Origin of the sequence: Streptomyces sp. NPDC017246 (assembly GCF_044331325.1) — a bacterium.
Taxonomy (GTDB): domain Bacteria; phylum Actinomycetota; class Actinomycetes; order Streptomycetales; family Streptomycetaceae; genus Streptomyces.
In genome coordinates, this window is sequence record NZ_JBIRMW010000007.1 from 96,074 (window position 1) to 153,744 (window position 57,671).

General features: G+C 71.5%; 41 protein-coding genes and 4 pseudogenes (1 of these 45 cut by a window edge). 18 read left to right on the top strand and 27 right to left on the bottom strand.

Annotation, left to right across the window (positions count from 1 at the left end):
• Nucleotides 1-182 precede the first annotated feature (182 nt).
• Both ACH4MY_RS18005 and ACH4MY_RS18010 read right to left on the bottom strand, forming a co-directional pair.
• Nucleotides 183-2,723 (bottom strand): carboxypeptidase regulatory-like domain-containing protein, encoded by a 2,541-nt coding sequence (locus tag ACH4MY_RS18005; RefSeq protein ID WP_398004076.1) that lies wholly within the window; start codon nucleotides 2,721-2,723, stop codon nucleotides 183-185.
• Between the two features lie 428 nt (nucleotides 2,724-3,151).
• Nucleotides 3,152-3,277: pseudogene (locus ACH4MY_RS18010) on the bottom strand (TetR/AcrR family transcriptional regulator); the annotation flags it as partial.
• Between ACH4MY_RS18010 and ACH4MY_RS18015 the strand changes: the two are divergent.
• Nucleotides 3,278-3,784: pseudogene (locus ACH4MY_RS18015) on the top strand (FAD-dependent oxidoreductase); the annotation flags it as partial.
• Between the two features lie 101 nt (nucleotides 3,785-3,885).
• On the opposite strand, the gene ACH4MY_RS18020 reads toward ACH4MY_RS18015, so the two are convergent.
• The 12 genes and pseudogenes from ACH4MY_RS18020 to ACH4MY_RS18075 all read right to left on the bottom strand — a co-directional run bounded on the left by ACH4MY_RS18020 (nucleotide 3,886) and on the right by ACH4MY_RS18075 (nucleotide 20,372).
• Nucleotides 3,886-4,197, bottom strand: a complete 312-nt coding sequence (locus ACH4MY_RS18020) for a hypothetical protein (protein WP_398004078.1) — start codon at nucleotides 4,195-4,197, stop codon at nucleotides 3,886-3,888.
• The gene (locus ACH4MY_RS18025; RefSeq protein WP_398004080.1) at nucleotides 4,184-5,410 is read right to left on the bottom strand and encodes a neprosin family prolyl endopeptidase; all 1,227 of its coding nucleotides are present in this window, start codon (nucleotides 5,408-5,410) and stop codon (nucleotides 4,184-4,186) included. The genes ACH4MY_RS18020 and ACH4MY_RS18025 overlap by 14 nt, the downstream gene beginning before the upstream one ends.
• 488 nt (nucleotides 5,411-5,898) lie before the next feature.
• Nucleotides 5,899-6,813, bottom strand: coding sequence for a RimK family alpha-L-glutamate ligase (locus ACH4MY_RS18030; RefSeq protein WP_398004082.1), 915 nt, complete (start codon nucleotides 6,811-6,813; stop codon nucleotides 5,899-5,901).
• Nucleotides 6,810-7,706 carry a hypothetical protein gene (locus tag ACH4MY_RS18035; RefSeq protein WP_398004084.1) on the bottom strand — a complete coding sequence of 299 codons (897 nt, stop codon included), beginning with the start codon at nucleotides 7,704-7,706 and terminating at the stop codon, nucleotides 6,810-6,812. The genes ACH4MY_RS18030 and ACH4MY_RS18035 overlap by 4 nt, the downstream gene beginning before the upstream one ends.
• A 16-nt stretch (nucleotides 7,707-7,722) precedes the next feature.
• Nucleotides 7,723-8,709 carry a hypothetical protein gene (locus ACH4MY_RS18040; RefSeq protein ID WP_398004086.1) on the bottom strand — a complete coding sequence of 329 codons (987 nt, stop codon included), beginning with the start codon at nucleotides 8,707-8,709 and terminating at the stop codon, nucleotides 7,723-7,725.
• A gap of 2 nt (nucleotides 8,710-8,711) precedes the next feature.
• Nucleotides 8,712-12,524: a hypothetical protein gene (locus ACH4MY_RS18045; RefSeq protein WP_398004088.1), complete on the bottom strand. Its 3,813-nt coding sequence runs from the start codon at nucleotides 12,522-12,524 to the stop codon at nucleotides 8,712-8,714.
• A gap of 3 nt (nucleotides 12,525-12,527) precedes the next feature.
• Complete coding sequence (locus ACH4MY_RS18050) at nucleotides 12,528-16,136, bottom strand: hypothetical protein (protein WP_398004090.1); 3,609 nt, start codon at nucleotides 16,134-16,136, stop codon at nucleotides 12,528-12,530.
• Nucleotides 16,137-16,158: 22 nt separating this feature from the next.
• On the bottom strand, nucleotides 16,159-16,455 hold the full coding sequence (locus ACH4MY_RS18055) for a hypothetical protein (RefSeq protein WP_398004660.1): 297 nt from the start codon (nucleotides 16,453-16,455) through the stop codon (nucleotides 16,159-16,161).
• 118 nt (nucleotides 16,456-16,573) lie between these two features.
• Nucleotides 16,574-16,915 (bottom strand): annotated as a pseudogene (locus ACH4MY_RS18060) (N-acetylmuramoyl-L-alanine amidase); the annotation flags it as partial.
• A gap of 529 nt (nucleotides 16,916-17,444) precedes the next feature.
• Nucleotides 17,445-18,050, bottom strand: coding sequence for a hypothetical protein (locus ACH4MY_RS18065; protein WP_398004091.1), 606 nt, complete (start codon nucleotides 18,048-18,050; stop codon nucleotides 17,445-17,447).
• On the bottom strand, nucleotides 18,047-19,723 hold the full coding sequence (locus ACH4MY_RS18070) for a serine/threonine-protein kinase (protein ID WP_398004093.1): 1,677 nt from the start codon (nucleotides 19,721-19,723) through the stop codon (nucleotides 18,047-18,049). The genes ACH4MY_RS18065 and ACH4MY_RS18070 overlap by 4 nt, the downstream gene beginning before the upstream one ends.
• A gap of 265 nt (nucleotides 19,724-19,988) precedes the next feature.
• The gene (locus ACH4MY_RS18075) at nucleotides 19,989-20,372 is read right to left on the bottom strand and encodes a hypothetical protein (protein ID WP_398004095.1); all 384 of its coding nucleotides are present in this window, start codon (nucleotides 20,370-20,372) and stop codon (nucleotides 19,989-19,991) included.
• A 587-nt stretch (nucleotides 20,373-20,959) separates the two neighbouring features.
• On the opposite strand from ACH4MY_RS18075, the gene sigK reads away from it, so the two are divergent.
• Nucleotides 20,960-21,526, top strand: coding sequence for an ECF RNA polymerase sigma factor SigK (gene sigK / locus ACH4MY_RS18080; protein WP_398004622.1), 567 nt, complete (start codon nucleotides 20,960-20,962; stop codon nucleotides 21,524-21,526).
• Nucleotides 21,523-22,284: an anti-sigma factor domain-containing protein gene (locus ACH4MY_RS18085; RefSeq protein ID WP_398004097.1), complete on the top strand. Its 762-nt coding sequence runs from the start codon at nucleotides 21,523-21,525 to the stop codon at nucleotides 22,282-22,284. Before sigK ends, ACH4MY_RS18085 begins: the two co-directional genes overlap by 4 nt.
• Nucleotides 22,285-22,312: 28 nt before the next feature.
• Here the strand turns inward: ACH4MY_RS18085 and ACH4MY_RS18090 are convergent, their stop codons facing one another.
• Nucleotides 22,313-23,446 (bottom strand): PucR family transcriptional regulator, encoded by a 1,134-nt coding sequence (locus ACH4MY_RS18090; RefSeq protein WP_398004099.1) that lies wholly within the window; start codon nucleotides 23,444-23,446, stop codon nucleotides 22,313-22,315.
• 608 nt (nucleotides 23,447-24,054) lie between these two features.
• Here ACH4MY_RS18090 and ACH4MY_RS18095 point away from each other — a divergent pair.
• Entirely contained in the window at nucleotides 24,055-24,501 is a 447-nt protein-coding gene (locus tag ACH4MY_RS18095; RefSeq protein ID WP_398004101.1) for a phospholipase, read from the top strand.
• A 60-nt stretch (nucleotides 24,502-24,561) separates the two neighbouring features.
• On the opposite strand, the gene ACH4MY_RS18100 is transcribed toward ACH4MY_RS18095, so the two are convergent.
• A complete protein-coding gene (locus ACH4MY_RS18100; RefSeq protein ID WP_398004102.1) occupies nucleotides 24,562-27,798 on the bottom strand; it encodes a hypothetical protein in 3,237 nt (1,078 codons plus the stop codon).
• 177 nt (nucleotides 27,799-27,975) lie between these two features.
• Between ACH4MY_RS18100 and ACH4MY_RS18105 the strand changes: the two genes are divergently transcribed.
• The 4 genes and pseudogenes from ACH4MY_RS18105 to ACH4MY_RS18120 all read left to right on the top strand — a co-directional run.
• On the top strand, nucleotides 27,976-28,794 hold the full coding sequence (locus ACH4MY_RS18105) for an SDR family NAD(P)-dependent oxidoreductase (RefSeq protein ID WP_398004104.1): 819 nt from the start codon (nucleotides 27,976-27,978) through the stop codon (nucleotides 28,792-28,794).
• A 548-nt stretch (nucleotides 28,795-29,342) separates the two neighbouring features.
• Nucleotides 29,343-32,810, top strand: coding sequence for a M28 family peptidase (locus ACH4MY_RS18110; RefSeq protein ID WP_398004624.1), 3,468 nt, complete (start codon nucleotides 29,343-29,345; stop codon nucleotides 32,808-32,810).
• A 458-nt stretch (nucleotides 32,811-33,268) separates the two neighbouring features.
• A complete protein-coding gene (locus ACH4MY_RS18115) occupies nucleotides 33,269-35,845 on the top strand; it encodes a SpoIIE family protein phosphatase (RefSeq protein WP_398004106.1) in 2,577 nt (858 codons plus the stop codon).
• A 471-nt stretch (nucleotides 35,846-36,316) separates the two neighbouring features.
• Nucleotides 36,317-36,972 (top strand): annotated as a pseudogene (locus ACH4MY_RS18120) (AAA family ATPase); the annotation flags it as partial.
• 231 nt (nucleotides 36,973-37,203) lie between these two features.
• Here the strand turns inward: ACH4MY_RS18120 and ACH4MY_RS18125 are convergent.
• The gene (locus ACH4MY_RS18125; protein WP_398004108.1) at nucleotides 37,204-37,764 is read right to left on the bottom strand and encodes a TetR/AcrR family transcriptional regulator; all 561 of its coding nucleotides are present in this window, start codon (nucleotides 37,762-37,764) and stop codon (nucleotides 37,204-37,206) included.
• Between the two features lie 116 nt (nucleotides 37,765-37,880).
• Here ACH4MY_RS18125 and ACH4MY_RS18130 point away from each other — a divergent pair, with 116 nt between their 5' ends.
• The 4 genes from ACH4MY_RS18130 (at nucleotide 37,881) to ACH4MY_RS18145 (ending at nucleotide 41,840) form a co-directional block, all read left to right on the top strand.
• On the top strand, nucleotides 37,881-38,567 hold the full coding sequence (locus ACH4MY_RS18130; protein ID WP_398004109.1) for an SDR family oxidoreductase: 687 nt from the start codon (nucleotides 37,881-37,883) through the stop codon (nucleotides 38,565-38,567).
• 62 nt (nucleotides 38,568-38,629) lie between these two features.
• Entirely contained in the window at nucleotides 38,630-39,685 is a 1,056-nt protein-coding gene (locus ACH4MY_RS18135; protein ID WP_398004111.1) for an aldo/keto reductase, read from the top strand.
• A 211-nt stretch (nucleotides 39,686-39,896) separates the two neighbouring features.
• Nucleotides 39,897-40,901, top strand: coding sequence for an NADP-dependent oxidoreductase (locus ACH4MY_RS18140; RefSeq protein ID WP_398004113.1), 1,005 nt, complete (start codon nucleotides 39,897-39,899; stop codon nucleotides 40,899-40,901).
• Nucleotides 40,902-40,964: 63 nt separating this feature from the next.
• Nucleotides 40,965-41,840, top strand: a complete 876-nt coding sequence (locus ACH4MY_RS18145) for an alpha/beta fold hydrolase (RefSeq protein WP_398004115.1) — start codon at nucleotides 40,965-40,967, stop codon at nucleotides 41,838-41,840.
• Between the two features lie 75 nt (nucleotides 41,841-41,915).
• On the opposite strand, the gene ACH4MY_RS18150 is transcribed toward ACH4MY_RS18145, so the two are convergent.
• Nucleotides 41,916-43,118: a PP2C family protein-serine/threonine phosphatase gene (locus tag ACH4MY_RS18150; protein ID WP_398004117.1), complete on the bottom strand. Its 1,203-nt coding sequence runs from the start codon at nucleotides 43,116-43,118 to the stop codon at nucleotides 41,916-41,918.
• A 677-nt stretch (nucleotides 43,119-43,795) separates the two neighbouring features.
• Here ACH4MY_RS18150 and ACH4MY_RS18155 point away from each other — a divergent pair.
• Both ACH4MY_RS18155 and ACH4MY_RS18160 read left to right on the top strand, forming a co-directional pair.
• Entirely contained in the window at nucleotides 43,796-44,206 is a 411-nt protein-coding gene (locus ACH4MY_RS18155; protein ID WP_398004119.1) for a hypothetical protein, read from the top strand.
• Nucleotides 44,207-44,545: 339 nt separating this feature from the next.
• Nucleotides 44,546-44,683, top strand: coding sequence for a hypothetical protein (locus ACH4MY_RS18160; protein ID WP_398004120.1), 138 nt, complete (start codon nucleotides 44,546-44,548; stop codon nucleotides 44,681-44,683).
• A gap of 216 nt (nucleotides 44,684-44,899) precedes the next feature.
• Here ACH4MY_RS18160 and ACH4MY_RS18165 read toward each other — a convergent pair whose 3' ends face one another.
• The 3 genes from ACH4MY_RS18165 to ACH4MY_RS18175 form a co-directional block, all read right to left on the bottom strand.
• Entirely contained in the window at nucleotides 44,900-45,343 is a 444-nt protein-coding gene (locus tag ACH4MY_RS18165; protein ID WP_398004122.1) for a DUF2267 domain-containing protein, read from the bottom strand.
• Between the two features lie 58 nt (nucleotides 45,344-45,401).
• Nucleotides 45,402-45,797: a DUF2267 domain-containing protein gene (locus tag ACH4MY_RS18170; protein WP_398004123.1), complete on the bottom strand. Its 396-nt coding sequence runs from the start codon at nucleotides 45,795-45,797 to the stop codon at nucleotides 45,402-45,404.
• Nucleotides 45,798-45,895: 98 nt separating this feature from the next.
• Nucleotides 45,896-46,327 (bottom strand): Hsp20/alpha crystallin family protein, encoded by a 432-nt coding sequence (locus ACH4MY_RS18175; RefSeq protein ID WP_398004125.1) that lies wholly within the window; start codon nucleotides 46,325-46,327, stop codon nucleotides 45,896-45,898.
• A gap of 127 nt (nucleotides 46,328-46,454) precedes the next feature.
• On the opposite strand from ACH4MY_RS18175, the gene ACH4MY_RS18180 reads away from it, so the two are divergent.
• From ACH4MY_RS18180 to ACH4MY_RS18190, 3 genes are all read left to right on the top strand, one after another.
• The gene (locus tag ACH4MY_RS18180; protein WP_398004127.1) at nucleotides 46,455-47,102 is read left to right on the top strand and encodes a type III effector protein; all 648 of its coding nucleotides are present in this window, start codon (nucleotides 46,455-46,457) and stop codon (nucleotides 47,100-47,102) included.
• Nucleotides 47,103-48,160: 1,058 nt separating this feature from the next.
• Nucleotides 48,161-48,496: a MerR family transcriptional regulator gene (locus ACH4MY_RS18185; RefSeq protein WP_398004129.1), complete on the top strand. Its 336-nt coding sequence runs from the start codon at nucleotides 48,161-48,163 to the stop codon at nucleotides 48,494-48,496.
• A gap of 518 nt (nucleotides 48,497-49,014) precedes the next feature.
• Nucleotides 49,015-50,382, top strand: a complete 1,368-nt coding sequence (locus ACH4MY_RS18190; RefSeq protein WP_398004131.1) for an MFS transporter — start codon at nucleotides 49,015-49,017, stop codon at nucleotides 50,380-50,382.
• Between the two features lie 64 nt (nucleotides 50,383-50,446).
• Here the strand turns inward: ACH4MY_RS18190 and ACH4MY_RS18195 are convergent, their stop codons facing one another.
• The 6 genes from ACH4MY_RS18195 to ACH4MY_RS18220 all read right to left on the bottom strand — a co-directional run bounded on the left by ACH4MY_RS18195 (nucleotide 50,447) and on the right by ACH4MY_RS18220 (nucleotide 57,180).
• Nucleotides 50,447-52,339 carry a helix-turn-helix domain-containing protein gene (locus ACH4MY_RS18195; RefSeq protein WP_398004133.1) on the bottom strand — a complete coding sequence of 631 codons (1,893 nt, stop codon included), beginning with the start codon at nucleotides 52,337-52,339 and terminating at the stop codon, nucleotides 50,447-50,449.
• Nucleotides 52,340-52,416: 77 nt separating this feature from the next.
• Complete coding sequence (locus ACH4MY_RS18200; RefSeq protein WP_398004134.1) at nucleotides 52,417-53,274, bottom strand: 3-hydroxybutyrate dehydrogenase; 858 nt, start codon at nucleotides 53,272-53,274, stop codon at nucleotides 52,417-52,419.
• Between the two features lie 55 nt (nucleotides 53,275-53,329).
• Complete coding sequence (locus ACH4MY_RS18205; RefSeq protein ID WP_398004136.1) at nucleotides 53,330-53,812, bottom strand: NUDIX hydrolase; 483 nt, start codon at nucleotides 53,810-53,812, stop codon at nucleotides 53,330-53,332.
• A gap of 48 nt (nucleotides 53,813-53,860) precedes the next feature.
• Nucleotides 53,861-55,459 carry an apolipoprotein N-acyltransferase gene (gene lnt, locus ACH4MY_RS18210; protein ID WP_398004138.1) on the bottom strand — a complete coding sequence of 533 codons (1,599 nt, stop codon included), beginning with the start codon at nucleotides 55,457-55,459 and terminating at the stop codon, nucleotides 53,861-53,863.
• A gap of 243 nt (nucleotides 55,460-55,702) precedes the next feature.
• Entirely contained in the window at nucleotides 55,703-56,266 is a 564-nt protein-coding gene (locus tag ACH4MY_RS18215) for a hypothetical protein (RefSeq protein WP_398004140.1), read from the bottom strand.
• 119 nt (nucleotides 56,267-56,385) lie between these two features.
• Complete coding sequence (locus ACH4MY_RS18220; RefSeq protein WP_398004141.1) at nucleotides 56,386-57,180, bottom strand: glutamate racemase; 795 nt, start codon at nucleotides 57,178-57,180, stop codon at nucleotides 56,386-56,388.
• 58 nt (nucleotides 57,181-57,238) lie between these two features.
• On the opposite strand from ACH4MY_RS18220, the gene ACH4MY_RS18225 reads away from it, so the two are divergent.
• On the top strand, nucleotides 57,239-57,671 hold the 5' portion of the coding sequence (locus ACH4MY_RS18225) for a glycosyltransferase (RefSeq protein WP_398004143.1). Its footprint extends 839 nt past the window's final position; only the first 433 of its 1,272 coding nucleotides appear in the window; its start codon is at nucleotides 57,239-57,241; the stop codon falls past the right edge of the window.

Sequence of the window (57,671 nt, forward strand, 5' to 3'; positions counted from 1 at the left end):
ACCACCGCCGACCATTGAGCGAAGGGTGCCCTCCCTCCCGTACCGACGGGGAGGGAGGGCACCCGCCCGTCGGCCGACCACGACGCCTCGACCCGCGGACACGGTCGATCGGCAGCGCGGAACGGCCCGCCCGTCGGAATGCCGGGCGGGCCGTGCCGGCCGCTACGTCGGGCCGCCCTGACTCAGCTCGCCAGGTCCGGCCGCTGGGTGACCCGGAGCGAGTTCACCAGCGACTTGCCGTGGATCGCCGACAGTCGGACGTTGAGCTGACCGTCGGTGACCTCCACCGTGATGGTCTTGTCCAGAGCCGTGAACGTACCCGCCTCCAGGGCGATGTCGAGGTTGGGGACGAACTCCCTGCCCTCGGCCAGCAGGTCGACGACCCTGGCCCCCGGCCGGGTGCCGCTGACCTCGGCGAATCCGAGCTCGATGCGGTAGACGCCGTTGGGGACGTTGTCGAAGCGGTACTCCTGCGCGCCGGTGCGGGCGGTGCGGTAGAGCCCCTGCTCGTCGGTGCCGGAGATGGTCTTCTTGGTGCTGGTCGTGCTTCCGGACCCGATGTAGCCGTACGAACCGGCCTTGTACGCCTGGTCAGGACCCCAGCTGTCACCTCGCAGGTCCGTGATCGATCCGGTGGCGCCGGTGTCGAGCGCCGCCTGGTAGGCCGGGACGACGATCTTCAGCGGAATCTCGATGACGGGGTCCCTGCCGCTCTCCGACGTGATGAGCAGCGTGCCGTCGAGAACCGTGCCCGGAGTCGCGCCCTCGGTGTCGAAGACCAGGCCCACCTTCTGCTCGGCGCCCTTGGCCAGCACGCCGGAGGTGGCCGTGATCGTGATCCAGGAGGCGTCGCCCTTCTCCTTCACGGTGTACGCGGTGGCGGTGCCCGCGTTGCTCAGGGTCAGCGTGCGGGTGCGCTCCTGTTCCGCCGGGACGACCACGGTGTACTGGTCCGCGGAGCTCTTGACCAGAGCGGTCTTCAGGACGGCGTCGGCCACGGCGATGCCACGGGCCCTCACCTCGCGCACCGCGGTGGCGCCGGAGTAGTGCTCCGCGGAGACCGCGATGCCGTAGGCCGACTCCGTGCTGCCGGCCGGGACCTGGAGGAGATAGCTGCCGTCGGCACCGGTGGTGCCGGTGGCCATGTCGGTGCCGTCCTTGGCGACCTTGACGGTGGCGCCCGCCACGGGCTTGCCATCGTTGTCGTCGGTGACCGTGCCGGCGAGCACCGCGCTCCTGCCCGTGCGGAAGGAGACGCTCATGCCGGTGGCGACGGCCGCCTGGTTGAACGAGTACTGCAGGGCGTCCGTGCCGTTGTGGTCCTCCACAACGATCGTGGCGCCGGAGCCGTTCTCGTAGGTGCCGCTGTCGATGTCCTTGTAGTGGTAGGAGACGGTGCCGTCCTCGCCGATGACCACGGAGAAGCTGATCCGCTGGGCAGGGGCCGAGATGAACTGCAGGTCCCGCCACTCGACGACCGTCGTGCGGTGCGGCGTGGTGCCGCGGGTCGCCCAGTAGACACCGGAGGTGCTGGAGCCGGTGTCGATCTGCAGGTTGTCCCAGAACGGGTAGAGCGCACCGTTGGGCACGCTGGTGGACGGCAGGCTGATGTTCGCCGAGGTGACGCTGGTGGCACCGAACGCGAGCACGCCCTTGACCGTGGCGGTGGCGGAGCGGTACGTCCTGCCGTACAGCGCGACCGGGAACGGCAGGTCGATGGGCGCCGAGCCGGCCGTCGGGCTGGCGATGGCGAGCTTGGTGTCACCGGTCGGGAAGGCACCCGTGCCGACCTGGCAGGTCGTGCCGAAGCCGTCCTCCCGGCTGCCCAGGTCGAAGTCCCTGCCGGCCGAAGCGGTCAGCTCCACTCGCACGGTCGTCGCGGTGGCACAGCGGCTCACAGGGGTGACGGCGATGTTGTACGCACCGACCGGCAGCGGCACCGAGTACGTGCCGTCGGCGGCCGAGACCGTCTTCACCGGGGTGCCCTGGACCACGACGGTCGCACCGGCCTCGACGCCGCCCTCGGTCCGCACGGTGCCGCCGAGCGTCGCGTCCGGCGCCTTCTCCAGGGTGAAGTCCCTGGTCGACGTCCCGTTCTCGACGATCGTGACGGTGGACCCGGTGGGGTGGTAGCCGAACTTGGAGACGGTGACCTTGTAGTCGCCGACCAGGACCTTGGGCAGGCTGTAGCAGCCGTCCGAGCCCGTGGTCAGGGTGGACTTCATCGGTCCGTCCGGCGTCACGGTCGCGCCCGCGACGCCGGTGTCACCGGAGCCGACCTTGCCGCCGATGGCGCCTAGCGCGCCACGCGGGGTGGCGTTGACCGCGGCGTACGCGTCCAGACGTCCCTCGCCCCAGACGTTGTTGAAGTCCGCGGTTCCGCCGCAGCTCGTGTCCTGGGTGTCGATCGCGGTCTCGTCGAGGATCCTCTCCGTCGCCGCGACGTCGCCGCGGAGCGCGGGCGGACCCGCGGTGTTGCATCCTTCGGTTCCGGCGTTGCCGTTGGAGAAGGACGGGAAGATGCCCGCGTCACGCCACGACTGGACGGTGTCCTTGTACCAGGTGTCGATGATGTCGGCACCCCACGAGTTGTTGATGACGTCCGGCGCGAGGTCCGGCCTCGGGTTGGCGCCCGAGGCGTCCGTGGGCGCGACCATCCACTGGCCCGAGGCGAGGAGATCCGCCTGCGAGCAGGAGCTGGTTCCACAGCCCTTGGCCGCCATCCACGTGGCGCCGGGGCGACGCCGATCTGGTTGCCGGCGCCGTCGTCGCCGACCATGGTGCCCACCGTGTGGGTGCCGTGGCCGTGGTTGTCAGAGGGCGCGGAGGTCGGACAGGTGCCCGCGGGGTCGAACCAGTTGTACGAGTGATCGTACGATCCGTCGACCTTCAGGCCCCGGTACTTCGACGCGAGGGTCAGATCCTTTCCGGATCTCGCCGGGGCCGGGCCGCACGGCCGCCGGCACACCTTCTCCGCCGCCATCCGGACCCTCGAACGGAGCTCCGCCGCCGGGCAGGTTCGGCGCAGCGGGCCCGTGCCTCACACGGCCGCCGGCAGCGTCGCCGGTCCACCCTCCCCTCGCGCCGAACCGTGATCGTCGCAAAGCGAGGCGCCGGGTGTCATGCCGACGGCAGGGCGAGTTTGACGGCGGGAGTCGATGTCGGCGAGGCCGTCGAGGGCGGCCAACGTGGCTTCGGCCACGGCGAGGCCGTTCGGACCCAGAGACGGACGGCCGCCGAGCAGGTCGACCAGCCATTCGTGACGGAGAGCCGCCTGAACCGCGCCCTCGTCGCCCAACGCAACAGCGGCGGCCACGTCAAGGTGTACGCCCAGTTCCGCGCGCCGCTGGACCGGCACACGCACCTGGACCCGGCCGACATGGAGGCTGTGCGATCCAGCCTGCTGGCTCGCTTCGACGGCTGGGCCGCTCCCGTCCTCGACCTCCTCCGCCACGGCACCGCTTTCGTCCACCGCCCCCTGCACGTCCTGCCCGTCGCCCACACCTGGCCCCACGTGCCCGGGGTGACGCTCTTGGGCGACGCCGCCCACCTGATGCCACCCCTGGGGGCGGGCGCGAACCTCGCGATGCTCGAAGGCGCCGAACTCGCCGAGTCCATCGCCACCGGCCCCGGAGATCTGGACGAGGCCGTACGCGCCTTCGAAGAACAGATGTGGGCCCGGGCCGGCAGATGGGCGCAGCTCACGACGGCCGGACTGGAACGCCTCGTGAGCCCGAACCCCGCCGAAGCCCTCGCCCTCTTCGACGAGGTCCAGCCGTCCTGACCACCGGCCTCATCGGCACCGCCGTCGACCGGCACGACGACACACCCGCGCAGCGACGGACCTGCGAGATCGCTCGCGTCCCTCCGCGTTCACTCGGCGGCTCAGGGGGACCGGGGTGGCGATGCCGCCCCGTGAGACGGCGGTTCTTCGGGGTTGTGGGTCGCCGGGGAGTCGGTGACGACCCGTTTGCCGTCCAGTGTGTAGTCGCGGGGGCGGCGCCGGGGCACGTACCCCTCGGGGCAGAGCCTTGCGCCCCGCCCCCGTACGGTGCCCTCGTCCTGCGTGGACGGGTGGGGCGGCGGCTCCGCCGTCCCACCCGCCTCGTCGATCCGGACGCACTCGATCTCCGGGTCGACCTCGGAGGGGATCACCTCGGGCCGGTCGTCCTCGGCCGGGAGGTCACTCGACTCCACCCGGGCCTCCCCAGTAGAAGTTCGATCCCCAGGTCGTCGTACCGGAGAAGTCGGTCGCGATCCTGTAGGCGTTCGGGTTGGTCTCGTGGATGTAGCCCTGCATGTTGACCATCGTTCCGGAGGTGTCGGACTGATAGGCCAGGTTGCGCATATAGGCCGCACGGCGCCAGCCCTCGTACGGGAAGTGGCCGCTGCCCATCCAGGTGGCCGTCGCCCCCGGGTGGCCGATCTCGTCGACGATCTCGCCGCCCCAGTCGATGGACTGCGCCTGGTTGAGCAGCCCGGCGGCGTTGAACAGGCCTTCGGCGCCGCCGGCGGGGTAGTACCCCATCCATTCGTTGCCTATCCGGACCCACCAGTTGCCGGCGAAGAGCGTGACCTTGATGGAGAGTTCGTACTGGTCCCCGTCGTACACGCTCTCCGCGAGGCGTACGGTCGGGTAGACCGAGGTCGACACCTGCTTCCAGCCGAGCACGTCGGTGTTGTAGCCGCCCTTCTTCGGGCCGCCCGCCGTGTAGTTGTTGGTCGTGTAGAAGATGAACAGGTGCGGATACCAGTCCCCGTAGAGGCCCTTGTAGGTCTGCGCACCCACTTCGACGGTCTGCCCGTCGGCCGTGCCCTGCGCGAAGCTGCCGCGCACCACCCACTCCTGCCCGAGAGAGAACTCGTCCGACCACTGGACGTAGGGCCGCCAGGTGTTGATGACGCCTTCCGTCCCGTAGTTCGTGACCTGCTGGATGGCGTGGGCGTACTTGTGCGGGGAGACGGCCATGGGCGCGACGCCGGGATCGTCCGGCGGTGTCAGGACCTTCGCCCGTGTCCCCTTGGCGAGGTAGTCCTGGAGGGTGCCGGTGGCGGTGATGCTGTCCAGCTGCTTGTGCACCATCGGGACCGTGCCGGGAGGGCCCGTCCGGGCGCTGTCGACGGCCGTCTGGAAGGGCTGGGGGGACGCGGGGCGGTCGGTGGTGCCGGAGCGTTCCGGGTACTCGAGATCGGGTGGCTCGGCATCGGCCTCGCTGGGGACCCAGTCGAGGTCCTCCCCGTACGGAGTCGTGGTGCGGGCCACGACGTCGCGGCCCGCGTACAGGTCCTTGAAGTACTGCCGGATCTCGTCGAGCCGCTCCGCGGCCTCGCGGTCCAGGTCCCGGCCCGCGCGTGGTGGCGGCGCCGACCTGGGGGCCTCCGGGTTGCGTTCGATCCTGCCGGATTCCATGTTTCCTCCTTCGGGCTTCACGAGCGACCCCGCCGGGGGGCCGACGCTGAACTCGACGTACTGGGACCGGTGAAGTCGAAAGTCGTGGAGTCGTACGTCGTTGAAGTCGAAGTCGTTAGCCCTGGAGCGTGAAGACCGTGGCGACCCGCGCCGTGTCGCCCGGATGGCCGGCCGTACGGCTGGGGTGGTCACCCCGGATGTCACCGTCGGGGCCATGGGTGCTGTGGTGGGGGCATGTCGGTGCTCGGCTCGGGGAGCTCTGAGACACGTGGTTCGTGCGCGACACCGGTCATGGGAGACCTCTTGCCCGTCGGATGCGGGCGACGATGCCGCGGCCGCACAGCCCCGGTATCTCCCATCCTGCCCCCTCGCGGGAGTCGGCGCAGCTCGACTCCTCACGCACGGGAGGAGAAAGCCGGCCGTCACGACGCCCTCCTCTTTTCGTTGCCGGGACCGGGCCCCGACCCCGCCGTTCCTCATGCCCGCCGTCATCGGCCGAGCAGGGCCCGGGCGATCGCGTCGGAGATCGGCTGGGCCGTGTGGTCCTCGTAGAAGCTGTACGCGGGACTGGGGTTGACCTCGAAGCAGAAGAACTCGCCGTCGTCCGTGAGGACGAGGTCGATGCCGGCGAGGGTGAGGCCCAGACCGGTGGCGAGGTCCGCGCAGCGCAGCGCCAGTTCGCGGGGCGGGGTCCACGGCCTGAGGTCGGCGCGGCCTCCGTACCGGCCGGCGTAGCGGTAGTCCACCTGGTCGGTCTCGATGCGGGTGGCGAAGACCTCGCCCGCGACGACGTGCACGCGGATGTTCACGCCGGGGACGTAACGCTGGAACTGGACGGGGCACGAACGGATCTGCGGGAGCCGGGCGGCGGCCTCGTCGTCGAGCAGCCGTACGATCGACCGCACCGCGCTGATCGACTTGTAGACGACCCTGCGGTGCCGGTCGCGGAAGGCCAGGGCGAGGTCGGGGTCGTCGGTGACGAGGGTCTCCGGCACGCGGAACCCGGCGCGGCGGATCAGCTGGGCCTGGTAGGGCTTGGAACGGTTGGTCGCCGTCGCGGAGGCGCGGTTCATGACGCGTCCCGGCGCGATCTCGATCCAGGTGCCGAGGGCCTCGTGCCAGGCCTGGCAGTGCCGCAGCGTCTCCTCGCCCGCACCGCGCGTCTCCGGCAGCAGCCGCCAGTCCATGAGCCGGGTGTAGATGCCGGTGACGTCGGAGCACGGAACGGTCCGGCCGTCGCATCCCAGGTGCCCGCGCACCTCCGCGCCGTCGACACGGATGTCGATCGGGGTGTCCGCGAAACGGCGCTGGTGCAATACGGCGTACGGCAGCCCTCGGCGTCGCAGCGCGTCGGTGACGAGGGCGATCGGCCGCTCGCTGGCGATGCCGCAGACGATGATCACCGGGACCTCGCCGGCAGCCGGGTCAGGTACGCGTGAAGGCCGTCGAGCATCGGGGCGCCGGCGATCCGCAGGTCGGGCAGGAGCGTCGCCCCGGCGAACCGTGCGCCGTGCCGGGTGTGCGCGTCGGGCTTCAGGTGGATGCCCAGGAGGTCCGCTCCCGCGCCGCGGGCGAGGCTGAGGCAGGCCGGGGACAGGCCGTCGAGCGCTTCGTCGATGTGGACGCCATGGACGTCGCGGACGCCATGGCCACCGCGGACGCCGTATCCGCCGTACCCGCCGTAGACCTCGTCGCCGAGGACGAGCAGGGTGCGGGTGGACAGCCGGTCCGTGGACTCTTCGTGCGTGGTGTCGTCGGTCAGCCTCAGCGGCGGCACCTCCAGTCCCGCCGCGGCGGCGAGCACGGTCCACTCGGCGGGCGAGCGGAGGGTGCCGGACAGCCCGAGGGCGCTGGGGCGGTTGACCGTCACGGGGGCGAGGCACTGGATCCAGCTGAGGACGAGCGCGTCCCATTCCGCCATCGCGTAGGCGGTGTCGGCCGGGGAGGCGAAGCGGAGATGGCCCACGGGTGCGTGGGTGAGCCGGTTGACCACGCCGTGGACGGCGTCGCTCGCGAGCTTGCGTCCGTCGGGCAGGGTGAGCTCGAAGCGCGCCCGATCCCCGGCGGGGGCATCCCCGGCGGCGGCATCCCCAGCGGGGAGGTCTTCACCGGTCCGGTCGGAGTCGACGCCGTCCTGCCCCTCGCCCCGTTCCTCCTCGATCCGGTGCGTGGACCGTGCGGTGCGGGTCAGCGTCCCGGCCTCGACGACCTCCACCGGGTCGAGCCCCCGTGCGCGCAGCCCGTCGGCGGCCCAGCGGGCCGCCCGGTCCTCGGCGTCGCACAGCACCAGCCACATGACGACCGCCGCCGTGCTACGGCGCCGGGTCCTCGTGGACGAGTGCGCTCGTCGCTGTGTCGGGGCGCAGGTCCGGGGGGATGAAGTGCACGTGCGGGGAGGCGGCACCGGTCCAGGCGACGAGCGGTACGAGGGGCGTGGGGAAGGGGTCGACGGCCATCATCAGCTCGTGCGGCGTGTCCTTGTGCTCCTTGTCCTTGCCCTCCTTCCCGTCCTTGTCCTTGTGGTCCTTCTCCTTCTCCTTGCCGAGCTTCTCGGAGACGCTGAGATGGAGCGTCCGTTCCTCCTCGTCGCGGGTGTTGGCCTCCAGGGTGAAGTCGGTGAAGTGATGGTTGTGTCCGGCGCCGAAGGGGATGAATTCGACGGGAGGGATCTTGATGGTGAGGTGCCCGCAGCCGTTGGGCGCGACGGTCGGTGTCACCTCGTCCAGGAGGAAGCCGTCGCCCAGGTCGGTGCCGGCCGGGGTGTCGATGACCAGGTCTCCCGTGCCGATGTTGGCCACGTTCACGAGGATGTCGTCGACGGGTACTCCCTGGACGACGAGCCGTGCGTGGGACTGTGGCATCAGGATCCGCGGTTGACGGGTGTCCTCCTCGAGGTCCGAGACGACCCAGACGAAGAGGAGTTCCGTCGAGGCCTTGTTCGTGATGCGTATGTGCCAGGGCAGGTCGGACGATTTGGTGATGTCCAGTCTGACCAGGAACACGTCCCGGGGCTCGCGGGTCCAGGAGGCCGTGGCGACCGGCGACAGGGTGTCGTCACGGATCGTCACCGTGTCCGGTTCTCGCGGCACCGGAGCGAACTCCCCCAGCCCCACGCGCAGTTCGATCGCCGGGGCCGCTTCCCCGGCTGGCGCGCACTCCGACCCCAGGGCGATGAGGCGAAGGAACATGCCCGTCAGCTGGGCACCCACCTCGAAGGCGACCGGAGCGCCGGGCGGCGATCCCGCGGCGAGTCTCAGCGGCCCCGCCTCGGGGAACATCTGGAAGACCGGGTCGACCATGCTCACCACACTCCAAGGGGGACGATGTCGGCGTAGACGAGCCGCCCCGGGCCTTCGACGGCGGATCCCGTCTCGTTCGTGGCGGGCGGATGCGTCTCGTACTCCTGGACGACGATGCGCTGGGGGCGGCCCCCGGTGGCGGGGAGGTCGAGGTCGCGGGCCTGGCCGAGGGGCCCGGAGGTCCGGAAGACGGTGCTCCAGCCCGCGCCGCCGCCGTCCGCGGCCGGGTCGGAACCGACCTGGAGTTCGGTACGGACGAGGTTCGGCCGGGGGCCGGCCGGTCCGAGGCCATCGACGAGGACGGTGGCCCGTCCCGTCGTGCGGGTGACGACGAGCCGGCGGTGGGGCGGGAGCTGGACGGGCTCCGTCCGCAGGGAGGGCGACAGGGTGGGGACACCGTCGACGGTGTGGGCCTGGTAGCGGGCCAGGGCCAGCCGGACGAAGGGGAAGTAGGAGGCGGTGACGAGGGGGGACAGGTCGATGTCGGCGTACCAGCGGTCGGCCTCCTCGTCGAAGCGGACGGGGTGGGCGATCACGTCGAGCGCGCGTTCCAGTTCCGGCAGGTCCGCTTCGAGGGCGCGTTCCCGTTCCGGCTGGTCCGCCCGGTCGCCGCGTGGGGCGACGACGTCGCTCCGGCCGAGGACGGGAGGCGGGGCGCCGGTGGTCCAGATCGGGTCGCGGCCCGCGACGCTGACGTACCGCAGCACGTCGGCGGGGGCGGACGGGCCGGGCCAGGTGAGGACGGCGAGGCGTTCGTCGTCCCCGGAGACGTACCAGGGCCGTTCGAGCAGGACCCGGAGGCCGCCCCCGTACCGCCACCGGGTGAGCGACTTCTGGCCGTCGTGCGAACGGAGCCAGCGGAACGTCGGCACGGTGTGGAGGACCTTGGGCGCCGGCGGTCGGGCGGAGCTGGGCACGTCCGTGATCTCCAGGACACCCTCGCTCAGGCAGGCCCGGGGGTCGGCGGCGGTGGCGCGGCGGAAGCAGTCCTGGTAGCGGGAGACGGCGGTGGCTCGGTACAGGACGTGCCGACGGCGGGTGTCGCCGAACTCCTGGCGGATCGTGGGGAACGCCTCGTGCTGAGGGGCGCGCCGGACGTCGTACGAGCCGAGGATCGCGGTCTGCCGGCGCTCGGCCGGCTTCTGCGGCGGGAGGTCCTCGTGGTCGGTCCACTCGGCGCGCAGGTCCAGGCGGCCGGTGCTGGCGATGTGGATGCGCAGGCCGTCGGTGCGCAGGACGGCGCTGGTGTCTCCGGCGATCCGCCGGGCGGCGAGCAGACCAGAGGGGATCGCCAGGGGGCGCTGCACGGCGTGGACGAGCGTGACGGTGCGGGGCGGTGTGACCAGGCGGTTGCGGCCCTCGACGATGGGCTTGAACGCGGTGGGGTCGGTGGGGTCGATGCCCAGCCAGGTGACGATGCCGAACAGCTGGACGCTGCGGGTGCCGGGGCAGGAGGGGATGTCGAACGTGACCTCTTCGGCGGGGCCGAGCGCGACGGTGAACGTGCGCTGGTCCGGGGAGCGGGTCAGGGTGCAGCCGCCGGGGCCGCCGACGAGGCGGAGCGAGATCGGCGCGTACGCCGGCCAGGTGCCCTGCCACAGGCCGGTTCTCTTGTCGCCCACGACCGTTCCGTACGTGCCGGATTCGGGGTCGACGGGCCTGCGGCGCGGATTCAGGGCGAGGTGCGTGGTGGCCGGGTCGGGGAGCCAGGGCAGGGAGACACCCGTCTCGGGTAGGAAGACGTACGGGGCTGGGACGGTGGAGCCGGTCTCCGCTCCCACGACGACCGCGCCGGCGATGTCGGAGACGGCCCGGTCGGCTCGTTCGGCGACCGCGAAGAACTCCTTCACCTTCGCGGTCGGCACGTCCGGGCCGAGGGCGGCGTCGAAGGTGCGGTCGTGCTGGAGGGCCAGTTCGAGGGAGCACGCGGGGGCGAGGAGGTGGCGCAGGTCGAAGGCACGGTGGCCGTGGGCCGCCGCGTACGCCTCCACCGTCGTGTCGCGATCGCTGCGGATGACCATCAGGTCCAGGGTCTCGCCGTCGGCCAGTTCGCGGGTGGGGACGAGTTCCGGGGGTGGGAGGGGCTCGAAGCGGTGGTGCCGGAAGACGTTCGTCCGTTCCTCTTCGGGCCCGGTCTCGTCAGGGCGCAGTCCGCCTCCGGCGAGGTCGGCGATCCGTACGCGGAGGCGGTAGTCGCGGCCGAACCGCAGGCGGGGCAGCGATCCCGGGTCGGTTTCGACGACGGCGTCGAAGGGCGGCGGGTCGGCCGCCGCCGACATCTCGTCCCCCGTGTCGACGATCCGCTCGGGTCGCTCCGCGACCAGGCTCCAGCCGTCCCAGCGCATCACGATCTGGTGGAGGTACAGGGCGTCTCGCGCGCCGGCTCCGGTCGTCGACGCCTCGGGGCGTACGAATCCCTCCTCGACGAGGCCGGCGGGGCCGCTGCCGCCGGACGCGTCCTGTCCGATCGTCAGGTCGCCGATCTTGTAGCGGACGCGCCGGCGGCAGAGTGGGTACCACCGGTTCCTGGCCACGTCGAAGATGTCCACCCGGTAGCCGCCGAGCAGCGAATCCGCGGTCACCGGCTGGGTGGTGAGGCCGTCGGCCGTCGCCCGCTGGGCGGCCCGCCGGAGCTGCCTGTGGTGTTCCTGTACGCGGTCCCGCTCGACGAGGGCGTAGCCCATCGACCGCAGGGCGGGCAGCGCGCCGACGTCGGCCCGGTCCTGCGAGGCCGGCCGGGCGCGGTCCGACTCGGCGACGCCGACCATGCGCAGGGCGGCGCCGTCGACGTCGAACGGCATCACCTCGTACCGCGACGCGCCGGCGTCCCCGGTGGGGGACGGCACCCCGGTGCCGGCCAGAGGCAGCATGCCGCGGCTGAGTTCGGTGGCCGCCGGTCCCGGCAGTGACGCGGCGACGAAGCGGTTCCCGTCCAGGAGGTAGGCGGTCTTCGGGGACAGATCGTCCTGAGTGGCGTGGGACCAGCCGGGCGGCACGGAGCCGTCGGGGTTCGGCCAGTACGGGACGACGCGGAGCTCCCTCGCGCCACCGGCCTCGGCCAGCGGGGCGGGCTCCACGGCCAGGTCGATCAGCAGTCCGAGCGCGCGGAGGAGCAGCGGGTGGTCGGCGAGGCGGGAGACGATCTCGTGGAACTCGCGCACGGGGCCGGCGGACGACGAGAACTCCGTGAACGTGTCGGAGCCGCGCTGGTAGAAGGCGTACGCCTGGGCGAGCGCCGACCGGGGTGCGGACGGGTCGGGCTCCGCCGTGCCGTCCAGTGGTGCGAGCCGCGCCTGCCACATCGCGCTCACCCGGCTCAGCGCCGCCCGCAGCTCGGGGTCGGTCTCGGGGACCCCGCCGTCGTGGTCGAGGTGGACACGGGCCGTGGCCGTGTACGCCTGGCGTACCTCGGCGGCGGCCTCGGAGGCCGGGAACTCACGGACCTCTCGTTCGTCGTAGGAGGTCGTCCGGTACGGGACCACGGGCGAGTCTGCGGTGAACAGGGCCTTCCAGGCGGAAAGCCGGCGGGCGGTGGTGAAGCGGACCTCCTGCTGCTCGATGGTGAGATGCGGGACCTGGTACGAGGCGACGGGCCGCGTTCCCCGGAAGACGTCGAACCGGACAGCGGCGAGGCGTTCGGGCCAGGTCTGCATGCCGAAGTCCGACAGCTTCCGGTCTCCCGGGGGGCCGATCAGCCGGGGGGTGAGGAGGACGGACAGCAGGGCCATGGGGGTGGAGTGTCCCGGGACGAGGGCGACCCGCCCGGCCGGGATCGGTGTCCAGACGAACTGTCGCCGCAGGTCGGTGGCGGGCATGGGTCACTCCTTCGCGAAGGCCCGGCAGTACGTCTGCCACGGGAACGAGGAGCCCTGGGGTCCGAGCGCGGCCTCGACGGTCGAGCTCCGCAGTGCCGCGTCCTCGGAGGCCTGCCGTGCCTCCTCGGACGCCGTCAGGGCGTCCCGGGGGCCGGCGGCGACGCTGGGGCCCTTGAAGCTCTTGTGGCATGTGAGGGTGACGGAGGTGGACCAGAAGGTGAGGTCGACGGTGATCACGAGCCGTGCGGAGCCGTGCAGTTCGTTGTGCTCCACGTCGTAGGTGAGGCTCAGTGTCAGCTCCACGGAGACCCGGATCAGGCCCAGGACGGAGACGCTGCCCCCGATCCGCAGATAGCCCGTGATCTCGGTCGTGCCGCCCGTCTTGACGAAGACGACACCGCCGAAGACATGGACCTCGCCGGCCGCGACGCCGAAGTCCATGGCGACGCTGGCTCCGAACTCGATTCCGCCGACGAGCCGTTGCAGTCCCCCTGCGGGGTCGCCGGCGCTCACTCCGAGCTCCAGATAACCGCCGCCGCCGAAGCCGCTGACGGTCACGAGGAACGGCCGTTCTCGTGTGGCGAAGGCGAAGTCGACCTCGATGGGCCGCTGTTCGAGCGAGAGGACGAGGCCGATGCGGACGGCCAGGTTCTGCACGGTGAACACGCCCATGCCGAGGGTGGGCACGGCGATCGTGTACGTGGCCCGGATCTGGACCGCGGAGATCTCGACGTGCGGCCCGCCGCGTCCTGCCTGCGGGATCTTCTCCGCCAGCGTCCTGACGAAGTTCAGCTTCCCGGCGAGCCGTGCGTCCGCGAGTTCGAAGGTGAGGGAGGGATTCTCTCCGGAGTTGGAGGTGAAGCGGACCTCCTTGAAGGTGAGGACGACGAGGGCGGAGGCGCGGGTCGGGATCTCCAGTGTGAAGTCCGTGACCTCACCGGTCGTGCGCAGCTGGGGCCGACCGTCGACGACCTGGGAGAGGACCTCCAGGAAGACCTTGGATGTGGGCGTCTTCGGGTGGAAGGGTTCCACCTCCGTCGTCAGCCGCTCGCTCCAGGTCAGCTTCGCGGACGGCGCGCCGACCGCGTCGGACCAGGTGATCTGCGGACGCGAGGTGATGACGGACACGATGCGGCGGAGCGAGATGACGCCGAACAGTCTGGCCTCCTCGGCGAACATGTCCTGCGGTCTCGGCGGGAAGGGGCCGCCGGCGATCGGGCCGGCCAGGCGGGAGATCTCGGTGACGGCCATGTTCGGCGCGGCCACCATGCCCGTACGCGCCCCGGCCGCGGCGAAGTCGATGACCTTCGGCTCCAGCAGGGCGAGCAGGACCTCGGGCCGCGGGCCGCCGCCGGCCGTCAGGAAGGCCTTCGAGAACTCGGCCGGCGCCGTCGGCGACGATCCGATCAGCTGGCGTACCGCCGGCAGCGTGACCTCCATGCGGGTGACACGGGGGTGGAATCCGACACCGTTCGCGGCGAGGGGGGCGCCGACGCCGCCGAAGGACATCGACCGTACTTCCTGGACCGCGCCTTCGAGCGGCTGGGTGGCGGTCTTCATGGCGAGGGCGATCCTGCGTCCGATCTCTCGCGTCGGGTGTCCCGTGTCGCGCCGGTCACCCGTGCGTGCCCCGTGGGCGTACTCGGCGTCGAGCGAGGCGGCCTGGGAGGTGCCGAGGCCCGCGTCGTCGACGAACAGCATCGGCAGTTGGAAGTCGACGACCTCCCGGTCCGCCCGGGCGTGCACGGTGAACTCGACGGTCGCTCCCGACCGCGTGGGCCAGAACGCCTGGCCGGGCAGCCACACCGCCGCGTCCAGGTCCGTCAGCTGCCTGGGCTCGACGGACACCTCCTGGAAGGGGAAGGCACGCTCGTACGCCCTGCCGGCGCCGTCGCCGATGCCGTAGCGGCGCGTCGGCTCGGTGACGATGAGCGTGCGGGTCGTGCGGAGCGCCGCCACGGCCGGGGCCTGCCGGTCGAACCGGCGCTCGGTGACCTCGACGAAGGCGGCCCGGTGTCCGAAGGGGAAGAGCGCGCCGCGGGTGAGAACGCGGACGTAGTAGTCGCGGCCCATCGCGGACTGGTGGGTCCAGTCGAGTGTGGGCCATGAGGCGGTGGCGTCGAACCAGGCGCCGAACGCGCTGAGGACGAGCCGGTCGACCGTCACGGGCGGATCGGTGGACAGCGCCCCGAGGGCGGCGATCGACGCCGTGTGGTGGCCGAGCGGGGTGGCGAGGGCCGGCTCGTCCGGGAGGGCCTTGACGGGCCTCACCCGGAGCGCGTCCGCCCCGTCGGGGCGGGTGATCCGGCTGTGCCACAGCTCGGTGGTGCCGTCGTGTCCGACGGCGGGCAGGGCGTGGTGCGTGCAGTGGGCGCCGGTCGGCAGTTGCAGGAGCAGGCGCCAGGGCAGTTCGAGGCGGCCGTCCTCCGGTCCGGCGTTCCCGGGCGTCGCGACCAGGGGCAGTCTGCCCATGGCGGTCAGGACGCCGTCGACCGTGAGCGGTACGGCCTCCTGCCCGATGGCGAAGGCCAGTCGTGAGGGGCCCGCGATCCGTGCCTGGCTGGTCGTGTCCGTCGGGGAGACGGTCTCGGCGATGTGCTGCGGCGGGAACTCCACGACGAGCCGGGCGTCGGGCCGCGCGGCGACGACCTCCACCACGCCGTCGGCGCGGACCTGTTCGCGCAGTCCGCTCCCGCGGACGGTCAGCGCGACAAGGTCCTCGGGGCGCAGGGCCTGGTAGCCCCGCACGTCGGCCCAGATGTCGATGAGCTGCCAGTCGGCCCACGTACGGTCGAGCTGCCGGTGCATCAGGGCCGTACTGGCCCAGACGGCGAACACATGGGTGGGCCCCGCCTCGTCGCGGACGGCGGCGAGGTGGGGGGCGGTCGCGCCGTCGGTGGCGAGGTCGCCTCCGAGGTCCTCCCATCGGGAGGGCTCCGCCCGTGATCGGTGCCACAGTCTGCGGCCGGCGACGGCGAAGAGGTCACGTTCCGTCGCGGCGAAGCCGGTGGGGCGGGGGTCGGCGTCGGGACGTCGGTCCTCGGAGAGCCGGTCGAGGAGGAGCGTCAGCTGCTCGTCCGTCAGGATCGGGTGGGCCGCCGGGGGCTGCGCGGCGAGCGGGTCGGGGGACGTCCACGGGGTCCAGCCGTGGCCGGACGCGTCACCGAGGACGGCGCCGAAGACGCCACGGGCCTCGCCGTCCGCCTCGGCAGCGTCGCCGGCCTCGGCGCCGGTCTCTTCACGGAGCGTGCCGTGTTCACGGAGCGTGTCGCGTTCACGGAGCGTGTCGTGTTCACGGAGCGTGTCGCGGGTGCCGTCACGGGCCGCCGCGAAGAGCCGGTGCTTCGCCCCGCGACCGCCGTCGACGGCGAGGAGCTCGATCCGGCCGGGGCCGGAGCGCACCGCGGCCAGCCACCCGGCGCACTCCGGTGCCCCGGGCGACGGCCACGGCCGGCCGAGCGAGTGCCAGGCGCCCCATTGGCCTCGGACCATGGCGGGCGACTGTGTGCGCGTCCTGTGCCAAACGCAGCCGTCACCGTCGCCGACGAACAGGTCGAGGCGGCCGGGGGCGGGGGAACAGGCGGTGAGCGCGGTCACCGTGGAGGCCGTCATGGGGCGTCACCTCGTACGCCGGTCACAGCGTCTGGTAGACGGGTGCTCCGGCTCCGTGCACCGCCTGGAGCGGCGTCCCGGACGCGAGGGCGGGGCCGGACGAGGCCTGGGCCAGGCGGCTCGAGTAGTACTCCACCTGGTTGATGTAGTAGTCCCACGGGAAGTACGGCCCCGGGTCGGTGTGGTTGTTGCCGGGCACGTTGTAGTGGCCGCCGAAGCCCGTGAACCAGTCGCGCTCGTCCGGGGCGAGCGGCACCTCGATCGGGATGCCGTACACGGCGCACAGGTACGCCGACAGCTCCGCCGAGGAGTCCATCATCTCCTCGGTCCAGTCGGCGGGGTAGGTGGCTCCCGGGTACCCGAACTCGTGCTCGATGCCCGAAGTAGCGGGTGTTGCCTCCCTTGCAGTGCCAGGCCGTGTACCGGCCGTCCCGGGGGCCGGCGGTGTCCGGGTCGGGCAGCGGCACCATCTGGGCGCGCCGGCCGTCCCTGGCGACGATGAAGTGCGCCGAGACCTTGGACGCGGGGTTCTGGAAGTGGCCGATGGCTCCCTCGTACTTGCCCTGGGTGTAGTGGACGACGATGCCCTGCGGGACCAGCGGGCCGTACGCGTCACGGTTCGGACTGTTCTTGTAGGGAACCTCGGGACTCCGCAGGTTCCACAGGTTCTGGTGCGAGGCCAGACCCGATTGCTCGGCGGCCTCGCCGTTCGCCTGCACGGCGTACGTCGACACCTCGCCGCACTTCGGGCAGGTGAACTGCATGTTCTTGATCGTCATGTCGCTCTCCTGAGACTGATCCAGCTCAGAGAGATGCCCTGCGCAGAAGAGAGGGCAAAGATCGTTGATGAGACAACTTCTCAGCTGTTTCGCACGATCCCGTTCCGCATGGAACTGTCACCTTCCATACTCGTACGCCTTCCGCAACCGCTCAACCGGGGCGCCGCGAGCGAGCGCACGGGGCGAGAGGGCACCGTATGGGCGAACGATCCGGTGAGTACGGGACGGTGTTCCGGCCGGCCGTCGGCCTGATGCGCGGCAGGAGGCCGACGCCGGCGAGGCCTCGGCCGTTCTCGAAATCCCTTACGCGCAAACGTCGTTCGGCGTCCGACACCTCGTCGAACCGCGAAGGTTGCCGGGGCGCCCGGTGGGGTGCCCCGGCGGACGAGGGCACACGCAGCGTCAGCGTATGACCCTCAGACGTACGGAGGGTGACGAACCGCCGGTCCTCCTCCCGAACCAGTTGGTGCCCCTGGGCCGCGAGGGAGACTGGCGCACCGTCAGCTGCCCGGAGCGGGCCCCGGCCCCGTCAGCCGCAGTCGTACGTGAAGGTCGCGGACGACGAGTGGGTGCCGGGAGAGGTGATCACGATCCGCGCCACCGCCTGGTGTGTTCCCGGCCCGTGGAAGGTCCACAGGAGATGCAGGCTCGCCTCCTTCTGTCCGCGGGCCAGCTTCTCGCTGAGGGCGCCGGACCGGGTTCCGTCACTGCGTTCCCAGCGGTACGTGAGGGTGCCCGGTCGCCCGTCGGTGCGTACCAGGCCCACCACGTCCGCCGTACCGTCGCAGCCCAGCGATTTCCCCGGGGCGCTGACGGTGACGTCCCGCACCGCGACGCCGGGCCCGTACTGCCGCCACGCGAGGAAGACCAGCACGGCGATTAGGACGACGGCGGCGAACGCGTAGCGCCACGGCCGTCGGGAGCGGGCGGGCCGCGGCACGGGGACACCGGGGAGCGTGCCGTGCCAGATCTCGACCACCGTGGGGCTGTTCTCGGCCCGCCGGAGGGCCGCCGCGGTCACCCCCGGCCCGAACCGCAGCACTTCGCCCTCCACCCGGTCGGGTGTCGCTTCCGGCGCCGGACGCTCGAACCAGTGGCTGCCGAGCTCGGTGGCGCTGTAGTCGTCGTCGTTCATGAGATCGTGCACCGCCGGATGAAGATCTGCTGCAGGGAACCGCCGTTCGAGGCGGCGGGGTACGTGGTCGCGCGCAGCCCCCAGTAGCATCCGGCGCCCCGGACGTCGTGGGCGAGCGTGAGGGTGTAGCGGGTGGCGCCCTCGCGCCGGTAGGTCTCGGAGCCGTCGGGCGCGCCCGGCGCCCCCTTCTCGTCACCGGTGAACCACTCGACGTGGATCGTCACCGGCCCCGTTCCGTCCGTCGTGACCTCGACGGTGCCCGAGGCGGTGGTCGGCCCCGTCTGGCGCAGGCTCGTGACGGAGACCGCGGTCACGGCGACGGAAGGGGGAGCGGACGTCGTGGTCGGGGACGTGACGGTCGGGGTGGGCGGGGACGTGGGCGCGGTGGGTGATGCCGGGTCGGTCGTGGCCGTCGGAGGCGTGGTCACGGTCGGCGGCGTCGTCGGGTCGTCGGTGGGAGGTGCGTCGGTGGTGGCGCTCGGCCCGGTGCTCCCGGAAGAGGTGGGCGGCGGGGTCGTCGCCGTCGGAGAGAGGTCCGGGCCCGGGGACGACGGCGACGGCGGTGCTGTGGTGGGCCCGGGCGGGGAGGTGTCCGGGCCGGTGCTCGTCGTCGCGAAGGCCTGGGCGGACTTGTCGCCGTCCGCCTCCTCTCCCCCGGCCCGTGCGGCGAGGGCGAGCAGCAGCGCCAGGACGAGCGCGGCCGCACCCAGCGGCGTCCCGCGGGGGAGACGCCACCGGGGGCGCGGCGGCGGGGTCGGCAACGTGGTGGTGGCGAGCGCGGTCGTGCCCTCCGACACACCGCCGCCGGAGGAAGGGAGAAGCAGAGGCAGCAGCGCGGCCAACGCCGCCAGCCGTCCCCGGCCGCGCTCCTCCCAGTCCGGCCCGTAGGCGGCCGTGGCGACCGCTTCCAGCTCGGTCACGAACGCGGCCGCGTTCTCCGGCCGCTCGTCCGGGGACTTGGCCAGACCTCGCCGGATCAACGGGCGCAGCGGCTCCGGTGCCTGACCGTCGGGAACGGGCGTGCCCAGGTGGTGCAGGGCGAGCTCCGCGAAGTTGTCGCCGGAGAACGGCTTACGGCCGGTCAGACACTCGAAGAAGGTCGCGGTCGCCGCGTAGACGTCGGCCGCCGGTGAGGCGGGGGCACCGTTCCACTGCTCGGGCGCCATGTAGGCGGGCGTTCCGGCGACACCCGGTGTGGCGCCCCGGCCGGCCGCGATCCCGAAGTCGACGAGCTTGGACGTCCCGTCGGCGGCGACCAGAACGTTCTCGGGCTTGTAGTCGCGGTGCACGACGCCCGCGCGGTGAGCGGCGGCGAGGCCCAGGAGCGAGCCCTTGAGCACGACGAGAGCGGCCTCGGGGCCGGTCGACCCCTCTCGTGCGATGAGGGCACGCAACGCGACGCCGTCGACGAGCTCCATCACGATGGCCGCGCCCCGCGGCGCCTCGACGTACTCGTAGAGCCCGACGACATACGGACTGTCCAGGGCCCCGAGCAGCCGGGCCTCGGACCGGAACCCCCGCACGAACGCCTCGTCCGAGCGGAACCGCTCGCTCAGGTACTTCACGGCGACCGGCAGTCCGGTCTCCTCGTGCGTGGCGAGCACCACGCGCCCGCTGCCGCCGGAACCCAGCTCCCGAGCTTCGCTGTACCCCGGCACCACCCATGCGCCCATGCCTGTCCCCCTCGACGCCGTGGCCGGCATTCCCCTCCACAGGGACAGATTCTGGCCACGGCCGGTTCCCCGGGGAAGAGGGCAACCGGGCGCACCGCCGAACCGGGCCCACGGAAGTGACCGGTGGGAAACCTGAGGCCCCGGGGCCGTACGAACCGTCCATGGACGGGCCGGAAGCGGCCCGGCGACTCACGCCGCGCGGCAGGACGGAGTGAGGACCGGGCCCTGGCCCGGTCCTCACCGGTAGGGGTTCGAGGTCCGCCGGTCAGCGGTGGTGGCAGTCCCAGTGGCCCTTCACCCAGTGGTGATCCCAGTGGGCCGGGACGTACACCCACTTGTACGGGTGCTCCTGGCTCCAGTAGCCCTTGTGCCAGTCACCGTGCTTGTCGTGATGGCCCTGGTGCCACGTCTTGTGGTGGTTCCACTTCTTCTCCCAGTGGCCCTTCACCCACTTCTTCTCCCAGTGCCCCTTCTTCCACTCGCACCGGTCGTGATGGTCGCTGTGGCCACCGGCCACGACGGTCGAGACGGATGTGGGCGCGGGTGCCGCGGTGGCCGTTCCGGACATGCCGAGCGCGGCGCCGCCGGCCAGCAGTCCCGCCGCTGCGGCGCTTGCCACCAGACGGCGGGCGCGCATGGACGCGGTCATCAGACACACCTCCCTCGCTTGATCGACTTCCGTGAGCACGCCGATTGACGTCGTGAGTCGGCCCGGACGGCCACAAGACCCGGTGGCCGTGGGGATCCGACAGCTGACTCGCCGTGCAGGGTCACCAGGGATTCGGAGCCGAGCCGTCGCCGGATGACGGAGCACCGGGAAATCCTGCCCGTCGGACCGATCGAGCGCGAGCCCACCGGCCTCGCCGATCCGTCATCCGCGCTCGGTACGGCTACGAATCCCTCACACAGGAAGTCTCCTCCACAGGGAGCGGAAATGACCACCGACGCGGTCCCTTCGATCGGGGTGGTCCCCTGCCTCGGGGGCGGGGCCGCGCTAGCCGCAGCCCAGGTGTACGGGCCGACACCCGACCGGCAGGGGTACGGGCCGCCACCCGACCTGCGGAGGCCACCGTGACGCCCCGCCCCGCCCCACGCCGGACTCACCCGGCTGACGCGGCCACTCGGCACGACCCCGTCGCAGACGGCAGAGTCGAACGGGTCGGGCCGCGTCGAGCAGGACGACTCGGCCTCGCCGCCCCGGCGACCGACCACCGCAGGCACAAGGGGGGACGACCTCTGCCGCACGCACCCGAGCCCCACGCTCCCGTCGACACGCTCCTCCTCCGGGCGGCCGACGGTGACAGGGAGGCGTTCGCCGGCGTCTACGACGCACTGGCCCAGCCGGTGATGGGGCTGGCGTGCCGCATTCTGCGGGACGCCGCACAGGCCGAAGAGGTGACACAGGACGTCATGATCGAGGTGTGGCGTACAGCGGACCGTTTCCGGCCCGACCGCGGTACGGCGAAGGCATGGGTTCTCACCCTCGCCCACCGGCGGGCCGTGGACCGCGTGCGTGCCGTCCAGGCGAGCAAGGACCGCGAATGGCGTGCCGGAATGCTGTCGGCGGACCGAGACTTCGATCAGGTCGCCGAGAGCGTCGAGAACCATGACGAGCGGCGCCGCGTACACCGCTGTCTGGCGGCCCTGGCCCGCCTCCAGCGAGTGCCGCTGGTACTCGCCTACTACCAGGGCATGACCTACGCCGAGGTGGCACGGTCCCTGTCCACCCCCGAAGGCACCGTGAAGTCCCGCATGCGCAAGGGCCTCGATCAGCTGCGCACCTGTCTGGAGGCCGGATCATGACACCATCGGCGGATCCGCACCTCGATGCCGCGGCGTACGTTCTGCACGCCCTCCCGCCCGCGGAGGAAGCCGCCTTCGAGAATCATCTCGCCGGCTGCGAGGCATGCCGCCGGGACGTCGCCGCGTGGGAGAGGACCGTCGCCCGTCTCGCCTCCGCCGAGACCGCCCCGGTACCCGAGGAACTGCGTACACGCGTCATGGCGCAGGTTGCCCGCACTCCGCAGGACCGGGCTCGCCACCTCTCACGGCCCCGCGGCCGGTCCCGCGGCCGGTACGGCCTGCGTCTCGCGCTCGCCGCGAGCGTCGCGGCGGCAGCCACGCTCGGCGCGGTCGCCGTCAGGCAGCACTCGGAGGCCGAGGAGGCACGCGCCCGGGCAGCCCAGGCCCAGGAGCAGGCCCGCACCTCGGGCAACGCGTTCGCGGACGTCCTCACGGCCCCCGACGCCACCGTGCACACAGAGAAGCTGAGCGACGGAACGAACGCGGCGGTCGTCGTCTCCCGCCAGCAGGCGCGGGCCGCGTTCACCGCCCGCGACCTCCCGGGACTGCCCAGCGACAAGGTGTACGAACTCTGGTACGCGGCCGAGGCGGGCGACCTGCGGCCCGCGGGCCTTCTGGACACTGCCGGCAACCGAGCGGCACGCGTCCTCGAAGGCCCCCTGGGCGACGCGGTCGCCGTCGGCATCACCGTCGAACCCGCGGGCGGCTCCGGCCAGCCGACCACCGAACCACTGGGCATCATCCCCATCAGCGCGTGAGCCGCGTGCGGCGCCGGGCGTCATCTCGTCAGGGCATGCCGTGGGAAGCGAGGCGGGCGTCGGAGTCGTCGGCCCTGGAAGAGGAAAGGTTCGCGGCCGTCATCGCTGCCCGGAGCAGCTGGATGCCGTGCGGACTGCTGGGATCGAGCCCGCTGAACTCCCGAATTCTCTGAAGGCGGTAACTCAGCGTTCTCCGATGGATGTTCAACGACTTGGCGGTCTTCTCCCGGTCCAGCTCGTGGAAGAACAGCTCGTCGAGGGTGAGACGCAGATCGGTCCCCCGTTCGAGCGGTGCCAGGAAGTCGACGAGCCGGCCCCGCAGTGCCGGCTGCCGGGAAATGGCGAGCTCAATGACCAGTTCGGCCGCCTTGTAGGGGCGCGCCTGCGCATCGGGCATCGCGACCACCACGGACATGGTCTGCCGCAGCTCGCGCAGCGTCTCGGGAACCGATCCCACAGTGGCGGCCAGGGCATGGGCAGCGCGTACGGACCGCACCTGCCGAGACGCTGCCGTCACCAGCTCGGCGGACAGCGCCTCCACGGCGTCCTCGTCACCGTTCACCGGGAGCAGCACCATCATCTCGTCCCGCTGCGCCCGGGTGGACCAGAGGATCCCGGGCGAGGACCGGAGCAGGCCCCGGCACGCGTCCAGCGCACGGTCGAGGGCTCCTTCCTCCCGCAGGAACCTGCAGACGAGGATGAGATAGCCCTCGGGGAGGAGCAGTCCCGCCGCCGCGGCCGCCGCCACGGACTCGGTCGACGCGCGTAGCACCGCGGCAAGCAGCTGCCGGCGGGCCTGGAACGTCTCCCCCCGTTCGACGCGCGCCGTGTCGTGGTAGCCCGCCATCGCGGCCGCGAGGATCCGGGCGTTCTCCTGGGCCCCGTACGTGATCAGCTTCGCGAACTCCGCGTAGTTCCCGGAGTTCGCCACCGAGAGAACGTCACGCAGGCCGGCCAGGTGCCCCACCTCGAACGCGTCTCGGACATCGGAAGCGGAGAACGAGTCGAGCAGACGGCGGCGCGCCCCCATGTTCCGGAAGACCTCCAGATCGGAGTCGAGGAGGGGAGCCTGACCGTTGTCGAACATGTCGAGCATGCGGACCGTCACGAAGTGCAGTTCACCCGGAACCTCTTCGGGACGTTTCGCATGCAGCTGCGCCATTTTGGGAATTTCGCTCACCGTCATGTCGAGGATCTTGGAGACGGTGATGTCGCGTCGGGCTTTCAGCTGCCCGACGAGCTCGGAATGGTTGATGTGACACACCTCCATCGACACCCGAAGAAACGCCCGAATCGCACCGGGATGGGGCGCACCGAGCCGTCACCGGCGATTTCCGGCACGTAGATGCCCCATGCGCGAACGTCGATGGGTCGAATAGCCGACTTCTGGGAGAGGCGCAAGGATCCTCCGGCCCTGGCTCAGACGCGACGGCCCGGCACCGATCCCGGAAGGCCCCGGACACGCACGCACGACAAACCGTGGTTCCGCGTCACTTCGACGGCGATGCTAGCCGCCCGGCGGCCTCTCCGGGAAGGGTGACGGTCTGCCCGAAATTCATACGGTCGTTCAGGCGGCGAACCGGCCACCGCAGGCACCTTCCAGGGCCGAACATGAATCCACCTGCCTTGCGCAGAAGGGAAATTGGCGGGCCGCCAGGTCTTCCCGCTTGCGCATAGGCCGACGACGCCGTGCGTGATGCACTCCTGCAGATGCGCCGCCCGCTCCATCGCCGGGCGGCCGGCTCCCGGAGGTAGCGCGTGATACGTCGCATGACCGCAATCCTGGCCGTTCCGACCGCAACCGTGCTCGCCTGGGCCGTTGCCACCGCACCGGCTTCGGCGGCTCCCGCCGACAAGCCGCAGGTCCTGTCCAGCTGGACCCAGACCAGCGCCTCCAGTTACAACGCCTTCATTTCGGCGCGCAACAACCAGGGAGCCTGGTCGGCCTACGGCTTCGACTGGTCCACGGACTACTGCTCCTCGTCGCCCGACAATCCGCTGGGCTTCCCGTTCAACCTTTCCTGTGCCCGGCACGACTTCGGCTACCGCAACTACAAGGCCGCCGGACAATTCGACGCCAACAAGCCCCGGTTGGACAGCATGTTCTACGAGGACCTCAAGCGGGTGTGCGGCTCGAACGGGTACGGCACCGTGAAGAAGGCGTCCTGCAACAGCCTCGCCTGGACGTACTACACGGCAGTCAAGCAGTTCGGCTGACCCGTCGGACCGCCCCTGTTCCCGACTTCAGAAACAGACCGGCCGAGTCAGCCGTCGCGGTCAGGGACCGGGGACGGTGACGTGGAGTGGCCCGGAGAGCAGCCGGCGTGCGGCGGAGAGATCTCCCGCCGACAGCGACGTGGCGTCGGACGCCACGTCGCTGTCCGCGCGCTGCAAGCGGCATGCGGTGGCCGTCGCGTCCAGCTGGCAGTCCATCGAGGACATGGTCAGGTCGGAGAGGACCCAGCCCAGTGGCGCTGTCACCGCCGGCTGGGAGCGCGGGCTGACGAGGAAGGTGCGGACGTCCGTGGGCGGCTGTCCGCCGGCCGCGACCTTCGCTCCGCGGTCGAGGCCCGGCAGGGGTTCGGAGAACCGCATGAGCGCCGCCTGCTGCAGGGTGGTCGTACGGGCGGCGACTTCGGCGGCCTTCCTGCCGGCAAGGGGGACGACCAGTTCGTCCAGGGGGACGAGTTCCGGCTCGGGAGCCTGGACGGAGTAGTGGTTGTCGAGGAAGACGAGGAGGGGAACGACGTACTGTGTGCCGGTGCCCTCGGGGGTTCCGACGCGCCGGTTGTGCGCCGCGACGGCGGGCTCGACGGCGGCCCAGAGCTCCAGGAGCGCGGCGATCCCGCTGCTCTCCAGATAGCCGCCGTCAATGGAGGAGACCGCCTTGGCCTCGGTGCCGCCCTTGCCCGTACGGGGCACGCAGCGGTACATCGTGCCGCTGGGCGAGACGTAGGCGAAGCGGGCCGAGAGGTGGGCGGCCGTGGACATGCGGAGCCCCGCGTCACGGGTGCGGCAGTCCGCGCTGCCGGTGTAGTCCACGGCGTCGACGGTCGCGGTGGTGAACTGGGGGGCGACGTCGGGGCGGGACACCACGGCCTTCTGGCATCGCGGTGCGCCGTTGCCGGCCGGTCCGCCGGTCGTCCGGTGGGCCGAGACCGCGATGCGACAGCCGGAGCGCACGTCCGTACCGTTCATGATGAGGACCGGGCCGGTTCCTCCCGCCGGGCCCCGTGGGTGCGGCGCGTGTCTGGTGAGGGTGAGGTAGTCCTCTTCCCAGGCGTTGCCCTGGCCGGCCCAGGACTGTTCCCATGCGCGTTCGAAGACGGAGGCGCGGTCGCCGACCACCTGGTCGAGCATGCGGTTCATGCCGTGGAGGGCGTGGGTGCCGTCCCGGTAGAGCATGGCGGCGATGTTCGCGGCGAGGGCGTCCTCGTCGGCGAGCCGGCGGACGATCGCCCGGCCGGATTCGGTGCCGGGGGCCGCTTCCGCGCCGAAGGCGGGCGTGCGCCGGTCGAGGGTGTGCGCGGCGAGGCCGAGGCTGCCGCCGGAGACGCCACTGAGGCCGAAGGTCGAGGCGGCGGCACAGGGTGACGCGTCGGCGAGCCGGTCCATGCCGGAGCTGGTCCAGTAGGCGGCCCGGATGCCACCGCCCGCCGCCGCCACGAGGAGCATGGGGATCGCGTTGCCCCGGTCGGCCGTGGGCAGTGTGTCGCGGCAGTCCGCGGCCCGTCCGTACCAGTCCTCGAACTCGGCGCGGGAGGAGAAGGCCTGGGGCGGTGCGGGCAGCCGGGGGTCCTTGAGTCGTACGGCGTGGTAGACGCCCGTGCTGTCGAGCAGGGACTGGGCGGCGAGGACGGCCAGGACGGGCAGCCAGATCGGGGTGAAGCGAAAACGCAGGGCGCGGAAGGCCCGGTAGGGCATGCGCGCCTCGGCGAGGAAGACGAATCCGGCGCATGCCAGGACGACCGTGGTGAGGAAGAGAGCGAGGACGCCGAGAGTGCGCAGCCGGGATCCCCAGACCAGCGGGTCCGCGGCGGTGAAGCCGCCGATGACGGCGGTGACGACGAGAAGGCCGGCACCGGTCCACAGCGGCGCCCGCCGGCGAAGGAGCGTCTCGCTCCGGGTGGCGGGTTCCGCCGTTCCGAACAGCAGCACGTCGCACCGTCGCAGCAGTGTGTGGAGGACCGGCGGGACGATCAGGGCGAGAACGAGACCCGCGAGGAACCAGAACCATACGCCGGCGGTGTAGCCGTGGCCCTCGACGAGCGAGCCGAGCAGGACGGGCCTGGCGAAGGCCCGGACCAGGCCGAGCCCGGCGATCAGAAGGGGAACAACCGCGAGCGCGCGTCCGATCCCCTCGATCCGGCCCCGGTTCGAGGTCGGTGACCGCACGGCGCCGGGTTCCGGGTCGGCCCCCCTCACCAACAGGCCCGCGGCGCCGATCGCGAGCGCGACGAGGGGGATCGCCGCGCCGCCGAACTTCTGCTCCCAGGGCTGCGCGGACCAGACCGGCCAGAACAGGCAGACGGCGAGCAGCGTCGCCCCGCAGATCAGCAACGGCGTCAGAGGGCCGTGGGCCTTGCGGCGCGTGAGCGGTGCTCCGTCGAGGAGCGCCCATCGCCCCGCGACCCAGACCGCGACGGACAGCGCGAGCAGGGTGACCACCGGACCGAGCAGGTCCCCGAGCCGGAACCAGCCGTCCCTGTGCACCCAGGCCCGCTCGATGTCGGGGAACTGCTCCAGGGGCCCGCCGCCGGGCAGGACGACCAAGGCCGCCAGGAAGGCCAGGGCGACCAGTTGGACCCGGTGACGCGTCCAGGCGCGCGACGGGGAGGAGATGCCGCACCTCCACCGGATGAACCACCGGGTGAGGCTGACGGGCAGGATGTCGACCACGAGGACGGCCACGGCCAGGAACACGGTGACCCCGAGGAGCACCCACTTCAGCCAGGACAGCACCGTGACGGCCCACGCCCAAGGAACCAGTCCGCCGTCGCCCGCGGCACCCGCCGCGACGAGCCCGGCCGTGGTGGCCGTCTCGGCCAGGTCGGCGAGGAGAACCAAGGCGACCAGGAGGCTGATCTGCCCGGCCGAGCAGGGGACGACCCCAGGTGTTGCCCGCTCGTCGCGGAAGCGTCGGATGCGGTGCAACAGCAGGTACAGCCCGTAGGTGTAGGCGGGCGCGAAGACGAAGAAGTCGAGCGCGAGGTGGGTGCCGAGCCACCCGGTGAGGTGGGCGGCCCTGTCCGCGGCGTCCGGGCGGGACGTGTCCGCCCAGTCGTACCAGGCCGTGATCGCGTCGATCCGCCCCGTGGGGTCGGTGGGGAGGAAGCCAGGGAAGCCGGTGAGGGCTCCCGCCCCGTACGAGAAGTGGGCCTGGGTGGAGAGTGTCTCAAGCAGTTGGGAGATCTCGCCCATCACCAGCAGGGCGACCGTGGCGGCGGCCGGTACCCACCAGCCGCGGCCCCACAGCCAGACCCTGCCCACCCCGCGAGGGGATGCTGTCGACATATTGGCCATGGACCGACTTGCGCAGAACTCGGGGCGGTCGCGCCAGCGACGCGCCCACGGCGGCCCGGAAGATCCACTGTTCGTGGCAGACGCGGCAGGCCGCCCGGCCCCGGAGCGTCGCGTGCCTAAGATCACCGAAGGGCGGACGACGGACGAGACACGGGAGAGGCGGCGGACATGGCGGACGAGCGCGTGTACCTGGTGACCGGGGGCGGAACGGGGATCGGTGCCGCGACCGCGCAGTCATTGGCCCGGGCGGGCCACAAGGTGGCGGTGTCCGGGCGCCGCCCCGAGCCGCTGCGGCTGGTCGCGGAGGAGACCGGCGCCCTGCCCGTACCGTCGGACATCGGGGACCCCGCCGCGGTGGCCTCGCTCGTCGAGACGGTGGTCGGCACGTACGGGCGGCTCGACGGTCTGGTGCTCAACGCCGGCATCGGCCGTGGCGGCGGGGTGGGAGAGGTGACCCCGGAGGACTGGGACGAGGTCATGCGGACCAACCTCACCGGTCCGTTCCTGCTGCTGCGCGCCGCGCTCCCGCACCTGCTCGACGCCCGCGGCGCGGTGGTCGCGGTGGCCTCGGTGTCCGCCCTGCGCAACGGCGTTGGCAACGCCGCCTATGCCACCTCCAAAGCGGCGCTGCTCCAGCTGTGCCGCTCACTCGCGGTCGACTACGGGGGCGCGGGGCTGCGCGCCAACACCGTGTGTCCGAGCTGGGTGCGCACCGACATGGCCGACCGCCGGATGAACCGGTTCGCCGAAGAAGCGGGCCTGGACGGCAACGGCCTGGAAGCGGCGTACGACGAGGTGACCCGGGTCCTGCCCGCCGGGCGGCCCGGCGAGCCCCACGAGGTCGCGGAGGCCATCACCTGGCTGCTGTCCCCCGCCGCCTCGTTCGTGAACGGTGCGGTACTCACCGTCGACGGCGGCGCGACCGCACTCGACCCCGGCACGCTCGGCTTCGAATTCCGGCTGGAGCCACGCGCCCCGCGAGCCTGACCAGCAGTCACGGGCCGAAGTCCGGAGCGGTCGCCGTGGCGGGAGGTGTCCGTCGGGTACGGACCCCGGAGCCGGGACCGTGACCCGTTTCGCCGATGGCGGCGGGGTGCGGCCCCGGCGCCGGATCCTCATCGCCTGTGGCTCACAGCCGAAGTGAGGGGTGTGATCGGGCAGGCGCCGAGCGTGCGCCGTGGGCCTGACGTGCGCGGGCCGGCCGGGCCGCGGCGTCCTCGACTCTGACCCCGGCCCGCCCGCCGTCCATGGCCCGCCCGCCGTCCATGGCCCGGCCGTCCGCCCGGCCGTCCGCCCCGCCGGCCATGCCGCCCGCGGGGCGGAGCATCGCGCGCTGTCGATGCGCGCGCAGACCGAACCGGGCATTTTCCGGAGGCACATGGGGTGCCATCGACGGGCCATAACGCGCGTCTTATGCCCGCAGGGATGACTCCCGTTCGTCATGTCCACGCCCATACTCGGCGGCGATGACACCCGAACCCCCACGAACGGAGTGGACGTTGCAGCCCACCAGATGGACGGCGGTCGTGACAGCGATGGCGCTGTCCGCGAGCCTCGTCGGCACCCTCGCCGGAACGGCGTCGGCGGCACGGCCGGCACCAGCCCAGAAGGACAGCCCCGTGACCCGCGCGGTCGCCGCCGCGGACCTGGCAGTCGACAGCGGCCTCGACACGCTGATCAACTCGGCCCAGGAACAGTACGAGCGACGTCTCGTCACCCCTTGGGTGAAGGACCTCTACTCGGTGTCGTACGAGCGCAGCTACCGCGGCCTGCCGGTCGTCGGCGGTGACGCCGTGGTCCTCGCCGACGGTTCCGGCAGGATCCGCGCCCTCCAGTCCGCCTCCTCCGTGCGCATCGACGTGGCGACCCGGCCGTCGGTCACCGCGAAGAAGGCCGAGACGACCTCGCGGAAGAAGCTGGCCTCGGTCGACAAGGTCGAGAGCAGCCGGCTGGTCGTGCGCCTCAAGGACGACAAGCCGGTGCTGGCCTGGGAGACCGTGCTGCGCGGCCGTACCAAGAGCGCGCCCAGCAAGCTGCACGTCTTCGTCGACGCCCGTACCGGTGCCGTCGTCGACAAGTACGACGACGTGGTGGCGGGCACCGGCAACAGCAAGTGGAACGGGCCCGGCCCGGTCACCATCGACACCACCGCCTCGGGCTCCACCTACTCCCTCCGCGATCCCAGCCGGACCGGCCTGAGCTGCGCCGACTACAGCACCAACGCGGTCTTCTCGAAGTCCTCCGACTCCTGGGGCACCGGCAACCCCACGAGCAAGGAGACCGGCTGCGTCGACCTGATGTTCGCCGCGCAGAAGCAGTGGGACATGCTCAGCCAGTGGCTGGGCCGCAACGGCGTCAACGGCAACGGCCGCAGCTTCCCCGGCAAGGTCGGGCTCGGCGACCTCAACGCCTACTGGGACGGCAGCTCGGTGACCATCGGGCGCAACAGCGCCAACGAGTGGATAGCCGGCGTGGACGTGGTGGCCCACGAGTACGGGCACGCCATCGACACCAACACCCCCGGCGGCACCAGCGGTCAGGAGGCCGGGCTCGGCGAGGGCACCGGTGACATCTTCGGTGCGCTGACCGAGGCGTACATCAACCAGCCGGCCCCCTACGACGTCCCCGACTACCTGGTGGGCGAGGTCATCAACCTCCAGGGGCGGGGCCCGATCCGCAACATGTACAACCCGCCCGCCGTCAACAACGACCCGGCCTGCTACAGCTCGGCGATCCCCGGCACCGAGGTGCACGCCGCCGCAGGTCCGCTGAACCACTGGTTCTACCTGCTGTCCGAGGGCACCAACCCCGGCGGCGGCAAGCCCAGCAGCAGCACCTGTAACCAGAGCACCCTGACGGGCGTGGGGATACAGACCGCCGGCAAGATCTTCTACGGTGGCATGCTGCTCAAGACCAGCAGCATGAGCTACAAGAAGTACCGCACGGCGACGCTCAGCTCCGCGAAGTCGCTCGACGCGACCTGCGGCCTCTTCGACAGGACGAAGGCGGCGTGGGACGCGATCAGCGTGCCCGCCCAGTCGGCGGACCCGACCTGCACCCCGAGCGGTCAGAACAACGACTTCTCGATGTCGCTCAACCCCTCGTCGGGCACGGTCCAGCAGGGCGGCACGGTGACCACCACCGTCGGCACCGCCGTCACGACCGGCACCGCGCAGTCGGTGACGCTGACCGCCACCGGCCTGCCCGCCGGCGTGACCGCCTCCTTCAACCCCGCCACGGTGCAGTCCGGCCAGTCCTCGGTGCTGACCCTGACCGCCACCTCCAACGCGGCACCCGGCACGTCCGCGGTCGTCGTCAAGGGCCAGGGCTCCACGCTGTCGCACACCACCGACTACACGCTCAACGTCGGCGGAACCCAGCCCGGCAACGACCCGCCGGACATCAACGTCGCCAACGTGCAGGCACACCTGACCCAGTTCAACACCATCGCGAGCCAGAACGGCGGCAACCGCCGTGCGGGCAGCGCCGGCTACACCCAGTCGCTGGCCTACGTGAAGGGCAAGCTGCAGGCCGCCGGATACACGGTGACCGAGCAGAACTGCACCTCCTGCACCTACCCGTCGAACAACCTGATCGCCGACTGGCCGGGCGGCCCCGCCGACCAGGTCGTGATGTTCGGCGCGCACCTGGACGGCGTCTCGGCGGGCCCCGGCATCAACGACAACGGCTCGGGCTCCGCGACCCTGCTGGAGAACGCCCTCGCCCTCGCCCAGAAGAACCCGACGATGACCAAGCACGTGCGCTTCGCCTGGTGGACCGACGAGGAGCAGGGCCTCAACGGCTCCGCGTTCTACGTCAACCGGCTCACCGCCGCACAGCGCACGACCATCAAGGCGTACTACAACTTCGACATGGTCGGCTCCACCAACGGCGGCTACTTCATCAACAACCTCAACTCCACCGCCGCCGCGCCCCTCAAGGCGTACTGGACCTCCCTGAACCTGGCGCCCGAGGAGAACACCGAGGGCCAGGGCCGCAGCGACGACTACTCCTTCCAGCAGGGCGGCATCCCGACCTCCGGATACGCGGCCGGCGCGAGCGCCCGCAAGACCGCGGCGCAGGCGCAGAAGTGGGGCGGCTCCGCCAACACCGCCTACGACTCCTGCTACCACAGCGCCTGTGACACCACGAGCAACATCAACGCGACGGTGCTGAACCGCAGCGCCGACGGGGTCGCCTACGCCGTCTGGAAGCAGGCCGTCGGCGGCACCGCCCCGGCGCAGGACTTCTCCGTCGGCGTGAGCCCGTCCGCGGGCAGCACGGCCCCCGGCGGGTCCGTCTCGGCGACGGTGAACACCGCCACCGTGAGCGGCGCCGCCCAGACCGTGGGTCTCTCCGTCTCCGGCGCGCCGGCCGGCGTGACCGCCACGCTCAGCCCGACGTCCGTCCAGTCCGGCAGCTCCTCGGCCCTGTCCGTCCAGGTCGGCACGAGCACCACGCCCGGCACCTACACCCTGACGGTCACCGGCTCGGGCACCGTCAGCCACACCACCACGTACACGCTGACCGTCACGGGCGGCGGCGGCTCCTGCACGCCGCGCCAGCTCGTGGTCAACGGCGGCTTCGAGAACGGCGGCAGCCCGTGGAGCGCGAGCGCGGGCGTGATCACCAACGACGCGCGGCAGGCCTCGCACGCGGGCAGCTACAAGGCGTGGCTGGGCGGTAGGGGTTCCAGCTACACCGAGAACGCCGCGCAGTCCGTGTCCATCCCCTCGGGCTGCACCTCGTACCGGCTCTCGTTCTTCGTCCACATCGACACGGACGAGACCGAGAGCGTCGCCTACGACATGGCCACGGTCAAGGTGGGCGGCCAGCAGCTGGCGTCCTACTCCAACCTGGACGCGACCGCGGGCTACGTCGAGAAGTCGTACGACCTCTCGTCCTTCGCCGGCCAGACCGTCACCCTCGATTTCACGTCGGTGGAGGACCAGTCCCTGCAGACCTCGTTCGTCCTGGACGACGTCTCGATCCAGGTGAGCTGAGACCCGGCGCACATCCGAACCGGTGAATCCGGCCCGGCCCCCGGCATCCGGGGGCCGGGCTTCCTGCTGTCCTCACGCGGGTCGCTCGGGTAGCGGTCGTGGGCGATCGCCCCTGGCCTGCCCGATCAGCGCAACTCGGACAGCGTTCGTCGCCGAGCTGCGCACCGATGACGCCGCCGCTGTCCAACGCGCCGCCCGCGAAAGCGTCCTTCTGTCAGGTCACCTGGGCACCGGGCTGATCATGCCGTCATGGATCGACGTCCATCCCCGTGGCCCACAGCGCCGGGAACCACGTGTGGTTGTCCGGATGCGTACCGTGAACATCAGGAGCCCTGGCCTCGGAGAGGTGTTACAACTGGGGTTGTGAGCCCGTCTCGTCTCTCGTACCCGGCGTACCGGTGCGGTCGAAACTAGGCAGAAGATTCGGAAGCGTCGCCGGACAGGTCTTCGTCCTTCAGGTGGCGATCGTGGTGCTGCTCGCCGCCGGCGCCCTCCTGGCTCTACTGCTGCAGTCGCGGTACGACATCGACCGTGAAGCGCGCAACCGGTCGGTCTCCGTGGCTCAGACTTTCGCGAACTCCCTGGGCCTGCAGGAGGCGCTGAGGTCGCCGGACCCGTCCGCGATCCTGCAGCCGCTCACCGAGGAGACGCGCAAGGACGCAGGCGTGGACTTCATCGTGGTGATGGACACGAACGGCATCCGCTACAGCCACCCCCAGCCCGACCGCATCGGCGAGCGGTTCGTCGGCACGATCGAGCCCTCACTCGCCGGCGAGGTGTACACCGAGAGTGTCGAGGGGCCGCTCGGTAAGGAGATCCAGGCGATCGTCCCGGTCACTTCGCCCCAGGGTGAAGTCGTCGCCCTGGTCTCGGCAGGTCTGACGGTGGCGAGCGTGACCGGCATCGCCGACCGTCAGCTTCCGGTCATCCTCCTGGCCATCGCCATCGGTCTGGCTCTGGCCACCGTCGGCACGGCGCTGATCAGCCGAAGAGTGCGCCGCCAGACCCACGGGCTCGGCACGCAGGAGATGACCCGCATGTACGAGCACCACGACGCGGTGCTCCACTCCGTCCGCGAAGGGGTGCTGATCACGGACGGCGAAGGACGACTACTCCTGGCGAACGACGAGGCGGGACGGCTGCTCGGCCTGCCGGACGGCGCCGAAGGGCGCCCCGTCGACGAGGTCGGCATGGATCGCCGCATGGCGGAACTGCTGCTGTCCGGCCGGGTGGCCACCGACGAGGTGCTGGAGGCCGGGGACCGGCTGCTCGTGGTCAATCAGCGGCCCACGCTCCCGCAGGGCTCGGCGGTCACCATCCGCGACTCCACCGAGATGCAGCTCCTGAGCAGCCGGGCGGAGACGGCTCGCAAGCGGCTCAAGCTGCTGTACGACGCGGGCGGTGACATCGGCACCACCCTCGATGTGGTCCGCACCTCGAAGGAACTGGCCGACGTCGCCGTTCCCCAGTTCGCGGACTTCGTCACGGTCGACCTGGCCGACTCGGTACTGAAGGGCGACGAGCCCGGCCCGGGCGCCGACATGCGGCGCACGGCGGTCAGCGGCATCCGATCCGATCACCCGCTGTACCCGCTCGGCGCACTGATCGACTTCCTGCCGTCCACACCGCAGGCCCGTGGCTACGGTACGGGCACGACCGAACTCGTACCCGATCTCCACGACGCCCCGGGCTGGCACGCCCAGGACCCGCTGCGGACGTCCCGGATCGTCGACTACGGCATCCACTCGCTCATCGCGGCTCCGCTGAAGGCCAGAGGTGTCGTGCTCGGGATCGTCAACTTCTGGCGGTCTCAGAAGCCGGAACCGTTCGACGAGGACGACCTGTCCCTGGCCGAGGAACTTGTCGGCCGAGCCGCGGTCACCATGGACAACGCCCGCCGCTACACCCGCGAACACCATCTCGCCGTGACGCTCCAGCGCAGCCTGCTGCCGCGGGACCTGCCCGAGCAGAGCGCGGTGGACGTCGCTCACTTCTACCAGCCCGCCCAGTCCGGAGTGGGCGGGGACTGGTTCGACGTGATCCCGCTGCCGGGCAGCCGCGTCGGGCTCGTCGTCGGAGACGTCGTCGGGCACGGCCTGCACGCCGCGGCCACCATGGGGCGGCTGCGCACGGCCGTGCACAACTTCTCCTCCTTGGACCTTCCGCCCGACGAACTCCTCGCCCGTCTCGACAACCTCGTCCAGCGCATGGACCAGGAAGGCGACAGCGCGCCCTCGGAAGGCGGTGTCATGGGCGCGACCTGCCTGTACGCCGTCTACGACCCGGTCTCCCAGAACTGCGCCATGGCACGGGCAGGACACATGCCACCGCTCGTGGTCGCCCCGGACGGCACGACGACGATCTCGGAACTGCCGGCCGGCCCGCCGCTGGGGCTGGGGGGCATGCCGTTCGAGACCATGGAACTGCACCTGGCGGAAGGCAGTCAGCTCGTCCTGTACACCGACGGGCTGGTCGAGGAGCGGAGCCGGGACATTTCAGAGGGCTTGGAAAGGCTGCGCACGGCGCTGAGCCACCCCGCCCGAGACCCGCAGGTCAGCCTCCGCGCCGTACTCGACGCCCTGCTCCCCGCCCGGCCGGCCGACGACATCGCGCTGCTCATCGCCCGGACACGGACTCTGGGCCCCGGCCGGGTCGCAGAGTGGGATGTACCGTTCGACCCGAGCGAGGTCGGCGCCGTGCGCGGCCTCGCGGCCGAGCAGCTCGAGGAGTGGGGCCTGGAGGAACTCGCCTTCACCACAGAACTGATCCTCAGCGAGCTCATCACCAACGCCATAAGGTACGCCGCCGCGCCGGTTCGCGTTCGCCTGTTGCGCGATCGCACTCTCACCTGCGAGGTGTGGGACGGCAGCAGTACCGCCCCGCATCTGCGGTACGCCGCCACCACGGACGAGGGAGGCCGCGGGCTGTTCCTGGTGGCCCAGCTCAGCGAGCACTGGGGCACCCGATACACACCGGAAGGCAAGGTCATCTGGGCCGAACAAGCCCTGCCCGCCGCTGCCGGTGCCTACTCTTAGAGCGCAGTTGTCCTGCTAACCCTCGTTGCCCTCGAGGACGCGCCCGTCGGACAGACGATCGGGGCGACGTGCTGCCCGACTGCCGTTGCGGGAGTTGCCGCGGTTCTTCCCGACCGGGTCAAGGTGCGCCCAGACCGGTCGAGTCCACTGGTCGCCGAATGGTCCCCGCCGGTGTCACACGGCACTCTCAACAGCCGGTAAGCGAAGATCACCGCCGCAGGCGCGGCCCTCTCGGCACACCTCAGCGTGCTCCGCGCCCGGCGCTCGCTGCTGCGGAACCCGGATCGCCACCGCCATCTGGAACTCACTCACCCAGACCGCTCAGCAGCGATCCGTGATCCGCGACATCGGAATGACTCCACCGCACACTCCCCAAAAGCCTTGGCCCCCCGACAGTCCCGTGTGGGCCGACCTCCGCACCATGCTGTCCAGCCCAGCCGCAGCACTCGCCAGCGGCTGCCTCACTCGCGGGAGCTCGACGCACCGGAAGCCGCGGCATTCTTCCTCGCCCGCTAGATCGAGTACTCCGGCGACACCTCACCCCCCTCACTGGGCCACCACTACGTCGCCTACCGCGCCTTCGTCCGCGCCAAGGTGGCCTTGATCCAAGCACGCCAAGGTGCGCCCGGCGCCGCCCCCGCCGCACAGCACCTCATCACGACGACTCTGCGTCACCTGCGCGCCTCCGTCATCGGCCTCACGCTCGTGGGAGGACTCCCCGGCAGCGGCAAATCCACGCTCTCCGGCGCGCTGGCCGACCGCTTGGGCGTCACCCTGCTCGAGCGCGCGTCCACCCTGCTCACCCGTGGCGAATCCGTGGTTCTGGATGCCTCCTGGTCGGACGGGAGACAGCGCGAAGCAGCCCGGCTCGTGGCCGAGCGAACGAGCGCCGACCTCGTGGCCCTGCACTGCCAGGTCCCGTACGACATGACGGCGGCCCGCCTCGACACCCGGACCGCCGGACCGTCCGACGCCGACCTCGGCGTAGCCACCGCCATGGCCGAGCAGGAGCCGCCCTGGGCAGAGGCTGTCGCGATCGACACCAGCGGCCCTTGGAGGCCGCTGTAGCCCAAGCGCTGTCGGCGGTGGCGCCCTGGTACTGGACGCGTCCTCGGCTACATGGATGACTCCTCCGGCATCAGCGTGCCCGTCACGCTGTCGCGGACTCTCGGTGAACGCGTCGGCACCCTGCGCGTGGCCGCTCTCCCTGCTCACTACGCCGCCCTCCGGACGACCACCACAGGCGACATCCCCCAGCCGCTCCCCTTCTCCCTCAGCAGATACCGACGCAAGCCTTCGAGCGGAGGGGAAACGACCTTCACCCCAGGCCTCGAACCAAGCCCCCAGCCTGACCGCACTCATCCGGCCGGCCTCAGGGCTGCGCGCGCGGTGGTGAGGATCTGCTCGGAGAGTGGGGAGCTCTTGGTTGCGCGGGCCAGGACGAGTGCTCCGACCATGGTGCACAGCCGGGTGATGCCGTCCTGGTCCTCCGTGGCGAGCCACTCGGCGAAGTCGCTCACTCCTTCGGTGTAGGCGCGGTGGGCGTCGCGTGCTCCTGGTTCGCGCGCCATGTCGGCGGCCAGCGCGGCGGTGGGGCAGCCCTCTGCCACGTCGTCGCGGTGCTCAGTGGAGAGGTAGATGCCGATGAGGGCTTTCTGGGCGGCCTCGCGCTGCCCGGCGTGCTGCTCGAGTCCGACATCGCGGCGCCGGGTGAGCTCCTCGAAAGCGTGGGTGGTGGCTTCGTCGATGAGGGCCTCCTTGGAGGCGAACTGCTTGTAGAAGCCGCCGTGGGTCAGGCCGGCCGCTTTCATGAGGTCGGCGACGCTGACGTGTGTGCCCTGCTCGCGGAAGAGCCGTGAGGCGGTTTCCACGACCCGCTTGCGGTTCTCCTGTGCTTGCGCCTGCGATACGCGGCCCATCGGGCACCTCCCATTTAGATGTCGATTGGCATCTATCCTAGCTCCGGTTTAGATTTGGAACGTAATCTAATTGAACCGGCCCGACCGTCCGGGTCGCCGCAACGCTGGGAGCGCACATGGAACTGAAGGACGCGGTCGCCGTGGTCACCGGAGCCAATCGGGGACTGGGCCGCCATCTGGCCGCACAGCTCGTGGAACGCGGAGCGAAGGTGTACGCGGCGGCCCGCCACCCCGAGACGGTGGACCTGCGCGGCGTCATCCCGCTGCGGCTGGACGTGACGGACCAGGAGTCGATCCGGGCCGCTGCCCGCACCGCGTCCGACGCGACGCTGCTGGTGAACAACGCCGGCATTTCCACCGCCACCCCGCTGATCGCGGGCGGCCTGGACGCGGTGCGTCTGGAGATGGAGACGAACTTCTTCGGTCCGCTCGCCGTGACGCGGGCCTTCGCCCCGGTCATCGAGGGCAACGGCGGCGGCGCCGTCCTCAACGTCCTGTCGGTGCTGTCGTGGCTGCACCCGGCGGGCCTGGGCTCCTATGCGGCGGCGAAGGCCGCGGCGTGGGCGCTGACCGGTGCGGCCCGGGAGGAGCTCGCGCCGCGGGGCATCACCGTCTCGGCGCTGCACGTCGGATACATGGACACCGACATGGCCACGGGGGTTCCCGCCGACCAGAAGGCCGATCCCGCCGATGTCGCCGCCCAGGCCCTGCACGGCATTGCGACGGGCCTGCCCGAGATCCTCGCCGACGACAGCACCCGGTACGTCAAGCAGAGCCTGGCCGCTTCGCCGAACGCGGCGTGAGCGCACCCGCCGCCGCGGCACTTCCCTCTCCCCTTCTGTTGATTCTCGAGTAAGGACACCTGATGCGTTACACGACCTTCGGCCGCCGGACGGGACTGCGCGTGTCCGAGTACGCGCTCGGCACGGCGAACTTCGGCACCGGCTGGGGTGCCGGCGCCGAGCCTGAGGAGGCGCGCCGGATCTTCGACCGGTTCGCCGAAGCCGGCGGCAACTTCCTCGACACCGCGGACACCTACCAGTTCGGCGAGTCGGAAGAGCTGACGGGGAAGTTCGTCTCCGCGGACCGGGACCACTTCGTCCTGTCCACCAAGTTCACCCTCGGGGCCGCGCCGCAGCCGGGCATCTCCACGACGGGCAACAGCCGCAAGGCCATGGCCACCTCAGTGGAGGCGAGCCTGAGGCGCCTGGGAACGGACTGCATCGACCTGCTGTGGGTGCACTTCCCCGACGAGCTCACCCCCATGGAGGAGATCCTGCGCGGGCTGGATGACCTGGTGAGCTCCGGCAAGATCCACCACATCGGCCTGTCCAACTTCCCCGCCTGGCGCGTCTCGCGCGCGGTGACGCTCGCGGAACTGCGGAACTGGGCGCCCCTCGTGGGAATCCAGAACGAGTACAGCCTGGTCGAACGGACCGCGGACCGCGAGCTGCTGCCGATGGCCGAGAGCCTGGGCCTCGGCGCCGCCCTGTGGTCCCCGCTCGGTGGCGGACTGCTCACCGGAAAGTACCGCCACAGCAGCGACGGCCGGCTGAGCGATCTGGGGGCAGTCATCCACACCGAGAGCACCGGCCAGAAGACGGCCGTCGTCGACACCGTCCTGGCGATCGCCGAGGAGAGCGGCGTGACGCCCGCGCAGGTGTCGGTGGCCTGGGTACGCGAGCGCGCCGCCCGGGCGGCGACCTCCCTCGTCCCGATCATCGGGCCGCGCAGCCTCACCCAGCTCGACAGCTACCTGGGTGCTCTCGACGTCCGGCTGGCCCCCGAACAGTTCGCCCGGCTGTCCGAGGTCAGCGCGGTGCAGCCCGGCGTTCCTCACGACGGGATCGCCGCCTCCCTCGGCGGCATCCAGGGCGGTGACCCCAGCCGTTTCATCGCCCCCGCCGTGCCGGTGGCCTGACGCTTGAGGGCGGCGCGGACGGAGCGACGGTGCGCCGCCCCAGCCCGGCCCACGGCGGATGCCGCGCCGGCGACCACGGATCTTCCTTTCTGCCAGGGCCCCGGCGAGAGGGTCCCCCATACATAAACAAACGCGACAAAGCGTGTCGTACTGGAAGAAGCCCAGGCCGACAGAGATCGTCCCCCCGGGGAGACGAGGAACGGAGACAACGATGAGGGCCTTCGTGGTCGAACGGTACGGCGACAAGCCCGGCACGCACGCCGGTGAAATGCCCGACCCACAGGTGGGCGCCGACGACGTGCTGGTCCGGATCCACGCGGCGAGCGTCAACCCGCTCGACCTCAAGCTCCGCGACGGGGACTTCAAGGCGATCCTGCCCTACCGTCTCCCGCTCGTCCTGGGCAACGACCTCGCCGGGGTCGTGGTCGAGGTGGGATCGTCCGTCACGCGGTTCACGGTGGGCGACGAGGTCTACGCGCGGCCCGACAAGGATCGCATCGGCACCTTCGCCGAACTCATCTCCGTCCACCAGGACGACGTGGCGGTCAAACCGGCCACGCTCACCATGGAGGAGGCCGCGTCCCTTCCCCTGGTCGCCCTGACCGCCTGGCAGGCACTGGTGGAGCGGGCACACGTGCGGCCGGGCCAGAAGGTCCTGATCCACGCCGGCTCCGGCGGCGTCGGCACCATCGCCATTCAGCTGGCCAAGCACCTGGGCGCGCACGTGGCCACCACCGCGAGCACCGCCAAGGTCGACCTGGTCAAGGAGCTGGGCGCCGACATCGTCGTCGACTACAGGAAGCAGGACTTCGCCTCGGTCCTCGACGGCTACGACGTCGTCCTGGACACCCTCGGCGGCGACACGCTGGAGAAGTCGCTGCGGGTGCTCAAGCCCGGCGGAACGGTCATCAGCGTCGCGGGCCCTCCCGACGCCGCCTTCGCCCGTGAGCTGGGCGCGAACGCGGTCCTTCGGCTGGTGATGAGCGCGCTGAGCTTCAGGACCCGGCGCCGCGCCCAGCGCCGCGGCGTGACGTACTCCTTCCTGTTCATGAAGGCCAGCGGCGACCAGCTACGCGACATCACCACGCTTGTCGACGCCGGAAAGATCCGCCCGGTCGTCGACCGCGTCTTCCCGTTCGACCAGACCCGGGAAGCCATGGAGTACGTCGAAAAGGGCCGCGCGAAGGCCGGAAAGGTCGTCGTCACGATGACCTGACATGCCAGGCCAGGACCTCACCGGAGGACTGGCGAAGCCCCCCACCATCTGCAGGAGCCGATCATGAGTGGACCACGGAGTTCCCCCGCCCCCGCCCCGACGTCGTACAAGCACGCGCCGACTCGTTCCGTGTCCGTACGCGGTGTGGATTTCGTCTACCGGCAACTCGGTCCGCAGGACGGCGTCCCGCTGATCCTGCTGAACCACCTGGCCGCGGTCCTGGACAACTGGGATCCACGGGTCGTCGACGGACTCGCCACCCGCCGCCGAGTGATCACCTTCGACAACCGCGGGGTGGGCGCGTCAGGCGGCTCCACGCCCGACACGGTTGAGGCCATGGCTCGCGACGCGGTGCTGTTCATCCGGGCCCTCGGCCTCGACCGGGTCGACCTGCTCGGCCTGTCGATGGGCGGCTTCATCGCCCAGGTCATCGCAGCCGAGGAACCGCAGCTCGTCCGCAGGCTCATCCTCGCCGGCACAGGCCCCGCCGGAGGCCTCGGCATCGACAAGGTCACAGCACTCACCCTGCGCGACACCCTGAAAGGCGCCCTGACCCGCCAGGACCCGAAGCAGTTTCTCTTCTTCACCGACACCGAAGGCGGCCGACGGGCAGGACGGGCCTTCCTGGAGCGGCTGAAGGAACGCACGGAGGATCGCGACAAGGCCATTTCACTGTCGTCTTTCCGCGCCCAGCTCAAGGCCATCCGCCGATGGGGCCGCCAGCCGCCGACGGACCTCTCTCGCATCGGCCACCCCGTCCTGGTGGCGAACGGCGAGAGCGACCGGATGGTACCGAGCGAGAACACCCTCGACCTGGCCACACGCCTGCCCCGAGGCGAACTCGTTCCCCTCTACCCCGACGCCGGACACGGAGGGATCTTCCAATACCACGACGAGTTCGTGGCGAAGGCACTGGAATTCCTGCACTCTCCCGCTTGACGACCCGCCGCTCGCAACCCGGCCACGTGGGCCGGTTTTCCCGTGGGCGGTACCGCAGAACGCGCGGAGGCTCCGTCATCCGCGCCATTCGAGCAGGACGAGGGTGGCGTCGTCGGTGGTGGTCTCGCCGCGGGCCCGTCTGAGTGTGTGGGACAGATCGCGTGCCACGGCCCGTACGCTCCGGTCGGCCTGGTCCAGCCGGTGGACCCAGTCGATCAGCTGGTCCTCGCCGAACTCGTCCTGGCCGCTCTGGTGTTCTTCGACCAGGCCGTCGGTGAAGCAGAGGATGTGGTCCCCGGGCATGAGGGTCACTTCGCTGACCTTCGGCTGATCGCCGCCGAAGCCGACGGGGAGGGTCGTGGGGCTGTTCAGGCGGCGTACGACGCGGTGGTCGCGGATCAGCATGGGGGCGGGGTGTCCGGCGTTGACCCACTGGAGGCGGCCGGTGTCGGTGTCGAGCCGCAGCATCTGCGCGGTGACGAAGTGGTCGGGGGCGAACTGTTCGGCGACGGCCTGGTCCATGAAGAGGTAGATCTCGGACAGTTCGACGCTGGTGCGGCGGGCTTGCCGGTAGGCGCCGATGGCGACGGTCGCCATGGTCGCCGCGTCCAGGCCATGGCCCATGGCGTCGATCATGGCGAGGTGGAGGATGTCGCCGTTGAGGGCGTAGTCGAAGCTGTCGCCGGCCACGTCGTAGGCGGGTTCCAGGACTCCGGAGACGGCGACGCGAGGCATCGTCATGGCGAGCGGTGGCAGGAGGGACCACTGGATCTCGGCGGCGACGCTCATCGGTTCGCTGCGGCGGGTGCGGAAGAAGAGGTCGGTGTAGCCGTTCTTGGTCTGCATGGTGTCGGCGGCCACGGCCGCGAGCCTGCGCAGGATGCGACGAACGTCGTCGTCGACCGCGTCCAGGGTGACGGCCAGGACACCGGCCTGGTCGCCTCCGTCCAGCAGCGGAACGTGGACCCGCACCCCGTCGGCCAGCGGCACCTCGACCGGGCGCGAGGTGAGGAAGCAGCGGCCGGCCGCCGAATCGTCGATGGGCAGGGAATCGCCGCCCTCCAGCCCGTCCCCGGCGAGGGGGACCAGATCCTGCTGCCCGTAGTCCTGGAGAAGGATCTGTGCCTCCCGTCCCCCGAGCCGGGCGACCGCGTCGGCGAGGGCCGGCCCCACCCGGTCGGGCGGCAGCGCGTGAGCCTGGTCCAGGAACCCGCCAAGCAGCATCTCCCCGAAGCTCTCCGAGCGGTCGGGATCCCGGCCCTCGTACCGTCCGGTCATCCGGGACCTCCAGGCGGGCGGCGGGGCGACGCCCTGGTCCGGTGCCGAGGAGCCGGATCCGACGGCATCGCGGTGCGGCTTCCAGGATGCTCCGCGATGGCCGGGGCCGCCACGCGCGCCCCTCCGCTCTGCCTGCCCGCTCAGGGTTCCTCGGAGTGGGACCGGTGCCGCTCGGGGGTCTGCTGGTGGCCGGCCAGGACCGGCTGGTGCGGCAGTGTGGTCGGTGTCGACGGTGAAGAACTCCTGGGTCAGGATCCCTCGCCTCGACTACGCCCCGTCCGAACGCCTCCGCTTCATCCTCAGCGTTGGCCAGCCACACCGGGCGAGCGCATGGGCCGAGGCCGTGGTCCGTGAAGAGGAGGGGGAAGACGCCCCAGGTCAGACCGTCGTTGAGGTTGTTGACCAGTCCGGCTTGGCTGGCGCCGCGCAGGGAGCGGTTGCGCCAGGAGGTGCGGGCGGACGTGGCGGCCGGTCCCGTCTTCTCGCCGATGGGCAGGGGCGCGGCGTGCTGGGAGAGGTGCTCAGTGCGTGTGACGTCTGCCCGGGCACCGGGTTCGCCCGGCTGTCGTACGGGCAGGCCCGGGCGATGCTGGTCGGCACACGCCGCGAGATCCCCGAAGGCGAGATCCTGCCGGGGCACGATCTCCTATCCGCCGCCGTGCCCCTGAAGGATCGTCGTGAACCCGACCCCCGTCGTCCTGCACAACATCCGGATCATCGACGGCACCGGCGCCCCACCGGTCCCCGACGGAATCCTGGTCGTCGAGGACGCGCTCATCCGCTGGTGCGGCCCGGCTCACGAGGCACCCGACCTGCGCCGCGCGACCCGCGTGGACCTCGGCGGACGGACCGTCTGCCCGGGCTTCATCGACACGCACGTGCACTTCGCCCTACCCGGCCCCGCAGCGAACCCGCTGGCCGGCGCCGGAGAGCTCGTCAGCTACCGCACGCTGAGGGTGCTCGAACGGCTCCGGACCACCCTGCACAACGGGGTGACGACGGCACGCGACCTCATGGGCTCGACGCCGGCTTCCGCCGCGCGGTGGCCGAACGGCGCACCGCCGGACCCCGACTCCTCGTCGCCATGAGCATGCTCAGCCAGACCGCCGGCCACGCCGACTTCCGTCTACCCGGCGGCATCGACGCCCTCCAAGCCGCCGTCGCCTTCCCCGGCAGCCCGCCCGGGATCGTCGACACCGTCGACGACATCCGCACCCGAGTACGCGCCCTCGTCGCCGCCGGCGCCGACTGCATCAAACTCGCCGCCAGCGGAGGAGTCACCTCCCCGCACGACCAGCCCGACTGGCTCGGCCTGCGACCCGACATGGTCCGCGCCTCCGTCGAGGAGGCCGAGGCATACGGGGGCCTGCCCGTCGCGGTGCACGCGATCGGGGAGCCCCGGAATCGCCGCAGCCGTTCACTCCGGGGTGCGCAGCATCGAGCACGGCTACGCCCTGACCGACGAACTCCGCGCGCAGATGGCCGAACGAGGCCAGTACCTCGTGCCCACCCCGCTGGAGACCACGGCCGAACCCGACCCCGCCCACGTACCGCCGGCCGTGTAAGCCAAGGCCGTGCGCCGGCGTCGCATCGCGCCGGAGTCCGTGGCCCGCTCCGTCGCGGCCGGCATCCGCGTCGTGCGACCGACCTGGCCGGAGTCCTCACTCACGCGAGCCTGCCAGAGCTGACCGTGACGGACTGAGGCGGTGCGTCGGTCCGTCACGGCCCCGGCTTGGTGGGCTCCGTCGGAGCCGGCTCAACGGGGGCTGGCCGGGGGTGGTCTACGCGGCGGCGGTGAGTTCTGCCTGGCCGAACAGCAGGGACCAGCCGGTGGGGAGCTGGTGAAGGATGCGGGTGATCAGGTCGGTGCCGGCGCGGTCGGTGACGGCGGCGAAGACGGAGCCGGTGTCCCATCGGGTGGTCGCCAGGGAGGCGCCGGAACGGGCGGCGAGGTCCTTGACGAAGGCCCAGCCGGTCAGCGGCTGGGGGTCGGGGATCTGTGTGGTCAGCACGCGAGCGGCTTCGAAGGGCAGGCAGCGAGCCAGGTCGACGCGTTCGTCACCCGTCAGCTGACGTCCGAATCCCGCGAGGACCAGACGGACGGCTTCGTCGGCCCGCTCGCGCGTGGGGTAGGCGCCCTCGTAACGGACCTTCTCCAGCATCTGCTCGTACGCCGTCGAGTACGGCTGCTGGTGCTCAAGCGGTACGCGCATGTCGGAGATCATCGCGGTGCATGCCTTTCATAGAGAGGGGGGCGGCTGGTGCAGGCAGCCCCTGTGCAGGTCAGGTGGGCTGGGGGCGGCCGAAGAGAAGGTCGTAGCCGACGGGCAGCTGGAGCAGGATCTGCCCCAGTAGGTCTTCGCCTGCTGTGTCGGCGACGGTGGACAGCACGGCACCGATGTCCCAGGTAGCGGTCTGCTCGGTGGCGCCCTCGATCCACGCGGCGGTCGCGCGGACGAAGCGCTCCGGGGGCAGCGGCTCAGAGCTCTGCAACGGGTTGAGCAAGATCAGAGCGAAGGTCTCTGGCAAGCGTGCCGCGAGCTGAGCGCGGATCTCGCCGACCAGGTGCGCGCCGAGCAGGGCCAGCACTACGCGGGCCGCACGCTCGGCTTCGACCACAGTGTCGTATTGGCCGCGTTCCTTCACCTGCTCGAGGAACGCTTCGCGTCGCAAGGCCATCGGCCGTCACCCCTTTGTGTCGTCAGGCTGTCCACGAAGGTGCGGAGGGCGGGGAGGGGGAGATCAGGTATCCGCCCTCCGCACCGGTCCGGCCGGTGTCAGCCGGAGATCTCCCTGTGGCCGGAGCCGACGTCAATGGAGATCTTGCGGGGCTTGGCGCGCTCGGCGATCGGGATGCGCAGGGTGAGCACGCCCGCGTCGTAGTCGGCCTTGATGTGCTCGGTGTCCAGGGTGTCGGCGAGCACGATCTGGCGGGAGAAGACGCCCAGCGGCCGCTCGGACAGTTCCATCTGTACGTCACCGGCCTTCGCCACCGGCCGCCGCTCGGCCTTGACGGTGAGCATGTTCCGCTCGACGTCGATGTCGAGCGCGTCCGGGCTCACGCCGGGAATATCGAAGGCCACCACGTACTCGTCGCCTTCGCGGTAGGCGTCCATCGGCATCACCGACGGCTTCGACCAGGTACCCGAGGCCATCAGCTGCTGCGCCATCCGGTCCAGCTCACGGAAGGGGTCAGTGCGCATCAACATCGTGAAAACACCTCCAGCAGGTTCGAGCGGTTGCTGCCAATGCGCTGCACTGACACCGTTGTAACATGTCATCCATTGGATGACAAACGTGGTGTCGTCCACCTGATGACAGACCGTGGAGGTGCCCGTGACCGCAGCCGACCAGCCATCCACGACCCACACCGACGCTCACAGCCCGGCGTCCTTTCTCGCAGCCGCAGCGGCCCTTGCCGCCGTGGACGACGCACTGCGCGATGCCCAGCACGAAACCCCCGACCCCGCCGGCCCCGGCCCCGAGCAGGCGCTGGCCTCCCTCATGCTGCTCCGGCGGGTGCGCGAGCAGCTCGCCGGATGGGAGACGGGCCTGATCGAAACCGCCCGCGACGCCGGCGCCAGCTGGTCCGACCTCGCCGCGCCGCTCGGCGTCGCCAGCCGCCAAGCCGCCGAACGCCGCTACCTCCGCGGCCGCCCCGGCACCGGCGGCACCACCGGCGAACAGCGCGTGACAGCCACACGCCAGGCCAGAGCCGCCGAACGCGCCACCGCCACCTGGGCCCGCGCCAACGCCGCCGACCTGCGCCGCATCGCCGGACAGATCACCGCCCTCACCCACCTCGCGCCCGAAGCGCGCTCAGCCCAGATCGCCCTGCACGCCGCTCTCGGCACAGCCGATGCCGCCGAGCTCATCGCGCCCCTGGCCGGCATGCGTCCCTATCTCGATGCCCACCACACCGCCCTCGCCGAATCCCTGCGCGCCCTCGAAAGCAGACGCACGACAACGCCCGCAGAGGACTGACCCCCACCACGCACAGTCGCACCTCGCTTCCACGGCAAGACCACCTTCGTCACCGGTGCCCCTCCGGCATCGGCCGGGCCACCGCCCTCGCCTTCGCCCGCCCCGAAGTGCGGGTCGCCCTCGCCGACCTGCCCGTCGACGGCGGCTGCACCGCCCAGTAGGCCCTTTTTCGGCGGAGGAGTCCGCAGTCCGGCCTGCTGCGACATCGACGTTCATCGGGTCCATCTGGTCTCTGATCGTTGAAGCCTGTCTGCCTGCGCCCGGTTCTTCTGCCCCGCCCCGAGACAGATAGGCCAGGTGGGGCCCGCCGTGCGGCCTTCCCGGCGGGAGCCGATTACCTCTCCACCGGACACGCGAAAATCTGTGTTGGCCGGAGTAGACATTGGGTGGTGGTGTGGTTATGGTTTCTCTCGTAACCCAGAGAGATCGAAGGGCCCGGCAGAGACGAACTGCCGGGCAGCAGTACAGGTAGTTGCAGGACGGTGCGGTGGCGGAGTTTCGAAGCCGGAGCAGTTGCAGGACGGCGACGGGACTGGCGACCGGACCGGGCGGCCCGCAGTCATCAGGGGCCGCCGACAGCGGTTGACGCAGTGGCAGTACCCAGCAGTGAAGTGAGCGGTACCTCGGTGAAGGCGTCGGCTGCGGGCGCGCGCACCGGGAGGTTCGGCAGTGGGGTTCTAAGCCAGAGCAGACGCAGGACGGGCGACGGGGCTGGCTGCCGAAGAGTGACGCTCGTACAGGTCACCAGCAGTTCGCGGTATCAGCAGTACGCAGTCCCCATCGGTAAGGCAGTTCATTCAGAGGGAAGAATCGGAGGAACAGGCGCCATCAGGATCGCCCGGACGGATTGTAAGAGTCCGGGTACCGCAGGACATCGATAGTGAGGTGGTCTCCGGTCAAGCAACCGCGATCCCCGCACCCCCGACAGCATCAAGGTCGGGCAGGCGGAAACAGAAGGCCGGCGCAGCACCAGGGCCGGCAGATGGTATAGCAGTTCCTTCGGGGCCCGGGCGCGAACAAGCGCCCGGGCCCCTCCGCGCGTTGCACAGAGAGGTGACATGACAGCAGACGATTCCTTCGGCCGTCTCGACGACGACGACTACCCCGCATACACGATGGGCCGAGCCGCCGAAATGCTCGGCACCACCCAGGGCTTCCTCCGCGCCATCGGCGAAGCCCGCCTCATCACCCCGCTGCGCTCCGCCGGCGGACACCGCCGCTACTCCCGCTACCAGCTGCGCATCGCCGCCCGCGCCCGCGAGCTCGTCGACCAGGGCACCCCGATCGAGGCGGCCTGCCGCATCGTCGTTCTCGAAGACCAGCTCGAAGAAGCCCAGCGCATCAACGCCGAACACCGCAACGCCGCCGGACCGGCGAACCCGACGACCGCCTGAGCGGGCTGAGACCCGCGACTCCCGCCTGCTCCTCGGCGTCCTCGTCGAGCCGGGCGGCGTCTGGGTCGCGCCGGGGGGCGGCCGTCCGCATCAGGTCCACGGTCTCGCCGATCCGCCCGTACTCGGCCAACACCTGCCCCAGCCGGATGTGCCGCAGCGCCAAGGATTCAGACCCAACCGCGCCCGGTCCGCCCCATGTGCACAGGTTCCACTCTCCGTAGTCAGCACCAAGTCAGCACGGGAGAGGTGAGCACGGTTGCTGACATGGGGTTTCAGCCAGCACGAACCCAGCACGGGAGTCAGCACGGTGGTCCCAAGTCATCCCCGATCAGCGCAGTACGGACAGGAACTAGTTCGGCCACCGCGGGGGCTCCGCGAGGCCACGAAGAGGGGCCATGGATGCCGGGCGCATGCGGGGGCGTCGAACTATGGTGTCCCACCACATACGCCCGTGACCTGCGGCTTCCTACGGTGTGGCGACACCGAAACGTCCCCGCACATGCCTGGAAGTGGTGCACATGGCCGCCGCAACAACCTCCCCGACGCCACCCGGATCCCTCAAGAGAATCGTCGCCGCCAGCCTCATCGGCACCACCATCGAGTGGTACGACTTCTTCCTGTACGGGTCCGCCGCCGCGCTCGTGTTCAACAAGCTGTTCTTTCCCGAGTCCGATCCGCTGGTCGGGACCCTGCTGTCCTTCCTGACGTACGCGGTCGGGTTCGCCGCCCGGCCCCTCGGGGCGCTGGTGTTCGGGCACTACGGGGACCGGCTCGGGCGGAAGAAGCTGCTGGTGGTGAGCCTGCTGCTGATGGGCGGGGCGACGTTCGCCATCGGGCTGTTGCCGACGCACGCGACCGTCGGGGCCGCCGCTCCGGTGCTGTTGACCGTGCTGCGGCTCGTGCAGGGGTTCGCGCTCGGCGGTGAGTGGGGCGGGGCCGTCCTGCTCGTGTCCGAGCACGGGGACGCCAAGCGGCGCGGGTTCTGGGCCTCCTGGCCGCAGACCGGCGCGCCCGCCGGGCAGTTGCTCGCGACCGGTGTGCTGTCCGCGCTGACCGCGCTGCTCTCCGAAGACTCCTTCGTCTCCTGGGGCTGGCGCATTCCCTTCCTGCTCTCCGGTGTGCTGGTGATCGTCGGCCTCTGGATCCGGCTCTCCGTCGACGAGTCGCCCGTCTTCAAGGCGGCCCTCGCCGCCGCCGAGGAGCGCAAGGCGGTCGCCGGGCAGGCCGAGAAGATGCCGCTGGTCGCGGTGCTGCGTCACCACTGGCGCGATGTGCTGATCGCGATGGGCGCCCGCATGGCGGAGAACATCTCGTACTACGTGATCACCGCGTTCATCCTGGTGTACGCGACCACGCAGGTCGGCCTCTCCAAGCAGACCGCGCTGAACGCGGTCCTCATCGGTTCCGCCGTCCACTTCGTGGTCATCCCGCTCTGGGGCGCGCTGTCCGACCGGATCGGCCGCCGTCCCGTGTACCTCATCGGCGCGGTCGGTGTCGGTGCCTGGATGTTCCCGTTCTTCACGCTCATCGACCGGGGCACCTTCGGCAGCCTGCTGCTCGCGGTCACCGTCGGTCTGATCCTGCACGGGGCGATGTACGCGCCGCAGGCCGCCTTCTTCTCCGAGATGTTCGCGACCCGGATGCGCTACTCCGGTGCCTCCATCGGCGCCCAGTTCTCCTCCGTGGCCGCCGGCGCGCCCGCCCCGCTCATCGCGACCGCGCTGCTCGCCGACTACGGCGACTCGACGCCGATCGCCCTGTACGTGATCGCCGCCGCGCTGCTCACCGTGGTCGCCATCGCCTGCGCCAAGGAGACCCGCGACCGTGACCTCGGGGAGATCGAGGAGCGGACCCCCGCCGATGCCAAGGTCGGCGTCGACGCCTGAGACGCACGACTCCCGTACGCGGCCCCCGGCCCCGCTCGTCGACGAGCGGGGCCGGGGGCCGCGTTCACTTTCCCGTCACCGCGTCCGACAGGGCGTGCAGGCGCAGTGCCAGCTGGATCTCCAGCGCGCGGGCCGGGGACTGCCAGTCCGGGCCGAGGAGTCGGCCGACCCGTTCCAGGCGCTGGGCCACCGTGTTGACGTGGACGTGGAGTTCGTCCTTCGTACGGGCCGGGCTCATGCCGCTCGCGAAGTAGGCGTCCAGGGTCCGCACCAGGTCGGTGCCCCTGCGGCGGTCGTAGGCGACGACCTGGCCGACGGTCCGCTCGACGAAGCCGTCGATGTCCCGGCCGTCGGCGAGGAGCAGGCCGAGGAAGCCGAGGTCCTCGGCGGCGGCGCCCTGGCCCGAGCGGTGCAGCAGCCGGAGCGCGTCGAGGCAGCGGCGGGCCTCCTCGTACGCGACGGCGACCTGGTCCGGGTGGTCCAGCGGGGCCCGTACGGGGGCGGAGGCACCGACGGTGACGGGTTCGCGCAGGGTGCCGCCAAGGTTCCGCGCGGTCTGCCGGGCGAGGTCGGCGGCGCTCTCACCGGGGCCGAGGGGCAGCAGCAGGACCGTTCCGCCGTCGCGGGCCGAGGCGAGCCCGTGGCGGGTGGCCGCCAGGTGGGTGGCCGCCGACCAGAGGCGCTGCCGGTCGGCGCTCTCGCGTCCGCCGGCATCGGTGTCGGCGGCGGCGCCGGCCCGGTCGATCCGGGCGGCGAGCACCACGTGCGGGGCCGCGCTGTCGGTACGGAGCCGGGCGGCGCGCTCCCGGAGCAGGCTCCGGTCCCGGTCGGGGGCGTCCAGGAGGTCGTCGAGGAGCTCGCCCCGTACCCGCTGCTCGGCCTCGCCCGCGGAGCGGCGGGCGAGCAGGAGCAGGGACGTGACCAGGGCGGCCCGCTCCAGGGTGCGCTGGTCGACCGGGTCGAGGTCGGGGTGGCCGTGGAGGACCAGGGCGCCCAGGCTCTCGCCTCCGGCGGAGACGTCGGCGATCCAGTCCTCGCCCTCGCGGACCGCGTGGCCCCCGGCGCGGCGGGCGGTCCCGGCCCCCTCGTCGGTGAACTCGACGGTGCCGCCGAGGACTTCGGAGACGGCGTCGGCCACGTCGTGGACGCCTCCGCCGTGCAGGACGAGCTCGGAGAGCCGGTCGTGGACCTCCGAGGCCCGCTCGATGACGCCGCTGTGCTCGCGGATGATGTCGTTGGCGCGCTCCAGCTCCGCGAGGGCCGAGCGGGTCTCCGCGAGGAGGTTGGCCGTGTCGATGGCGACGGCGGCGTGGGCGGCGAAGGAGCACAGCAGCGCGACCTGCTCGCGCTCGAAGACCCTGGCCCTGCGGTCGGCTGCGAAGAGGACGCCGATGACCTGGCTGCCGAGGCTGAGCGGCACGCCGAGGATGGCGACGAGGCCCTCGTCGCGTACGGCCGTGTCGATCGTCCGGGTGTGCTGGAAACGCGCGTCGTCGAAGTAGTTGGCGGTGACGTACGGGCGGGCGGTCTGGGCGACGAGCCCGCCGAGGCCCTCGCCCATGCCCAGCCGCACCTGCTGGAAGCGCGCGGAGACGGAACCCTCGGTGACCCGCATGTACGTGTCGCCCGCGGCCGGGTCGTTGAGGCTCAGATAGGCCACCTCGGTGCCGAGGAGCGAGCGGGCGCGCTGGACGATGGCGCGCAGCACGGCGTCCAGGTCGCGGAGTCCCGCGAGGTCGTGGGCGGTCTCGAAGAGAGCGGAGAGTTCCGCCTCGCGCCGTCGCCGCCCCTCCAGCTCGGCCCGGACCCGCAGGGCGAGGTGCTTGGCCTCTTCGAGCCCGGCCAGCTCCTCGGGGCCCGCGCCGCTCGCACGGGCGAGCAGCACGGGCCTGTCGTAGGCCTCCGTCGCGGCTCCTCGGGCGAGGAGTTCGAGATAGGAGACGTGTTCGTGGGACATGGACACAGGGATACCTGCCGAACGTGTGGTCGCACCACCCCTGTGGACAACCTTCACAGGGACATCAGGGGTATCCCTCAGTGAGCGGTCCAGCCGCCGTCGAGGGTGAGGGAGGTGCCGGTGATGAACGAGGCCTGCGGGGTGCAGAGGTAGAGGACGGCCTCGGCGATCTCGTCGGGTTCGATGAGCCGCTTGAGCGCCGAGTCCTTCAGCAGGACCTCGGGGAGGACGCGCTCCGGCGGGATGCCGTGGGCGGCGGCCTGGTCGGCGATCTGCCGCTCGACGAGCGGGGTGCGCACATAGCCGGGGTTGACGCAGTTGGAGGTGACCCCGTGCGGGGCGCCTTCGAGTGCGGCGGTCTTGGAGAGACCCTCCAGACCGTGTTTGGCGGCCACATACGCGGACTTGAAGGCGGAGGCGCGCAGCCCGTGGACGGAGGAGATGTTGACGATCCGGCCCCAGCCCTGGGCGTACATGTGGGGCAGGGCGCCCCGGATGAGCCGGAAGGGCGCTTCCAGCATCACCGTGAGCACGGTGTGGAAGACGTCCGGGGGGAACTCCTGGATGGGGCGGACGAGCTGGAGTCCGGCGTTGTTGACGAGGATGTCGGCGCCGTCGGCGGCCGCCTCCGCGGCGTCCAGGTCGGTGAGGTCGAGGAGCCGGGGTTCGAGGGTCCCGGGGAGTACGGCGGCCTCCTCGGCCAGCGTCTCCAGGCCCTCGGCCGCCCGGTCGACGGCTCTGACCCGGGCCCCCGCGGCGGCGAGCCGCAGGGCGCAGGCGCGCCCGATTCCGCCGGCCGCGCCGGTGACGAGCGCGGTGCGGCCGGTGAGGTCGAGGGTGACGGCGCGGGGCCGGGGTGCGGCGGCGGGGGAACCAAGGCCGGACGCGGAATCGGGACCCGGTACGGCGTCGAGGGCGGTGATGGAGGCGCTCATGCTCCGCACCCTATGAAGGGGCCACTCCCCCACCGATGTGTTTCGAGCCCATAGTTCAGCTGGTTGCTGTGGTGCGGAACCATGTGGGTTCGTCGGCCAGCGCCTTCTCGATCCGCAGGTACGAGAATCGCTTCATCTCCGGCAGGTCGTCCACGTCGAACCAGCCCACCTCGGTGGACTCGTCGTCGTTCACACGGGCCTCACCGCCCACCGCGCGGCAGCGGAACGACACGTCCATGAACTGGCAGTGGTCGCCGTTGGGGTAGACGACGGGCTTACGGAGGGTCTCGACGAGCACGATCCGCTCGACCTCGACGCGTACGGCGGTCTCCTCGTACACCTCGCGCACCGCGCAGTCTGCGGGCTGCTCGCCGGGTTCGACGATGCCTCCGATGATCGCCCAGCGCCCGTTGTCGGCGCGCCGTCCGAGCAGCACCCGGCCCCGGTCGTCGAAGACGACGGCGCTCACCCCGGGCAGGAAGAGGAGCTGGTGGCCGGCTGTCTCGCGCAGGGCCCGGATGAAGTCAGGGGTAGCCATGCACTCGACCCTAGATCACGTTCGGTACGGACCCCGGGCGGCCCCGCCTCACTCCGCGCGGGTGCGCCGGGCCCGTACCGAACGGAACGCCGACCAGCCGAGGCCGGCCGCCGCGAGCGCCACGAGCAGCGCCTCCGGCAGGGTGCCCATCCGGGTCGCCGGGGTCAGCGAGGAGCGCAGCGGCACCTTCTCGACCAGGACGTCCGGGGTGAACATCTTCGTCTCCGCGACGATCTCGCCGTCGGGGCGGATGACCGCGCTGACCCCGCTGGTGACGGGCACGACCACCGAGCGGCTGTGTTCGACGGCCCGCACCCGCGACATCGCGAGCTGCTGGTAGGTCATCTCGCTGCGGCCGAAGGTGGCGTTGTTGCTGGGGACCGAGATGAGCTGGGCGCCGTGGGTGACCGTGTCGCGCACGGCCCAGTCGAAGGCCGCCTCGTAGCAGGTGGCGAGTCCGACCTTGGTGCCGGCCAGGTCGAAGACACCGATCTTCGTGCCGGCGCCGAAGTCGCGGCTCACCCGGTCGACGTTGCTGTTGAAGACACGGACGACGGACCGCATCGGGATGTACTCGCCGAAGGGCTGGACGTGCCGCTTGTCGTAGGTGTCGACGGGGCCCCGGTCCGGGTCCCACTCGATGAGCGTGTTGCGGAGCTTGCCGGTCGGGGGTGCGACGACCGCGCCGACGACGGTCGGCACGCCGATCGCCCGGACGGCACCGTCGATGACCTCGGCCGCGTCGGGGTTCGCGTACGGGTCGATGTCGGAGGAGTTCTCGGGCCAGAGCACGAAGTCGGGCTGCGGCGCGCGGCCCGCCTTGACGTCCTCGGCGAGTTCGCGTGTACGGGCGACGTGGTTGTCCAGGACGGCCCGGCGCTGGGAGTTGAAGTCGAGGCCGAGACGGGGCACGTTGCCCTGGACGGCGGCGACGGTGGCGGTGCCGTCCTCGGCGGAGTCGTCGACCAGGGGCAGCGCCGCGAGGGCGCCGGTGACCGGGACGAGGACGGAGAGGGCGGCGGCGGCGAGCGGGCCGCGCGGGACGGTGCCGGTGGCGCGGTGGACCTGGATCTGCCGGTACGTCTCGTACAGGCCGAAGCCGCAGAGGGCGACGGCGAAGCCGAGCACGGGGGTGCCGCCGACCGCCGCGAGGGGCAGGAAGACCCCGTCCGCCTGGCCGAAGGCGATCTTGCCCCAGGGGAAGCCGCCGAACGGCACGCGCGCGCGTGCCGCCTCCGCGAGGATCCACACCCCGGCGGCGAAGACCGGCCACCACGGGAGCCGGGAGACGGCCGCGATGCCGAGGCCCGCGGCGGCGACGAACAGTGCCTCCAGGGCGGCGAGGGCCAGCCAGGGGCCGGCGCCCACCTCCTCGCCGGTCCAGACGAGGAGCGGCAGCAGGAAGCCGAGCCCGGCGAGATAGCCGAGACCGAAGCCGGCGCGGAGACGGCGGCCCCGCAGGCTCCAGCCCAGCAGGGCGAAGGCGGGCAGCGCGAGCCACCACAGGGGGCGCGGCGGGAAGCTCAGGTAGAGCAGGAACCCGGACAGCAGAGCCGCCCCGGGCCGCACGAACCGCCGCAGCCGGGAACCCGGCGTGGGTGCGGTGTCGGTACCGGACGCGTCGACGGGGGTGATGGTGGCGCTCACCTTGCGGAGTCTACGGGTCGTTCCTGTCGACCGGGCGGGCGGTGGGGCCGGGCGCGCGGCCCGGATGACCTGCCCGGACGCCGGGACTCCGCGGCTTCGGGACTCCGGGGCTCGGGGGCTCGGGGCTTGGGGGCTCGGGGGCTTCGCGACTCCGGGCGTCACCGACTCCGGGCGTCACCGACTCCCGACGTCACCGGCTCCGAAGTCACCGGCCCCGGCATCGGCCCCCGGCATCGGCGTGGTTCACACGCCGGTCGGTGTGGGCGGGGCGGGCGGGGCCATGTGGCGGAGGTGGCCGCGGATGAAGAGGACCGCGGACTCGGCGTCGTCGACGGTGACGGTGAACGTCCGTCCGTCGCCGAGGCGGAGGATCAGGCCCTCGCCGCGCCGGACGATCACCGCCGTCCCCTGCTCGGGGCGCCAGCGGTATCCCCAGCCGCCCCACTGCCGCGGGGTGACGCTCGGCTCGAAGTCGGCGCCGACGACAAGGGAGAGGGGGATACGGCGGCGCGGCACGCCGATGTGGCCGCAGCGGACCTCCATGGCGTGGTCGTCGACCTTCACGGCCACATGGACGAAGGCGAGCGTGCCGAAGAGGACGAGCAGTCCGGCGGCGACACAGCCGATGACGGCCATCAGAAGGGGTGCGATGCCCGAGGTCCAGGCCGATTCGACGGCCAGCGTGATGCCGAGAGCCATACAGGCGGCACCGGCGGCCGCCGCGAGCCACTGGAAGCGGTTCGTGGCACGGCCGGTCCAGACGGCGGGCGGCTTGTCGGCGTGCTGATTCGGGGCATGCTCCCTCATATCGGGAAGAGTACCCAGGTTCCGTCGGGACAGCCCGCCGGAGCGAGGCCGTCCGCACACGCTCCGTGATCCACCGGGCTCTCGCCCGTACCGCTGCGAGCGGCGTCGGGGCTCCCCGCTCAGTGAGCGGGCGCGGCCGCCCCCAGGAGGCGTCCTTCGGCGTAGCCGAGGGCGGTGGCGGGGAGCGGTCCGGGGCGTCCGGAGAGCAGGACGGAGAGGGTTCCGGTGGGGTCCGCGTCGGGGGCGGGTTCGGCGCCGATGCGGCGCAGGGCCTGTGCGGCGACGGCGTCGGCCGAGCCGTGGAAGACGAGCGGGGGCAGTCCGTCCCGGCCGCGGGCTTCGAGGGCGGCGAGGATCTGGTCCTCGACCAGTTCGTAGTGGGTGCAGCCGAGGACGAGGGAGCGGACGTCGCGGGGGGTGAGTGCGGCGGCCGCGGTGACGGCCCGGTCCACGGCCTCGGGGTCGACGTACTCCACGGCGTCGGCGAGTCCCGGGCAGGGCACCTCGATGACCTCGGCGCCGTCGGCGAAGTCGCGGATGAGCCCGCGCTGGTAGGCGCTTCCGGTGGTGGCCGGGGTGGCCCAGATGGCGACCTTGCCGCCGCCGGCGGCGGCGGGCTTGATCGCGGGCACGGTGCCGATGACGGGGATGTCCGGTTCGAGGGCGGCGCGGATGGCGGGCAGCGCGTGCACGGTGGCGGTGTTGCAGGCCACGATCAGCGCCGCGGGGCGGTGCTCGGCGGCGGCGAGCGCGACGGCCAGGGCGCGCTCCGTGAGGTCCTCGAAGGTACGCGGTCCCCAGGGCATGCCGTCGGGGTCGTTGGAGAGGAGCAGATCGGCGTCCGGCCGGAGGCGCCGCACCGCGGCCGCTGCCGGGAGGAGGCCGATTCCGGAGTCCATGAGCGCGATCTTCACCCGGTCACCCTAGCCGATGAGCCTTGTGACCCCCTTGTTCTGGGGCAGACTGCCGCGAATGGACACCCTCGCCTGGTTCGCGCTCGGTTCCCTGGCCGTCTGGGTCTGGCTGCTGCTGGGCCAGGGGTTCTTCTGGCGTACGGACCAGCGGCTGCCGTCGGCCTCCCGCGGCGGCGTACCCGGGGAGCGCCGGACGGACCGGAGACCGCCGGCACACACGGAGACGGACCACACGGAGACGGACCGGAGGTCGCTGACCCGCGCGGAGCCGGACCGGTGGCCGCGCGTGGCCGTCGTGGTGCCCGCGCGGGACGAGGCCGGGGTGCTGCCGCTGAGTCTGCCGTCGCTGCTCGCGCAGGACTATCCGGGCGTCGCGGAGGTGATCCTCGTGGACGACGGGAGTACGGACGGCACGGGGAGGCTCGCCGCGGAGCTGACAGCCCGCCACGGGGGGCTGCCGCTGACCGTGGTGTCGCCGGGCGAGCCGGAGC

Bases quoted from the DNA above. Each gene is read 5' to 3' on its own strand.
- ACH4MY_RS18150 (WP_398004117.1), bottom strand. From the start codon at position 43,118: ATGACCGGACGGTACGAGGGCCGGGATCCCGACCGCTCGGAGAGCTTC.
- ACH4MY_RS18110 (WP_398004624.1), top strand. From the start codon at position 29,343: ATGGCGCTGTCCGCGAGCCTCGTCGGCACCCTCGCCGGAACGGCGTCG.
- ACH4MY_RS18075 (WP_398004095.1), bottom strand. From the start codon at position 20,372: ATGACCGCGTCCATGCGCGCCCGCCGTCTGGTGGCAAGCGCCGCAGCG.
- ACH4MY_RS18205 (WP_398004136.1), bottom strand. From the start codon at position 53,812: ATGGCTACCCCTGACTTCATCCGGGCCCTGCGCGAGACAGCCGGCCAC.
- ACH4MY_RS18035 (WP_398004084.1), bottom strand. From the start codon at position 7,706: ATGTGGCTGGTGCTGTGCGACGCCGAGGACCGGGCGGCCCGCTGGGCC.
- ACH4MY_RS18175 (WP_398004125.1), bottom strand. From the start codon at position 46,327: ATGTTGATGCGCACTGACCCCTTCCGTGAGCTGGACCGGATGGCGCAG.
- ACH4MY_RS18105 (WP_398004104.1), top strand. From the start codon at position 27,976: ATGGCGGACGAGCGCGTGTACCTGGTGACCGGGGGCGGAACGGGGATC.
- ACH4MY_RS18090 (WP_398004099.1), bottom strand. From the start codon at position 23,446: ATGGCGCAGCTGCATGCGAAACGTCCCGAAGAGGTTCCGGGTGAACTG.
- ACH4MY_RS18215 (WP_398004140.1), bottom strand. From the start codon at position 56,266: ATGAGGGAGCATGCCCCGAATCAGCACGCCGACAAGCCGCCCGCCGTC.
- ACH4MY_RS18055 (WP_398004660.1), bottom strand. From the start codon at position 16,455: ATGATGGACTCCTCGGCGGAGCTGTCGGCGTACCTGTGCGCCGTGTAC.
- ACH4MY_RS18185 (WP_398004129.1), top strand. From the start codon at position 48,161: ATGACAGCAGACGATTCCTTCGGCCGTCTCGACGACGACGACTACCCC.
- ACH4MY_RS18200 (WP_398004134.1), bottom strand. From the start codon at position 53,274: ATGAGCGCCTCCATCACCGCCCTCGACGCCGTACCGGGTCCCGATTCC.
- ACH4MY_RS18165 (WP_398004122.1), bottom strand. From the start codon at position 45,343: ATGATCTCCGACATGCGCGTACCGCTTGAGCACCAGCAGCCGTACTCG.
- ACH4MY_RS18195 (WP_398004133.1), bottom strand. From the start codon at position 52,339: ATGTCCCACGAACACGTCTCCTATCTCGAACTCCTCGCCCGAGGAGCC.
- ACH4MY_RS18125 (WP_398004108.1), bottom strand. From the start codon at position 37,764: ATGGGCCGCGTATCGCAGGCGCAAGCACAGGAGAACCGCAAGCGGGTC.
- ACH4MY_RS18140 (WP_398004113.1), top strand. From the start codon at position 39,897: ATGAGGGCCTTCGTGGTCGAACGGTACGGCGACAAGCCCGGCACGCAC.
- ACH4MY_RS18070 (WP_398004093.1), bottom strand. From the start codon at position 19,723: ATGGGCGCATGGGTGGTGCCGGGGTACAGCGAAGCTCGGGAGCTGGGT.
- ACH4MY_RS18085 (WP_398004097.1), top strand. From the start codon at position 21,523: ATGACACCATCGGCGGATCCGCACCTCGATGCCGCGGCGTACGTTCTG.
- ACH4MY_RS18135 (WP_398004111.1), top strand. From the start codon at position 38,630: ATGCGTTACACGACCTTCGGCCGCCGGACGGGACTGCGCGTGTCCGAG.
- ACH4MY_RS18190 (WP_398004131.1), top strand. From the start codon at position 49,015: ATGGCCGCCGCAACAACCTCCCCGACGCCACCCGGATCCCTCAAGAGA.
- ACH4MY_RS18100 (WP_398004102.1), bottom strand. From the start codon at position 27,798: ATGTCGACAGCATCCCCTCGCGGGGTGGGCAGGGTCTGGCTGTGGGGC.
- ACH4MY_RS18005 (WP_398004076.1), bottom strand. From the start codon at position 2,723: ATGGCGGCCAAGGGCTGTGGAACCAGCTCCTGCTCGCAGGCGGATCTC.
- ACH4MY_RS18050 (WP_398004090.1), bottom strand. From the start codon at position 16,136: ATGACGGCCTCCACGGTGACCGCGCTCACCGCCTGTTCCCCCGCCCCC.
- ACH4MY_RS18170 (WP_398004123.1), bottom strand. From the start codon at position 45,797: ATGGCCTTGCGACGCGAAGCGTTCCTCGAGCAGGTGAAGGAACGCGGC.
- ACH4MY_RS18040 (WP_398004086.1), bottom strand. From the start codon at position 8,709: ATGGTCGACCCGGTCTTCCAGATGTTCCCCGAGGCGGGGCCGCTGAGA.
- ACH4MY_RS18065 (WP_398004091.1), bottom strand. From the start codon at position 18,050: ATGAACGACGACGACTACAGCGCCACCGAGCTCGGCAGCCACTGGTTC.
- ACH4MY_RS18145 (WP_398004115.1), top strand. From the start codon at position 40,965: ATGAGTGGACCACGGAGTTCCCCCGCCCCCGCCCCGACGTCGTACAAG.
- ACH4MY_RS18130 (WP_398004109.1), top strand. From the start codon at position 37,881: ATGGAACTGAAGGACGCGGTCGCCGTGGTCACCGGAGCCAATCGGGGA.
- ACH4MY_RS18025 (WP_398004080.1), bottom strand. From the start codon at position 5,410: ATGGAATCCGGCAGGATCGAACGCAACCCGGAGGCCCCCAGGTCGGCG.
- ACH4MY_RS18095 (WP_398004101.1), top strand. From the start codon at position 24,055: ATGACCGCAATCCTGGCCGTTCCGACCGCAACCGTGCTCGCCTGGGCC.
- ACH4MY_RS18045 (WP_398004088.1), bottom strand. From the start codon at position 12,524: ATGCCCGCCACCGACCTGCGGCGACAGTTCGTCTGGACACCGATCCCG.